This window comes from Gilliamella sp. App6-5 (genome assembly GCF_001690525.1).
In the GTDB taxonomy this organism is placed as follows: Bacteria; Pseudomonadota; Gammaproteobacteria; order Enterobacterales; family Orbaceae; genus Gilliamella; species Gilliamella apicola_H.
Map to the genome: position 1 here is coordinate 1 of NZ_LZGT01000069.1, position 57,671 is coordinate 57,671.

The 57,671-nt window shown below is 35.4% G+C and carries 56 protein-coding genes (1 of these 56 running past the window's edge); 39 read left to right on the plus strand and 17 right to left on the minus strand.

The genetic code is table 11. The annotated features are described in order from the left end of the window. The 3 genes from tuf to nusG all read left to right on the plus strand — a co-directional run. Positions 1-878: elongation factor Tu (gene tuf / locus A9G24_RS07770; protein WP_065637476.1), on the plus strand; the 878-nt coding region annotated here is incomplete at its 5' end. Positions 879-1,011: 133 nt separating this feature from the next. Continuing rightward, positions 1,012-1,413 carry a preprotein translocase subunit SecE gene (gene secE / locus A9G24_RS07775; RefSeq protein ID WP_065638494.1) on the plus strand — a complete coding sequence of 134 codons (402 nt, stop codon included), beginning with the start codon at positions 1,012-1,014 and terminating at the stop codon, positions 1,411-1,413. A 1-nt stretch (position 1,414) separates the two neighbouring features. Next, positions 1,415-1,963, plus strand: coding sequence for a transcription termination/antitermination protein NusG (gene nusG / locus A9G24_RS07780; protein ID WP_065638495.1), 549 nt, complete (start codon positions 1,415-1,417; stop codon positions 1,961-1,963). A 218-nt stretch (positions 1,964-2,181) separates the two neighbouring features. On the opposite strand, the gene A9G24_RS07785 is transcribed toward nusG, so the two are convergent. Further along, a complete protein-coding gene (locus A9G24_RS07785; protein WP_065587497.1) occupies positions 2,182-2,733 on the minus strand; it encodes an HPP family protein in 552 nt (183 codons plus the stop codon). Positions 2,734-2,913: 180 nt separating this feature from the next. Between A9G24_RS07785 and A9G24_RS07790 the strand changes: the two genes are divergently transcribed. Beyond that, positions 2,914-3,486, plus strand: a complete 573-nt coding sequence (locus A9G24_RS07790) for a TetR/AcrR family transcriptional regulator (RefSeq protein ID WP_065638496.1) — start codon at positions 2,914-2,916, stop codon at positions 3,484-3,486. Between the two features lie 67 nt (positions 3,487-3,553). On the opposite strand, the gene A9G24_RS07795 is transcribed toward A9G24_RS07790, so the two are convergent. Together A9G24_RS07795 and A9G24_RS07800 are read right to left on the minus strand one after the other, a co-directional pair. Further along, positions 3,554-5,476: an ABC transporter ATP-binding protein gene (locus tag A9G24_RS07795; protein ID WP_065638497.1), complete on the minus strand. Its 1,923-nt coding sequence runs from the start codon at positions 5,474-5,476 to the stop codon at positions 3,554-3,556. Between the two features lie 145 nt (positions 5,477-5,621). Next, positions 5,622-7,625: an OPT family oligopeptide transporter gene (locus A9G24_RS07800; RefSeq protein WP_065638498.1), complete on the minus strand. Its 2,004-nt coding sequence runs from the start codon at positions 7,623-7,625 to the stop codon at positions 5,622-5,624. A gap of 223 nt (positions 7,626-7,848) precedes the next feature. Between A9G24_RS07800 and mazG the strand changes: the two genes are divergently transcribed. From mazG to A9G24_RS07815, 3 genes are all read left to right on the plus strand, one after another. Beyond that, entirely contained in the window at positions 7,849-8,652 is an 804-nt protein-coding gene (mazG, locus tag A9G24_RS07805; RefSeq protein WP_218056255.1) for a nucleoside triphosphate pyrophosphohydrolase, read from the plus strand. Continuing rightward, positions 8,645-9,085, plus strand: coding sequence for a hypothetical protein (locus A9G24_RS07810; RefSeq protein WP_065638500.1), 441 nt, complete (start codon positions 8,645-8,647; stop codon positions 9,083-9,085). The genes mazG and A9G24_RS07810 overlap by 8 nt, the downstream gene beginning before the upstream one ends. A gap of 71 nt (positions 9,086-9,156) precedes the next feature. Beyond that, entirely contained in the window at positions 9,157-9,849 is a 693-nt protein-coding gene (locus A9G24_RS07815) for a glutathione S-transferase (protein ID WP_218056256.1), read from the plus strand. A gap of 354 nt (positions 9,850-10,203) precedes the next feature. Here A9G24_RS07815 and A9G24_RS13165 read toward each other — a convergent pair whose 3' ends face one another. Then, positions 10,204-10,338, minus strand: a complete 135-nt coding sequence (locus A9G24_RS13165; protein WP_255307235.1) for a hypothetical protein — start codon at positions 10,336-10,338, stop codon at positions 10,204-10,206. Positions 10,339-10,526: 188 nt separating this feature from the next. Here A9G24_RS13165 and A9G24_RS07820 point away from each other — a divergent pair, with 188 nt between their 5' ends. The 10 genes from A9G24_RS07820 to relA all read left to right on the plus strand — a co-directional run bounded on the left by A9G24_RS07820 (position 10,527) and on the right by relA (position 21,294). Next, positions 10,527-11,063, plus strand: a complete 537-nt coding sequence (locus A9G24_RS07820; protein WP_065638501.1) for a hypothetical protein — start codon at positions 10,527-10,529, stop codon at positions 11,061-11,063. 783 nt (positions 11,064-11,846) lie between these two features. Next, positions 11,847-12,548, plus strand: coding sequence for a tRNA (guanosine(46)-N7)-methyltransferase TrmB (trmB, locus tag A9G24_RS07825; RefSeq protein ID WP_065638502.1), 702 nt, complete (start codon positions 11,847-11,849; stop codon positions 12,546-12,548). Between the two features lie 18 nt (positions 12,549-12,566). Next, the gene (gene nfsA / locus A9G24_RS07830) at positions 12,567-13,292 is read left to right on the plus strand and encodes an oxygen-insensitive NADPH nitroreductase (RefSeq protein ID WP_065638503.1); all 726 of its coding nucleotides are present in this window, start codon (positions 12,567-12,569) and stop codon (positions 13,290-13,292) included. Further along, positions 13,289-14,452 carry a histidine-type phosphatase gene (locus tag A9G24_RS07835; protein ID WP_176701176.1) on the plus strand — a complete coding sequence of 388 codons (1,164 nt, stop codon included), beginning with the start codon at positions 13,289-13,291 and terminating at the stop codon, positions 14,450-14,452. Before nfsA ends, A9G24_RS07835 begins: the two co-directional genes overlap by 4 nt. A gap of 580 nt (positions 14,453-15,032) precedes the next feature. Continuing rightward, the gene (gene galE / locus A9G24_RS07840) at positions 15,033-15,968 is read left to right on the plus strand and encodes a UDP-glucose 4-epimerase GalE (protein WP_255307237.1); all 936 of its coding nucleotides are present in this window, start codon (positions 15,033-15,035) and stop codon (positions 15,966-15,968) included. A 46-nt stretch (positions 15,969-16,014) separates the two neighbouring features. After that, positions 16,015-16,191, plus strand: a complete 177-nt coding sequence (locus A9G24_RS13350; RefSeq protein WP_081303130.1) for a hypothetical protein — start codon at positions 16,015-16,017, stop codon at positions 16,189-16,191. Positions 16,192-16,662: 471 nt separating this feature from the next. Further along, positions 16,663-16,989, plus strand: coding sequence for an aldose epimerase family protein (locus A9G24_RS07845; RefSeq protein ID WP_081303131.1), 327 nt, complete (start codon positions 16,663-16,665; stop codon positions 16,987-16,989). Positions 16,990-17,195: 206 nt separating this feature from the next. Continuing rightward, positions 17,196-17,684 (plus strand): pantetheine-phosphate adenylyltransferase, encoded by a 489-nt coding sequence (gene coaD, locus A9G24_RS07850; protein WP_065638506.1) that lies wholly within the window; start codon positions 17,196-17,198, stop codon positions 17,682-17,684. Positions 17,685-17,694: 10 nt separating this feature from the next. Beyond that, a complete protein-coding gene (gene rlmD, locus A9G24_RS07855) occupies positions 17,695-19,032 on the plus strand; it encodes a 23S rRNA (uracil(1939)-C(5))-methyltransferase RlmD (RefSeq protein ID WP_065638507.1) in 1,338 nt (445 codons plus the stop codon). A 3-nt stretch (positions 19,033-19,035) separates the two neighbouring features. Next, positions 19,036-21,294, plus strand: coding sequence for a GTP diphosphokinase (gene relA / locus A9G24_RS07860; RefSeq protein WP_065638508.1), 2,259 nt, complete (start codon positions 19,036-19,038; stop codon positions 21,292-21,294). 51 nt (positions 21,295-21,345) lie between these two features. On the opposite strand, the gene folA is transcribed toward relA, so the two are convergent. Both folA and A9G24_RS07870 read right to left on the minus strand, forming a co-directional pair. Continuing rightward, positions 21,346-21,846 carry a type 3 dihydrofolate reductase gene (gene folA, locus A9G24_RS07865; RefSeq protein WP_065638509.1) on the minus strand — a complete coding sequence of 167 codons (501 nt, stop codon included), beginning with the start codon at positions 21,844-21,846 and terminating at the stop codon, positions 21,346-21,348. Positions 21,847-21,856: 10 nt separating this feature from the next. Next, positions 21,857-22,921 carry an MJ1255/VC2487 family glycosyltransferase gene (locus A9G24_RS07870; protein WP_065638510.1) on the minus strand — a complete coding sequence of 355 codons (1,065 nt, stop codon included), beginning with the start codon at positions 22,919-22,921 and terminating at the stop codon, positions 21,857-21,859. 282 nt (positions 22,922-23,203) lie between these two features. Between A9G24_RS07870 and A9G24_RS07875 the strand changes: the two genes are divergently transcribed. The 6 genes from A9G24_RS07875 to A9G24_RS07900 all read left to right on the plus strand — a co-directional run bounded on the left by A9G24_RS07875 (position 23,204) and on the right by A9G24_RS07900 (position 29,597). After that, on the plus strand, positions 23,204-23,530 hold the full coding sequence (locus A9G24_RS07875) for a hypothetical protein (RefSeq protein WP_065638511.1): 327 nt from the start codon (positions 23,204-23,206) through the stop codon (positions 23,528-23,530). Positions 23,531-23,660: 130 nt separating this feature from the next. Further along, positions 23,661-25,202: a multicopper oxidase family protein gene (locus A9G24_RS07880; protein ID WP_218056257.1), complete on the plus strand. Its 1,542-nt coding sequence runs from the start codon at positions 23,661-23,663 to the stop codon at positions 25,200-25,202. Positions 25,203-25,347: 145 nt separating this feature from the next. Then, a complete protein-coding gene (locus A9G24_RS07885; RefSeq protein WP_141673119.1) occupies positions 25,348-25,692 on the plus strand; it encodes a hypothetical protein in 345 nt (114 codons plus the stop codon). An 80-nt stretch (positions 25,693-25,772) separates the two neighbouring features. Beyond that, positions 25,773-28,496 (plus strand): preprotein translocase subunit SecA, encoded by a 2,724-nt coding sequence (gene secA, locus A9G24_RS13170; RefSeq protein WP_065638512.1) that lies wholly within the window; start codon positions 25,773-25,775, stop codon positions 28,494-28,496. Positions 28,497-28,615: 119 nt separating this feature from the next. Then, entirely contained in the window at positions 28,616-29,020 is a 405-nt protein-coding gene (gene mutT, locus A9G24_RS07895) for an 8-oxo-dGTP diphosphatase MutT (protein WP_065638513.1), read from the plus strand. A gap of 361 nt (positions 29,021-29,381) precedes the next feature. Continuing rightward, complete coding sequence (locus A9G24_RS07900; protein WP_065638514.1) at positions 29,382-29,597, plus strand: DUF4177 domain-containing protein; 216 nt, start codon at positions 29,382-29,384, stop codon at positions 29,595-29,597. A gap of 295 nt (positions 29,598-29,892) precedes the next feature. Here the strand turns inward: A9G24_RS07900 and A9G24_RS07905 are convergent, their stop codons facing one another. Genes A9G24_RS07905 through A9G24_RS07925 form a run of 5 tightly spaced genes read right to left on the minus strand, consistent with a single transcriptional unit; the run spans position 29,893 to position 31,810 of the window. Continuing rightward, positions 29,893-30,276, minus strand: coding sequence for a DMT family transporter (locus A9G24_RS07905; RefSeq protein ID WP_065638515.1), 384 nt, complete (start codon positions 30,274-30,276; stop codon positions 29,893-29,895). Further along, complete coding sequence (locus A9G24_RS07910) at positions 30,276-30,572, minus strand: EamA family transporter (protein WP_218056258.1); 297 nt, start codon at positions 30,570-30,572, stop codon at positions 30,276-30,278. The genes A9G24_RS07905 and A9G24_RS07910 overlap by 1 nt, the downstream gene beginning before the upstream one ends. Positions 30,573-30,619: 47 nt before the next feature. Continuing rightward, the gene (zur, locus tag A9G24_RS07915; protein WP_176701178.1) at positions 30,620-31,054 is read right to left on the minus strand and encodes a zinc uptake transcriptional repressor Zur; all 435 of its coding nucleotides are present in this window, start codon (positions 31,052-31,054) and stop codon (positions 30,620-30,622) included. Between the two features lie 16 nt (positions 31,055-31,070). Beyond that, positions 31,071-31,349 (minus strand): RnfH family protein, encoded by a 279-nt coding sequence (locus A9G24_RS07920; protein ID WP_065588584.1) that lies wholly within the window; start codon positions 31,347-31,349, stop codon positions 31,071-31,073. Next, the gene (locus A9G24_RS07925; protein WP_081295758.1) at positions 31,346-31,810 is read right to left on the minus strand and encodes a type II toxin-antitoxin system RatA family toxin; all 465 of its coding nucleotides are present in this window, start codon (positions 31,808-31,810) and stop codon (positions 31,346-31,348) included. Before A9G24_RS07925 ends, A9G24_RS07920 begins: the two co-directional genes overlap by 4 nt. A 33-nt stretch (positions 31,811-31,843) precedes the next feature. Between A9G24_RS07925 and smpB the strand changes: the two genes are divergently transcribed. Then, complete coding sequence (gene smpB / locus A9G24_RS07930; protein WP_065581660.1) at positions 31,844-32,326, plus strand: SsrA-binding protein SmpB; 483 nt, start codon at positions 31,844-31,846, stop codon at positions 32,324-32,326. A gap of 404 nt (positions 32,327-32,730) precedes the next feature. Here the strand turns inward: smpB and lolA are convergent, their stop codons facing one another. Continuing rightward, positions 32,731-33,327: an outer membrane lipoprotein chaperone LolA gene (lolA, locus tag A9G24_RS07935; RefSeq protein ID WP_065638518.1), complete on the minus strand. Its 597-nt coding sequence runs from the start codon at positions 33,325-33,327 to the stop codon at positions 32,731-32,733. 182 nt (positions 33,328-33,509) lie between these two features. Between lolA and A9G24_RS07940 the strand changes: the two genes are divergently transcribed. The 5 genes from A9G24_RS07940 to nrdB all read left to right on the plus strand — a co-directional run bounded on the left by A9G24_RS07940 (position 33,510) and on the right by nrdB (position 43,344). Then, positions 33,510-34,844: a replication-associated recombination protein A gene (locus tag A9G24_RS07940; RefSeq protein WP_304364009.1), complete on the plus strand. Its 1,335-nt coding sequence runs from the start codon at positions 33,510-33,512 to the stop codon at positions 34,842-34,844. A gap of 281 nt (positions 34,845-35,125) precedes the next feature. Continuing rightward, positions 35,126-36,508 (plus strand): hypothetical protein, encoded by a 1,383-nt coding sequence (locus tag A9G24_RS07945; protein WP_065638520.1) that lies wholly within the window; start codon positions 35,126-35,128, stop codon positions 36,506-36,508. 606 nt (positions 36,509-37,114) lie between these two features. Further along, positions 37,115-38,470 (plus strand): hypothetical protein, encoded by a 1,356-nt coding sequence (locus tag A9G24_RS07950; protein ID WP_065638521.1) that lies wholly within the window; start codon positions 37,115-37,117, stop codon positions 38,468-38,470. Positions 38,471-39,783: 1,313 nt separating this feature from the next. Continuing rightward, positions 39,784-42,069, plus strand: a complete 2,286-nt coding sequence (nrdA, locus tag A9G24_RS07955) for a class 1a ribonucleoside-diphosphate reductase subunit alpha (protein WP_065638522.1) — start codon at positions 39,784-39,786, stop codon at positions 42,067-42,069. A gap of 144 nt (positions 42,070-42,213) precedes the next feature. Next, entirely contained in the window at positions 42,214-43,344 is a 1,131-nt protein-coding gene (gene nrdB / locus A9G24_RS07960) for a class Ia ribonucleoside-diphosphate reductase subunit beta (RefSeq protein WP_065638564.1), read from the plus strand. A gap of 408 nt (positions 43,345-43,752) precedes the next feature. On the opposite strand, the gene mutH is transcribed toward nrdB, so the two are convergent. The 3 genes from mutH to A9G24_RS07975 all read right to left on the minus strand — a co-directional run bounded on the left by mutH (position 43,753) and on the right by A9G24_RS07975 (position 45,675). Next, positions 43,753-44,439 carry a DNA mismatch repair endonuclease MutH gene (gene mutH / locus A9G24_RS07965; RefSeq protein ID WP_065638523.1) on the minus strand — a complete coding sequence of 229 codons (687 nt, stop codon included), beginning with the start codon at positions 44,437-44,439 and terminating at the stop codon, positions 43,753-43,755. Positions 44,440-44,518: 79 nt separating this feature from the next. Continuing rightward, complete coding sequence (locus A9G24_RS07970; RefSeq protein WP_065638524.1) at positions 44,519-45,067, minus strand: NADPH-dependent FMN reductase; 549 nt, start codon at positions 45,065-45,067, stop codon at positions 44,519-44,521. A gap of 71 nt (positions 45,068-45,138) precedes the next feature. Further along, the gene (locus A9G24_RS07975; RefSeq protein ID WP_065638525.1) at positions 45,139-45,675 is read right to left on the minus strand and encodes a Dps family protein; all 537 of its coding nucleotides are present in this window, start codon (positions 45,673-45,675) and stop codon (positions 45,139-45,141) included. 271 nt (positions 45,676-45,946) lie between these two features. On the opposite strand from A9G24_RS07975, the gene srlA reads away from it, so the two are divergent. From srlA to A9G24_RS08015, 8 genes are all read left to right on the plus strand, one after another. Continuing rightward, the gene (gene srlA / locus A9G24_RS07980) at positions 45,947-46,495 is read left to right on the plus strand and encodes a PTS glucitol/sorbitol transporter subunit IIC (protein ID WP_065638526.1); all 549 of its coding nucleotides are present in this window, start codon (positions 45,947-45,949) and stop codon (positions 46,493-46,495) included. Positions 46,496-46,516: 21 nt separating this feature from the next. Next, a complete protein-coding gene (gene srlE, locus A9G24_RS07985) occupies positions 46,517-47,524 on the plus strand; it encodes a PTS glucitol/sorbitol transporter subunit IIB (protein ID WP_065638527.1) in 1,008 nt (335 codons plus the stop codon). A gap of 26 nt (positions 47,525-47,550) precedes the next feature. Then, on the plus strand, positions 47,551-47,922 hold the full coding sequence (locus A9G24_RS07990; protein WP_218056260.1) for a PTS glucitol/sorbitol transporter subunit IIA: 372 nt from the start codon (positions 47,551-47,553) through the stop codon (positions 47,920-47,922). A 10-nt stretch (positions 47,923-47,932) separates the two neighbouring features. Next, on the plus strand, positions 47,933-48,712 hold the full coding sequence (gene srlD, locus A9G24_RS07995; protein WP_065638529.1) for a sorbitol-6-phosphate dehydrogenase: 780 nt from the start codon (positions 47,933-47,935) through the stop codon (positions 48,710-48,712). Between the two features lie 76 nt (positions 48,713-48,788). Then, positions 48,789-49,157, plus strand: coding sequence for a transcriptional regulator GutM (locus A9G24_RS08000; RefSeq protein ID WP_065638530.1), 369 nt, complete (start codon positions 48,789-48,791; stop codon positions 49,155-49,157). A 101-nt stretch (positions 49,158-49,258) separates the two neighbouring features. Then, a complete protein-coding gene (gene srlR, locus A9G24_RS08005; RefSeq protein ID WP_065638531.1) occupies positions 49,259-50,038 on the plus strand; it encodes a glucitol operon DNA-binding transcriptional repressor SrlR in 780 nt (259 codons plus the stop codon). A gap of 546 nt (positions 50,039-50,584) precedes the next feature. Continuing rightward, a complete protein-coding gene (locus tag A9G24_RS08010) occupies positions 50,585-52,177 on the plus strand; it encodes a hypothetical protein (RefSeq protein ID WP_065638532.1) in 1,593 nt (530 codons plus the stop codon). A 155-nt stretch (positions 52,178-52,332) separates the two neighbouring features. Continuing rightward, on the plus strand, positions 52,333-53,952 hold the full coding sequence (locus A9G24_RS08015; protein ID WP_065638533.1) for a hypothetical protein: 1,620 nt from the start codon (positions 52,333-52,335) through the stop codon (positions 53,950-53,952). Positions 53,953-54,059: 107 nt separating this feature from the next. Here the strand turns inward: A9G24_RS08015 and serA are convergent, their stop codons facing one another. Together serA and rpiA are read right to left on the minus strand one after the other, a co-directional pair. Beyond that, complete coding sequence (serA, locus tag A9G24_RS08020) at positions 54,060-55,301, minus strand: phosphoglycerate dehydrogenase (protein WP_065638534.1); 1,242 nt, start codon at positions 55,299-55,301, stop codon at positions 54,060-54,062. A gap of 79 nt (positions 55,302-55,380) precedes the next feature. Then, positions 55,381-56,037, minus strand: a complete 657-nt coding sequence (gene rpiA / locus A9G24_RS08025; protein ID WP_065638535.1) for a ribose-5-phosphate isomerase RpiA — start codon at positions 56,035-56,037, stop codon at positions 55,381-55,383. Between the two features lie 208 nt (positions 56,038-56,245). Between rpiA and A9G24_RS08030 the strand changes: the two genes are divergently transcribed. Next, the gene (locus A9G24_RS08030; RefSeq protein WP_065638536.1) at positions 56,246-57,139 is read left to right on the plus strand and encodes a LysR family transcriptional regulator ArgP; all 894 of its coding nucleotides are present in this window, start codon (positions 56,246-56,248) and stop codon (positions 57,137-57,139) included. A 104-nt stretch (positions 57,140-57,243) separates the two neighbouring features. Beyond that, positions 57,244-57,671, plus strand: the start of a protein-coding gene (gene hemE, locus A9G24_RS08035; protein ID WP_065638537.1) for a uroporphyrinogen decarboxylase. Its footprint extends 646 nt past the window's final position; the window shows 428 of its 1,074 coding nt (coding positions 1-428); it begins with the start codon at positions 57,244-57,246; its stop codon lies beyond the right edge, outside the window.

The following is a 57,671-nucleotide window of genomic DNA, read 5'->3' on the forward strand; positions in this document are numbered from 1 at the left end:
TCTTAGTCGTAGCAGCAACAGATGGTCCTATGCCACAAACTCGTGAGCACATTCTTTTAGGTCGTCAAGTAGGTGTTCCTTACATCATCGTATTCTTAAACAAATGTGATATGGTTGATGATGAAGAGTTATTAGAATTAGTTGAAATGGAAGTACGTGAACTTCTATCTCAATACGATTTCCCAGGTGATGACACACCAGTTATTCGTGGTTCAGCGCTTAAAGCGTTAGAAGGCGAAGCAGCATGGGAAGACAAAATTGTTGAATTAGCTGAAGCATTAGACAGCTATATCCCAGAGCCAGAACGTGATATCGACAAACCATTCCTATTACCAATTGAAGATGTATTCTCAATTTCAGGTCGTGGTACAGTGGTCACAGGTCGTGTTGAACGCGGTGTTATCAAAGTTGGTGAAGAAGTTGAAATCGTGGGTATCAAACCGACAACTAAAACAACTTGTACTGGTGTTGAAATGTTCCGTAAATTACTTGACGAAGGTCGTGCGGGTGAAAACGTTGGTGTATTACTACGTGGTACAAAACGTGAAGAAATCGAACGTGGTCAAGTACTTGCAAAACCAGGTTCAATTACACCACATACTGATTTTGAATCAGAAGTGTATATCTTAAGTAAAGATGAAGGTGGTCGTCATACACCATTCTTTAAAGGTTACCGTCCACAGTTCTACTTCCGTACAACTGACGTAACAGGTACTATCGAATTACCAGAAGGTGTAGAAATGGTCATGCCTGGTGATAACATCAAAATGACAGTATCATTAATTCACCCAATCGCGATGGCTGAAGGTTTACGTTTTGCGATTCGTGAAGGTGGTCGTACTGTTGGTGCTGGTGTTGTTGCTAAAGTTATTAAGTAATTCAAGCATTAGCGACCATAGAGAGGGTATCGATTGATGCCCTTTCTTATCTAGTCTGTTTAGCAAAATGCTTTTTTGAAAGAGCATTTTGGAAAATAGATATTATTATACACAACATAATCATAGGTTTTATATGCTAGTAAGTAACGAGAGTCAAGATACAAATATTATTCTAGACAAAACAAAATGGATTTTAGTTCTAGTATTGATTGCGTTTGTTGTTTGGGGAAATTTTTATTTTGCTAAACCTAATGATATTTATCAACCTAATACAATCGTTCGGACTATTGCGGTTGTAGTCGTTTCCCTATTAACTTTGTTCATTGCGTTCACAACAAATAAAGGCAAAGCGTTCTTTGTATTTTTACAAGAATCCCGAAAAGAGTTAAGAAAAGTGGTATGGCCTACGCGTAAAGAAACAGGTCAAACAACTTTATTAATTGCGGCAATTACTATTATTGTTGGCTTGTCGCTTTGGGGAATGGATTCTTTATTTCGTTCAATAGTCTTTTATTTAACTTCAATAGGGCGTTAATATGAGTGAAACACAACAACAAAAACGATGGTATGTTATTCAAGCTTATTCTGGTTACGAAGCGCGTGTTGCACAATCATTACGTGAATATATCAAATTGCATAATATGGAAGATGCATTTGGTGAAGTATTAGTGCCAACGGAAGAAGTCGTTGAAATGAAAAGTGGTCAACGTCGTAAAAGTGAACGAAAATTTTTCCCTGGTTATGTATTAGTTGAAATGATGATGAATGATGCAACTTGGCATTTAGTGAAAAGTGTACCAAGAACAATGGGCTTTATTGGTGGTACTTCGGATAGACCAGCACCTATTAGCCAACGTGAAGTTGATGCAATCATGAATCGTCTACAGCAAGTTGGTGATAAACCACGTCCTAAAACATTATTTGAACCGGGTGAGCTTGTTCGTGTTAATGAAGGTCCATTTGCTGACTTTAACGGTGTTGTGGAAGAAGTTGACTACGAAAAAAATCGCTTAAAAGTATCGGTTTCTATTTTTGGACGCTCAACTCCTGTAGAGCTAGATTTTAGTCAAGTTGAAAAGAGCTAATCTTTTGATATAGTTTTTTTCACTGAATTAGCAGTATCTTTTAGAAAGCCACAAGAGTCTATCTTGTGGCTTTCTTTTTATAAAATAAATATAATGCCTTTCGAGAATTTGAGAATAATAGATCTATTTCTAATATATTTTATTAAAGTGAGTCGCCAAGGTAGATAAAACCACTATAGGATCATAATTTAATTTATTATTAATATAATACAGGCAATCTATTCTTTTTTAGATTTTTTTATTCTTTTACCCATATCAAAGTGATATCCCAACCAATAGTTAGGCCAACGTGCTTCGATTCCTATATTATTAACTATTAAAGCAACCATGACTAATAAAACCGAACCTATAAGTACTGGTGTTATCAAGAATGAATAGTCAGTAATTCCGGACATCATGATTAGAATAGGGTTTGCACCAGCTGGAGCGTGAACTACACGTAGTAACTGCATCAATGCGATAGATGTCCCAACTGCTAATGCTATCGGTATAATTCCATTACTAAATAAATTAATGAACAACACACCTATAAAAGACGAAATAAAATGCCCTCCGATTACACTTCTTGGTTGTGCTAATGGAGATTTAGGTACAGCAAATAACAAGACGCATGTTGCGCCAAATGGAGCCATAATTGCTAATGTACCTCCCCACTGAGTGATTACGAGCAAAGTCAAAATCCCTAAAGCACCCCCAATAAATCCTCTCAATATAGCTACTGCGTGAGGTTTAGGCGGCATCACCTCTCTTCCTTTTAATTTTTCTAGCATAAATCTCTCCTGTTTGGTTAATGTGGGATTTTAATAAAACTAGCAATCGCATTAAGTAAACGATATTGTTTACTTAATGTATATTTATTAACTATAAAGGTCAAATATTATTTATAATTAACTATATTAGAGTTGTTGTGATAGAATCAAAAATATTCTAGCAATTACAAATAATAAAAAATGAAATTGAAGCCTGAAATTGTTGATACGATACTTGTTGCGGCTGAATCGCTGTTTAATGAATATGGTTATCATCCTGTTAGTTTAGAGCTTGTTGCAGAAAATGCAGGTGTATCAAAAAGAACATTATATAAATATTTTGGTGACAAAAATGGGCTTGTAAGTAAAGTGTTACTTAAGCGGAATGATTTTTTTAAAAAATCACTTACAGATGTTATCGCTGTTTTTTCTGAGAAAAAAGACAAAATCAATGCAATTATTTCATGGCATATAAAATGGTTTAAGAATGATAATTACCGTGGTTGCATGTTTGTACGAGCTAAGTCTGAATATAACAATAAAAGTGAAGAAATATGCGCTATTGTTAGTGAACATAAAAAATGGATTCAAGATAGGATTTTTGAATGTCTAGGAGGCACAAAGTCATGTGAACAAGCATCTTGTCTAATTATGTTGATACTTGAAGGTATGATATCTTACACATCCGTTTTTGGTATTGAGGGATATGATTTTGAACAGGCAAAAATGTATATCTATGATATCGTCGATAACATTGGCGAGGATAACCTATGAATTTAAATAGCTGGCTTATAGACAATGGATAGCCATTACCTCAAGCCTCTTAACCGAAATGATCAATTTAATCTAAGTTAAACGATTCCAGCTGTTGTTGTAATTCTAACCATTGTAGTTCTGTTTCTTCTAATTGATTTTTAAGTTGGCTTTGCTTTAGTAACAAAGTTGTAAGTTCATTTTTTTTGCTCACTTCATAGATTGCAGGATCAGACAGTTGTTCTTCAATTTGCTTTAATTGATTGGTTAATTTATCAAGCATCAGTTCTTCTTTTTGTAACTGTTTCTTAATCGGTTGCATTTGCGTACGCAATTCGGCTTGTTTACGTTTTTGCTCTTTACGATCTTGAGCTGATATATTACTTGTATTTTCTTTTTTGGGTGAATTTATTTCGTCATTTGATTGGTTATCATTTTTTTGTGCTTCGGCTAACCATTTTTGATAATCATCAAGATCGCCGTCAAATGGTTCAACTTTATGATCATGGACTAAATAGAATTCATCGGTGGTCGAACGTAGTAAATGGCGATCATGTGACACCACAACTAATGCACCGTCAAAATCAATTAGCGCTTCAGTCAACGCTTGTCGCATATCTAAATCTAGATGGTTAGTTGGTTCGTCTAATAAAAGGAGATTCGGTTTTTGCCAGACAATTAAAGCTAAAACAAGACGTGCTTTTTCACCGCCCGAGAAAGTTTTAACTGGCTCGGTGACTTTATCGCCTTGAAAATCAAATCCACCCAAATAATTACGCAGTTCTTGCTCTGTATTTTTTTGTTCAGCAAGTTGCGTTAAATGCCAAAGTGGTGACTCATCGGGGCGTAGATATTCTAATTGATGTTGAGCAAAATAGCCTAATTGAACACCTTTAGCGAGATTAATATGTCCTTCCTTAGGTGCAATTTCTCCGGCGAGTAATTTAATCAGTGTTGATTTTCCCGCACCATTGCGCCCTAATAAGCCAATGCGCGAACCGGGAACTAAATTAAGCTTAATTTTTTCTAGTATAATTTTATCATCGTAACCCGCGACGACTTTGTCCATCATTAACAAAGGGCTTGGTAAGAATTCAGATGGCTTAAAATTAAAATGAAATGGATTATCAACATGCGCAGGTGCAATCAGCTCCATTCTTTCTAACATTTTTATACGGCTTTGTGCCTGTTTAGCTTTTGTTGCTTTGGCTCTAAAGCGATCGATATAATTTTGCAAGTGTGCAACTTTGAGTTGTTGGCTTTCATAAAGCGACTGTTGTTGAGCAAGTTTAGTTGAACGTTGGATCTCAAAGGAGGAATAATTGCCCGTATATTCAAATAAACTCTTTTGCTCAATATGAATAATTTTATTGACTAACGGATCCAAAAAATCACGATCGTGAGAGATTAAAATCAAAGTTCCCGGATAGTTACTTAACCATTTTTCAAGCCAAATCACGGCATCTAAATCAAGGTGATTGGTTGGTTCATCAAGCAGTAATAAATCAGAACGACACATTAATGCCTGAGCCAAATTTAATCGCATCCGCCAACCACCAGAATAGGACTTAACCGGTAACATTAATTGTTCATTAGAAAATCCTAGTCCATGTAGTAGCGTTGCGGCTCGAGCGCGAATTGTCCAAGCATCAATGGTATCAAGCTTTTCATGAATAACCGCAATTTGCTGACCATTATTTTGTTCATTAGCGGTATTTAATTGTTTTTCTAATTGTCGATACTCACGATCGCCATCAATGGCATATTCAATCGCAGGGATATCTAATGCGGGTGTTTCTTGATTGACCCAAGCGAGTTGCCATTGCGATGGTATATTTAACGTGCCAGCATCAGCTTGAATTTCACCTTTAATCAGTGAAAAGAGCGTCGATTTTCCGCAACCATTTTTACCCACTAATCCCACTTTTTGTTGAGGATTAATAGTTGCTGAAGCATTATCTAAAAGCAAGTTAACGCCTCGGCGCACTTGGATTGAATCAAAAACTATCATGATATTTTTGTCTATTATTCAAAATAAAATAAGTTAATAAAAATTGTTTTAATCATCCAAAATTAGGGACGTTATAACACAATCAATTTAAACAAAAAAGCCCTTTGATAAAACGAAAAGGGCTTAAATTTAATAATTCACAGGACTATTTTTTTATTGCTGATAAAGCACGACGAATAAAGAACGTACATATACCAACAAAAACAAAGAGACCTAAAAGTTGAGGTAACATACCTAAATCGAGCGGTATTGCAAGTGGAGCATCATTTCCACCATTGGTGATGCTAATCACAATCACAATAGCTAATAAAACGCCCACTAAACTTTCACCAACAATCAAGCCTGATGCAATTAATGCCGCTTTACGATCAGCTTTTTTGAATTGCTCTTCTGGATCTAAATTTTGTGCTTTGGCTTTTTTGTAAGCATTACGTTTAATTATCCATGATAATAAAGTGCCAATAAAAATTGGTGTTGTGATACTTGGTGGTAAATAAATGCCTAAACCAACAGCAAGTGCAGGTATGCGAAAGTTAGATTTATTTTGGGCAAGAATTAAATCAATAATAATAATGACAGCACCTAAAGCAAGTCCTATTAAAATCATCGTCCAGTCAAGTTGATGGGCAAAAATACCTTTAGCAATTGTTGTCATCAGTGTTGCTTGTGGTGCTGCCAAAACTTGAGTTGTATCCATATCAGAACGAGGTAAAGCGCCAGTAAAGCCGTAAGCGTTATATAAAATCTCTAAAATAGGCGCAATAACAATTGCACCAACAACACAGCCAAGTAATAATGCCACTTGTTGTTTCCATGGGGTAGCATTAACCAAATGACCTGTTTTTAGGTCTTGTAAATTATCATTTGAAATACATGCTATTGCCAAAACGGCACTAGTAGTAAAGAGTGCAAGGGCTGTGGCAAAGTTGGAGCCTTCAATAGAAGCTAGCATACCATTCGCTTCACCTAAACCTAATAAGATTAATGAAATGACAACCACTGCAACAATTGCTATTCCTGATATTGGGCTTGCTGATGAGCCAACAAGTCCAGCCATATAACCACATGCGGCAGCCACTAAAAAGCCCATAATAAAAGCAAATAATACAGCGCAAAAAACTAATGTCCAAGCCATGCCTGCTGATAAACCACTATCGGCAATAAAGCTATAAAAAGTCACTAACAAAATAACTAACATACCACCCATAATTAATAAAATAGCTTTAGGTGATAAATCCCGCTCGGTTGATGCAATATCATTGCCAGACACATCTGAACGCATACTTTTAAATGATATTTTTAAACCTTCAATCATCGGTTTGATTAATGTCAGTAATGTCCAAACCGCTGCAATAGCAATGACCCCCGCACCAATAAAGCGTATATCTTTTGCCCAAAATCCCATTGCAACTTTAGATAAAGGCTGACTGGTATCATAATCGGTAATTGCACTTAAAATTGGAACGCCAAATACCCAACCAATAATGGTTCCAATTAAAATAGCAATTCCTGACATAATTCCGATCAAATAACCAGCACTGAGTAACGCTAACGAGAATCCCATAGGCAGTTGAAAAATGGATTTGCCAGTGGTAAACCAATAAGCAGTACTTTCAGATAATAGGCGAAAACCATTAGTAAAAAGGCTAACAATAGAGGCAATGATGCCGCCAAATAAAATATCCTTTAAACCATCGTTAGCTTCTTTATTATCGGATTTAGATCCTGCCTTTAAAATTTCAGCAGCGGCTACACCTTCAGGGTAAGGTAAATTACTTTTAACGACCATGACATGACGCAATGGAATTGAAAATAAAACCCCAAGCATTCCGCCTGCGGCACATATTGCAAAGGTTAGCCAAAAGGGAAAGTCTTGCCAGTAACCAATCATTAACAAACCCGGAAGCACAAAAATAATTGAAGATAATGTACCCGCTGCTGATGCTTGAGTTTGCACCATGTTATTTTCTAAAATAGTTGAACCCGAAAACAGTTTCAATATTGCCATTGAAATCACTGCCGCAGGAATTGCGGATGAAAACGTTAATCCAACTTTCAAACCAAGATAAACATTCGATGCAGTAAAAATGACAGTAATAAAAGCACCAAGAATGGTGCCTCTTAAAGTAAGTTCACGTAAATTATTCATATATCAATAAAGTTAATTTAATAGAGGAGTATTATATACTTAATTCGCTTTTATCGGCTACAAGTTCCTTAAATAGCTTTAGTTTAGTGCTTTTATCATTATTTTGGGTGAAATAATTAGCAATAACATCAAAATATATTGGCATTAACCTTTAAAAAAATAACCGTTTTGTTATTAAACCTTTACAATGACGCTGATTAATTACTTATTTGTGGGGGATATTTTGAACGCATTACAGCGCTTACAAGCTATTATTAAACAACTTCGCGATCCAATTAATGGTTGCGAATGGGATCGAATTCAAACTTTTTCGTCTTTAAAATCATATACACTAGAAGAAACGTACGAAGTGCTTGATGCAATTGATAAACAAGATATGGAGGAGCTAAAAAAAGAACTTGGCGATCTATTGTTTCACATTGTCTTTTATGCTGATTTAGCCCAAGAACAAGGAAGCTTTGATTTTGATGAGGTCTGTTTAGCGGTTGCTGATAAGTTAGTTTATCGTCATCCGCATATTTTCACCGAAAATAAGGTAGAAAAACCTAACTGGGAACAACTTAAACAAAAAGAACGCGATCAAAAAGCACAATACTCATTGCTCAATGATATTCCCCAAGCAATACCTGCCTTAATGCAAGCTGAAAAAATTCAAAAGCGTTGTGCCTCGGTTGGTTTTGATTGGCATGATATAAAACCTGTGCTTGATAAGGTAAAAGAGGAAATTGATGAAGTTGAGCAAGAGCTTGAACAAAACAAACAAGATCCACAAAAAATTGAGGAAGAACTTGGTGATTTATTGTTTGCGACCGTCAATTTAGCTAGGCATTTAAAGGTTAAATCAGAACTCTGTTTACAGCAAGCCAATAAAAAATTTACCCGACGATTTCAACAATTAGAATCGATACTTAAACAAAAAAATCTGGCTTTGACTGATGCAACGCTTGAACAAATGGAAGACGCGTGGCAAAGTGTTAAACAATTAGAACAGATTAAACTCAATAGCGAAGTGGATAAAAATGACTGAACAAAAAAATGAACTGTATCAAGAAATCGAAGCATGGGCACAAAATGCGATATTAAATAGTCCAACATGGAGCATTAATCAGCTTGATTACTCAGAAAAAAGCATTACGGTTGTTGAAATGATCATCAGTGAACTGGCTGAAAAGAACTTCAGCATATCAGAAGAACAACTCAACATGATATCGCAAGAATACGGATGTTATTTATTACTCACCGCCCATAAATTATATGGCGGTGAATTTTATTGGAACGAAGAGTTTGAACAACCCATGTTAATTTGCTGTGAACCTGATGCCATGATAGTACTTATGACATGGAACAAAGTAAAAGGACGATTAGTAGGGGATAAAGCCGATCATATTGCCTATTTCTTAGATGAATTTGGTAAAGCGACTTTCCAGCCAGAAAAAGGCAAGCATGTGGTTTATTTGTAATAAAAACAAAACGACGAAAACAGATAAATATGAATTATCCATTATGTTATTAAATTAAATGGAGATTGGACGTGAATTACAAACTTTATATAGGCAATAAAAACTACTCAACATGGTCTATGCGACCTTGGGTTGCAATGAAGCATTTTGGTATCCCTTTTGATGAACAGCTTATTCGATTTGATAACTTTGACGATAATTCTACTTTTAAAGCAACCGTATCTGCAATATCGAAATATGGAACAGTCCCCATTTTAGTTGATAATGATGTGGTTATATCTGATTCTTTGGCTATTTGTGAATACTTGGCTGAAAAACATACCAACTTAGCTTTATGGCCGACAGATACTAAAAAAAGAGCTATCGCTCGAAGTTTAGTGGCTAAAATGCATTCAGGGTTTCCTGCAATACGAAACCATTTACCGATGAATATTGAAGCGGAGTTTTTCGAAATAGGGCAAATTATTTTACGCGATCATGCTGATGTTAAAAACGAAATTTCTTATCTTGATGAATTGTTATCTTCTTTCTTAAGTCTTAATTCATCTCAATCTAACTACTTATTTGGTGAGTTTACTCTTGCTGATGCTTTCTATGCGCCAATGTGCTTAAGACTCAAAAATTTTGGAATTAAGACATCGGCAACGTTAGCCAACTACATTGACACTATTTGTCAAACTAATAGCATCAAAGAATGGATAAATGGGGCAATGCAAGAAAAAGACTTTATTGTAATGGATGAACCTTATCGTCTACATAGGTAATTAACACGTTCTTTGATATTTCAAGTAGTTGTGTGATAGTAGCTTCGGATATTTGAAGCGATACTATCATTTTCATGAGGAAAACTTCAGGTAGCTTACACTTTATGATGAAAATACTCTTATAAAAACTCATAAGGCGTTTTGTCGAAAATCGTTTGAATTTTTAGTTTTCTATCTTTTAAATAGCTAACTTTTGCTGATTATGTCTCATCTCTATTAAAGTACGTAGCACACTTTCCGCTTACCCATTCATTTTTTTAATTCGCCAAACGGTATAGAATCCTGAATATTTTTTACAAAAATTTAGCTTAAAAAGCGAATGGTTGTGCCAATGCCCGATAGTGAGCATACAACTTATTTATAAAATGACGCTATCTGTTTTCGTGTTTTATATTCAATGGGAGTTGTGCTATTTAATGTCTTATGAGGTCTTTCGGTGCGATAAATGGTTGGGCAACTGACCGTAAAGTGGTTAGCCAAATCGGTCATGGTGATTTTTCTTTATGATATAAGCGCACTATATTGCTTGTTTGAGATACGGCGTTATGTCTACGCATTACAGCCATTTTGTAAATTACGGTAAACAACGCGCGTAATTCCTACAATTAGTGAATTGGCATAGATGCTGATATATAATTAAAAAATTATCAAGATAAACAACTATTGGGAGAAATGAAATGAAAATACCTACTTATTTACAAAAATACGCAGTAGATATTAAAGAAAATGACCCTGATTATAATGGGCTAACATCTTTGTATATCCAATCATCAAATAAAGAACAATGGTTCGAGATTTACTATTATGGTGAATTATACAATGGCTATATTACTGGAACAGAACCAACATTTTGCAACATGAAAGTTATTGCAAAATCCATTGAAAGCAAAGAGGAAATATTGCTGTTTGATGCCACAGAATACGGATATAATGGGATGTTCTGTGACGGTCACTCTAAAGAAGAGAAAAAGAATAGACCACTTACCAAACTTGATGTTCCTGCGTCAAGAATAAAACTAGCGATTGGATACGGTATTGATTATGAAGAAGAAAAAGAAGATTTTGACTTTGATGAAAATGGTCATGTAATACTGATTGATGATCGTAGAATAACGTGGCAAAACTTACAGCATGATGGTTTTGATTGGCTATATATTTTATTAATTGATAAAAATGGAGATGAGTTAGAAGTAGTCAATGAAGAACTTGCTTAAACTTGAGTTATTTTATTAGCGACGATAGCACTGTTAAACCACATGCAGCGATTTCGAGTAAACTGGCTTATGAGTTTTTGATGGATTATTTTAACCATGTAAGTAACCCGGCGTTTTGCTATATATCATTTTTAATAATAACTAGTTGTTAATTAATAAAATATTGTCATTAATTAAATCAAAGAAGCTACAGTAAAAGCAACAAACATGTACCAGCAATAAATATTGTAATGGACAATAGCATCTATAATATCCTTTATCTTTTGTATAAATAATAGGCTGTCAGGAACATTATTTAGAATTTCTCTATTGCTTTTATACTAAAACGCATAGTTATCTGAAAGTTTTTGACAACTTTTTAGATTTTTAACCCAAGATCCAATAAAAAGAAGATTTGGCTTTAATGCTACTGTAGTTGATATTGATCGTTATACCGCACTTATTTGTTATTTGCTGCTGGCTGAGCGATATATTTCGTATTGAGTTATCGCCATTCTTACCCGACTTAGTGCAAATAATGAGCTTTATTATCATGGTTCAGCTTGTTTGTTAGCCTAATTTATAAAATCTAAATTAAAAAGCCCATTTGTGCAAAAAATAATTTCCGAATGATGTTGAGATTTGTCAGTAATCTGATAGCAAAAATATTTGATATATTTTTATAAATCATTAATTAAAAAAATTTGACTGTAAGATGCTTTTGCGGTGAACGCAAAATCGAGTAAACTAGCAAAAAAACATTAATTAGTTTTAATAAATTCCGTAACCAAAGTAGATAACGTAATGAACGAACAATTAAACTCAGATAATGAAAATATTAAATCAAAAAGAGCCATTCGTAGTTTTGTTTTGCGACAAGGTCGTTTAACAAAAGGTCAAGAACAAGCTTTAATAAACTTATGGCCTATATTTGGTATTGAATATGATGCAAATGCACCTATTTGTTTTGATGCTAACAAACCGCTAGTCCTTGAAATTGGGTTTGGTATGGGGGCTTCTTTAATTGAAATGGCCAAAAATGCACCTAATAAACACTTTTTAGGAATCGAAGTGCACAAGCCAGGGGTGGGCGCTTGCTTAATGGCGATTGAAGAAAACCAATTATCAAACTTAAACGTGATGTGCCATGATGCTGTTGAAGTATTAGAAAATATGATCCCAGATCATTCGCTAGACAAAGTGCAAATCTTTTTTCCTGATCCTTGGCATAAAGCCAGACATAACAAACGCCGTATTATTCAACCCCAATTTGTACAGCTAATTCGGCAAAAATTAAAATTAGGTGGTATTTTGCACCTAGCAACGGATTGGCAACATTATGCTGAACATATGTTAGAGGTTTTAACCCAAGCAGAAGGTTTTGAAAACTTATCACCAAGTGGCAATTACATTCCAAGACCTGCTGATAGACCAATTACCAAATTTGAAAAACGAGGTCAAAATTTAGGTCATGGCGTTTGGGATCTCCAATTTGTAAATAAATAATGATGCTAAGGAGCCACTATGCAAAATGAAACGATCGATCTACTTTGTCGGCATCGCTCTATTCGTGCTTATAAAGCAACTAGCTTAACTCAAGAGCAAATAGCTTTAATTGTTAGCGCAGCACAGTCGGCTTCTAGTTCTAATTTGATTCAATGTTCAACAATTATTCGTATTACAGACCCCAGCAAACGCGAAAAACTAGCTCATTATGCAGGCGATCAAAAGTATGTTATCCAAGCACCTGAATTTTGGGTATTTTGTGCCGATTTTAATCGCCATTATCAAATTGATCCAAAACTTAATCTTGGCAAAGCAGAGCAGCTATTATTGGGTTGTGTTGATACAGCAATTATGGCACAAAATGCCGTAACCGCAGCCGAATCATTAGGATTAGGTGCTGTATATATTGGCGGATTGCGTAATCATCTTGATAAAGTAACGCAATTACTTGATATACCGAAATACGTCCTGCCACTTTTTGGGCTTTGCCTTGGCTACCCCGATCATCATCCAGAATTAAAACCAAGATTACCAAAAGAGTTAGTGTTTTTTGAAAACCACTATCGACCAATTGATCATGCTATTTTGAAAAAGTATGATGCTCAAATGGATGATTACTATGAAACTCGTAGTACCAATCAGAAAGTCGGCGGTTGGAGTGATAAAATTGCTAATACAATAAATAATGAGCAACGCGATTTTATTCTCAATTATTTGCATAAACAAGGATGGATCACGAAATGAACAATAACCATTACCAATTAGATAAAGTCATTATACTTAGCCGTCATGGTATTCGCACACCATTACAAAACACGTTACAATTTTTAGAGAAAGTCACTCGCTTTAAATGGCCAAAGTGGGATCACCCTTATGGTTATTTAACCACGCGTGGTGGAGTATTAGAAGCCTATTTTGGCCGCTATTTAGCAACTTGGCTTGAAAAAAACAATATAAAATTATCAACACATAATACTGAATTGTTTGTATATGCTAACAGCTTGCAAAGAACCGTCGCGACGGCTCAATTTTTGATAACAGGTGCCTTTGCTGGATATGACATTCCTATTCACCATAAATTCCCGATTGAAAAAATGGATCCGATCTTCGATCCTAGTTTGCAAGACGACTCACCCGAATTTAAACATGCCGTATTGCATGATATCGATGAAGCTGACAAAGCGACTAACATTTTTAGCAATCTAGCTCCTGCTTATGAAATCCTTTCCGATATTTTAGATTATAAGCGTTCGAAATTATATGCCGAATATCAATGTAATTTGGCCGATATTCCATCAGAACTCTATTTTAAAAAACACGAAGAACCAGCACTGCTTGGTCCTCTTGCAATAGGGGCTTCGGTCGTTGATGCATTTTTATTACAATACTATTCAGCTTTTCCTAAAAAACAAATCGCATGGGGAAGAATAACTAGTCAAGAACAGTGGCAACAAATTATTGCGATTCGTAATCAATATATTAATTTAGTTTTCCATTCTAAAACACTTGCCAAACATTCTGCAACGCTTCTCATTAATATGATAAGTGATCTTATGCACAAAGATAATAAAGTGAATCTACTGGTTGGGCACGATAGTACGATTGCAGCGTTACTTGGCATATTAAACTTTAAAGACTATCAATTACCCAATCAATTTGAAACAACTCCCATCGGTGGGAAAGTGGCTTTACAGCGTTTTCATCACTTACCTACGGGGGAATATTTCTTTAAAGCCGAATATATTTATCAAAGCTTTGAACAACTCTATAACGGTCAAGCACTTGATACCAATAATCCGGCACAACACTATCAGCTTCAACTGGAAAATGCTTCTGTTAATAGTGATGGTTATTATGATTGGTCAGATTTTGAAGAACGAATGGAATCTATCAAGACTAAATAATTAACCATTAGATTACCCGATTCTACCTATCATGGCGGGAATTAGATAATCTGATACATTACAAAAGTATATTGTCAACAGTTTCGGATAAGTAAGTGGATAAATATCAGTGTGTTGCCCACGGATATAGAACAAAATACAAGATACTAAATAATATTTATATGTCAATGTCATTAATTTTAAGAAAGAGTATATTTTACTTGTTTCAATCTATGCCAATAAATCAACTTGAATCTTGTTATTGATATTGCCTTTTATTTTTGCAAAACAATTATCTATTATATTTATGTTCAACTTTACAAGACTAATGTATGTTAAAATAGGTCTTAAGGAAGCGTATCTAGATCCTTAGTTGTATCGCATTTATTTTTATGTTGAATTCCACCTTTATATTATCAGGGCATGGGCAATGTGAGCTGTGGAAATATATAAGAACAGTGAAAAATCTGAAGATTAACGGAAAATCACAATAATTATTACATTAGATAAAGGTTTTATTATGAAAATATTAGTCACTGGCGGCTGTGGATATATAGGAAGTCATACCTGTGTCCAACTCATTTAATCGGGCTACACCCCCATTATTATTGATAACTTGTTCAACAGTAAAGTATCCGTATTAGATAGAATACAAAAAATCACGGCTCAATCTGTCAATTTTTATCAAGGCGATGTGTGCGATGAAAAATTATTAACTAAAATTTTTGCAGAACATGATATTAAAGCCGTGATTCATTTTGCAGGACTAAAAGCCGTCGGTGAATCGGTACATAAACCACTTGAATATTATGAAAACAACGTTTACGGCAGTATAGTACTTATGAAAGCAATGCGTGCTGCTGGTGTTAAACAGTTAGTATTTAGCTCATCGGCCACTGTCTATGGTGAACTCGCTCCTGTACCTTATGTTGAAACCTTACCACAAGGTTTACCAACTAGCCCATATGGCAAAAGTAAATTAATGGTAGAGCAATGTATCATGGATTTAGCCGTTGCTGAACCGGATTGGTCACTGACTTTACTACGCTATTTTAACCCTGTTGGCGCACATCCAAGCGGATTAATGGGCGAAGATCCCCTTGGCATTCCTAATAATCTTATGCCTTATATTACCCAAGTTGCTGTAGGCAAGCGGGAATCATTAGCAGTTTTTGGCAATGATTATCCAACAACAGATGGCACTTGTGTTCGCGATTTTATTCATGTTGTTGATTTGGCTGATGGGCATATTGCTGCACTCAAAGCTGATCATAACAAAACAGGCGTACATATTTATAATTTAGGTTCAGGTGTGGGTTACAGCGTATTACAAGTTATCAAAGCGTTTGAAAAAGCGTCAGGGAAACCACTTAATTGGCATTTTGCACCAAGACGAGCTGGTGATTTACCCGCATTTTGGGCCGATGCTAATAAGGCTGAAAAAATACTGGGTTGGAAAACCAAACTTACACTTGATGACATGGTAAAAGACTCATGGAATTGGCAATCTAATAATCCTCAAGGTTACCCTGATTAACAAATAAGTAAAATGTGCAAAATTAAAAGAAGAGGCAAAAAAGGATATTTTTAATCCTGTTGTTCATCCTCATCGTTGTCACAGCCCATTGACTAATCAATGGGTGCTTGTTTTTCCACGTATGGCAAAACGCCCATGGCAAGGACAACAAGAAATATTAAACATAGAGCAAAAAACAAGTTACGATCCAACTTGTTTTTGTGTTCAGATAACAAACGGGTAACAAGAAATATCATGCCCTAATTATAATGTATTATTTGTTTTTACTAATAATTTTTCAGCATTAATGAAAAGACTACGCTTAAAAATCACGATCCATTATTCCAGCTACAAATCGCAAAAGGCACTAGTCGAATGATCTGTTTTTCACTTGATCACAGTAAAATATTACCTGAACTTGATTTCTTAGCCATTGGGGCTAATTGCTTTTTACCCAATGAAATTTCACGCAATGATATGAATATGTGCAATTATTTTGAAAAATATTAGCACCGTTTATTAGTTGATTATGTCGAACTCAACGCTGGCTTGCCATTGCTCCTTGATTACATTCCGTTCCGTCACAGTAAAAAATTCACTATCATTTATCTGCCTATGCCAATAGTATCACCAATAATAATCTAGTTAGTGTCACTATATTCAATATGATTTGCGGTAGCCAAAGCTTGTATCTGAGAAACGTCAAGAACGGCAAATAACTGGTGGTTATGATCATGCTTATGTATTAGATAAAACACAAGCTATCGCTGTCGAGCTCATTTCGTCGGGTAATAAAGTAAAGATGAATTTGATTACAACCAAACCTTCGTTACAAGTTTATACTGGCAATTTTTTGCAGCATACACTAAATCGCCACAATGGGGAATATGGCAACTTTGCTGGTATCACATTAGAGGTACAATTTTTACCTGACAGCCCTCACCATCCTGACTGGCCACAACCAATCTGCTTATTACAGCCAGATCAAACTTATTATTATCAAACAACTTATCAATTGATCATTTTATCAATGATTCAATAACTGTAAAAAACACAATAAAAAGCCAAATAAAATTAACTTTCTATCTGAATAATTTTATTAAATTCTTTATTACTAAAGGCACTACCAAGCAATATTCTGCCATTATTTGTATTAATGTAATAAATAGGATTTTGTCAGCTTAAGCTAACAATCCATAACAAAATTAGGTATCATATAACCATCATCGCTAATGGATAATATGAAATATGAAAAGCAAAACCTTAACGGCTATTTTCCCTGGCACTTTCGATCCCATAACCAATGGTCACATCGATCTTATTGCGCGAACGTCATTACTCTTTCCTCGCTTAATTATTGCTGTTGCAGAAAGTCCAAGTAAAAATACGCTATTTTCATTAGAAGAACGCGTTAATTTAGCTTCAACCGCTGTTGAACACCTACTTAATGTGGAAGTGATCGGCTTTGATAATTTAATGGCCAATTTTGCTCAAACCCATAATGCAACAGTGATCGTACGTGGTGTTCGTACAACACACGATTTTGAATACGAAAGGCAACTTGCTGAAATGAATCGTGCGTTAAAATCTGATTTAGACACTATCTTTTTGATGCCATCTATTGCAATGGGATTTATTTCATCAACAATTGTAAAAGATGTCGCCTACCATGGTGGTGATATTACAAAATTAGTTCCTCTGCATGTCAAAACAGCATTATTAAAGCGCTTAGCATAAATAAAAGTCTATGGTTAATTTTTATACTCCACAGAAGAAAAAGCTCACACCACAAAAGTTAACAGTCACAGTTTCATCCTTAGATGCTTTTGGGCAAGGCGTTGCCAATCATAAGGGTAAAACAATTTTTGTTAAATCTGCCTTGCCTAACGAAACCGTTGATATTGAACTGACTGAAAATAAAAAAAATTACGCTAAAGCTAAAGTCATTCGATATCATAATCAGAGCAAAGAGCGCGTTAAACCACAATGTGAATATTATCAACAATGTGGTGGTTGTGAGTTACAACATATTGCCCCAAATTTGCAACAACAAGCAAAGTATGCTGCGTTAATCAATCTGTTACAAAAAGAAACAGGGCAACCTTTAACAAATATCGTTCAACATTCACCTCAAATTATTGCCGATCAGCCTTACCACTATCGTCGACGGGCAAGGCTTTCGATTAATTTTGTTAAAGGTAAATTAGTTATTGGGTTTCGCCAAGCTGAATCAAATCAAATAATCAATATCAAACATTGTCCAGTATTAGTTAATGAATTAGATTCGTTGCTAGTGCCTTTACAAAGCATGCTCAATTGCATAAAACAGAAAAAAGCACTTGGTCATATTGAATTAATTTCGGTCGATAGCGGTATTATTATTGTGTTAAGGCACACCATGCCCCTTGTCGATCATGATATTAACTTATTAAAGCAATTCGCCGAAAATAATAAGATTTCGCTTTATGTTCACGGCAAAGATTTAGTACATATTGCTGGTAATACCGAACATTTTTATTTGATTAATCATTTAAAATTAACATTCAGCCCGCTCGATTTTATTCAAGTAAATTGTAAAATTAATCAAAAAATGATCGAGCAAGCACTTGATTGGCTAACGTTACAACCCTCTGACCAAGTCTTAGATCTGTTTTGTGGTATGGGTAATTTTTCATTACCTATAGCAACATTAAGTAAAACGCTAACGGGCATTGAAGGTGTTGAAGCCCTAGTTGAAAAAGCAAAATTTAACACTATATTAAATAGCACTGAGATTTGTGCGAAAACCAATTTTTTAACCAGTAACTTAGACGATACCCAACAATTTTCGGTATGGAGTCAATCACAATATAATAAAGTATTGTTAGATCCAGCAAGAGCTGGTGCGTTTAATGCGACAAGAGAAATTGCAAAATTAGCTCCGTCAAAAATCGTTTATATATCGTGTAATCCTGCGACTTTAGCACGAGATAGCAAACAACTTTTAGATGCAGGATATCAAATTGATCAAGTTGCTATTTTAGATATGTTTCCGCAAACTAAACATATTGAGTCAATGTTGTTGCTAATAAAATCAGGAACATAAATTATGGTATCGATTAGAGGCGCACACCAACATGGTGAAGAACATTATTCGCTTACTCAATTTGATGTTGAGCAATGGATAAAACAAGAGTTGTTATTAACCAATCCAACATCTTATCAAAAGTTTAGAGAGGTTTGGGGTTTTTGTTTTGAAAACAGTGCAGGTGCACCAGAGCAAACTTTTTGTTTCGAAAATGCAATAGAAATGGTCGAGATCTTATCGACACTTAATATGGACATCAATAGTTTATGTGCCGCTTTATTACTGCCTTTTGTTGATAACAAAATTATTCGTCGAGAAGATATTCCTGAAGATTTTGATCGTGAAATTTCTCATATTATTTCTAACATTGTCAGAATGAAGGAAATTCGCCAACTACGAGCAATTCGTAACGGCAATGCGACAGCCGAACAAATTGATAGTATTCGCCGTATGCTACTAGCGATGGTCAATGACTTTCGAAGTGTAGTGATTAAATTAGCAGAACGTATTACCTATTTACGCAATTTAATTAATGCTCCCCAAGAAGAACAAGTGCTTGCCGCTAAAGAGTGTTTTAACATTTATGCCCCTTTAGCCAACCGCTTAGGCATAGGTCAATTAAAATGGGAGTTAGAAGATTTCTGCTTCCGTTATTTATATCCGGATGAATATCGTTTGATTGCTAAAAAATTGCAAGAAAAGCGATTAGATCGTGAATTGTATATCAAGCAATTGGTTCATCATTTACAAGCTTTGATGAATCAAGATCATATCCGCGCTGAGGTTTATGGTCGCCCTAAGCATATTTATAGTATATGGCGAAAAATGGAGCGTAAACATCTCGAATTCGAAGATCTATATGACATCCGTGCCGTACGGATTATTTGCGATCGTATTGAGGATTGTTATAATGCATTAGGCATCGTCCATAGCCATTACAAACATATCGCTAAAGAATTTGATGATTATGTCGCTAATCCAAAACCAAATGGTTATCAATCAATCCATACCGTTGTTTATGGACCACAAGATAAAATAATCGAAATTCAAATCCGTACTGAACAAATGCACAATGATGCTGAACTAGGCGTTGCCGCTCATTGGAAGTATAAAGAAGGCAGTACCGACAAAATGACCGCTTATGATCAGCGAATTTCTTGGCTGCGTAAATTATTAACATGGCAACAAGAGATGTCAGAAAGCGGTGAAATTCAAGAAACCGTTCGCAGTCAAATTTTTGATGATCGCGTTTATGTTTTTACACCGAAAGGCGATGTTGTTGACTTGCCAGCGGGCTCAACTCCACTTGATTTTGCTTATCATATACACAGTGATGTTGGGCATCGTTGCATTGGTGCTAAAGTTGGTGGTCGAATTGTACCATTTACCTACCATTTAAAAATGGGTGATCAAGTTGAAGTCATTACCCAAAAACAACCTAATCCAAGCCGTGACTGGCTAAATCCAAATACTGGATTTGTAAATAGTAGTCGAGCAAGAGCTAAAATTCAAGCTTGGTTTAAAAAACAAGATCGGCATAAAAATATTGTAGCGGGTCAGCAAATTTTAGAGCACGAGCTTGAACCTTTAAATATTAGTTTAAAAAATGTTGAAAAGATTTTAATCAATAAATATAACGCTCATTCCTTTGACGAGGTACTAGCTGGTATTGGGAGTGGTGATGTTAGGATTAATCAATTAGTCAACTTTATCAATGCTCAATTTAACAAACCAACGGCTGAAGAAGAAGATGAAGCTGCCTTAAAACAAATTGCCCAAAAATCGAACGCTCAAACCAAAAATACCAATAAGACCGGTAATAAAAAAGGCAGTGAAATTATTATTGAAGGTGTGGGTAATTTAATGTACACCATTGCAAATTGTTGTCGCCCAATTCCTGGCGATCCCATTGTGGGATTTGTTACTCAAGGGCGGGGTATCTCGATTCATCGAGCTGATTGTGAACAATTGCAAGAACTAAAAAATCATGCTCCCGAACGTATTACTCATGCTGTTTGGAACAACAATACTTACTCAAGCTATACCATGGTGGTACAAATTGTTGCTAACGATCGCAGTGGTTTATTGCGAGATATTACTACAATTTTGGCCAATGAAAAGGTTAATGTTCTTGGTCTAATTAGTCGCTCGGATATGAAGCAGCAATTAGCGACTATCGATGTTGATATGGAAATTTTTGATCAGGATTCGTTAAATCGAGTACTCAATAAAATAAAACAACTACCTGATGTTATTGAAGCCAAACGTTTTCAAGGTTAATTGACATGTTAAATTGCCACTTTTTATTTAGTGGCAATAGGTTAAGACTTATTATTTTCTTTCTAAAATTTCAAACTGATATGGATAGCTATTTTTATCATCGGCTTGATGTGCTTCTTGATAAATAACTTGCCATTGCTCAGGCGTATAATCAGGAAAATAAGTATCGCCCTGTAGTTTTGCCTTTATATGTGTTAAATAAAGTCGATTTACTAAAGGTAACGTCTGCTTATAAATATTACCACCACCAATAATAAACGCTTCATCAATATGCTGTGTTTGAGCTAACAATATCGCGGCATCAATTGATGGTACCCAACTTACATTTGGAACCATGTTAGATTCTATGGTTGCTTGCCTTGAAATAATAATATTATGACGTTCTGGTAACGGACGACCAATAGACTCAAATGTCTTTCGCCCCATAATAACAGGTTTATTAAGGGTATTTTTTTTAAACCATGCCAAGTCTGCGGGTAAATGCCAAGGCATTTGATTATTTAAGCCAATTACATGATTATCCGCCATGGCTACAATCATACTTAATATCATATTCGATCCTTTACACATACCCTAAAGATTTTATTCGCAAATTCACATTTTCAGGAAAGATAGTTTGGCTCCAAAGCCGTTCACTTAAAGAAAGTAATGACTCTTTTTGCCCTGAAACAATCCAATTAGCCAGTGCTGTAGCCACATCAGGGTAGATTATTGGTTTTGGCGAAGGTAAATTAAGCCAGTATTTGAGTTTGATACAGCTTAAATTTTCCATAACTGTTGCCATATCAAGAGAACGCAAACATTGAGCATTATAAATTTGTTCAAATTGACCTGATACAGGTTTAGTTAGAATCTTTTTACCAAGCGTCAATGCTTCAGAAATCAATGCAAATCCTGTATTTGAAATAATTCCAGAGCAACGCACTAAAGCTTGTGTAAAATTATCACGCCCAAGCGGTTGAAAATTAATATTACTTTGTTGTGATATTTGTTTTATATCTGGATGAAAACAGATAAACTGGTGCTCCTTAAACTGTTTTAACAATACCGTAATTTCATCTAATGCTTCAAATGGCAAATAGGCGATGATGTTGCCATCCTCGGTTGGCGCAGTTTCAAAAGTGTCAATCATAGGGGGAATTAGCTTATGCCCAAAATGAAACCAATGTAGGCCAATTGGTTTAGTGACGGGAGCGTAATATTTCATAATCACATTTGCGACTAGTCCATATTCTTTTGGTTTAAGATATTGGCAAACTGCTTGATTGCTTATACCTAAACATTCACGATGTTGATGATGTGCAGCCCAAGCACTTACTGGCTCAAAATCGCTAATTATGCAATCATATTTTGATAAATCAAGCTCACGGACATCTTTAATGAGTCTGAAAGCTCGAATCCGTTGCACGGTTTTGCGAAAATTAATTTTACCATTAAGGGTTGCAAACGTGACACCACGATAGGTTTTATAATCACCAAAAGCTTGCATGTCGAAATAGTCTTTAGGATCGCGGCCACTGAAAATATAATCAACATTCGCACCAGCTTTTTTCAGTGCGTTAGCTAATGTTCTACAGCGACTGACATGACCATTTCCTGTTCCTTGAACACCAAAGAGAATTTTCATATCTTTATGATTCGTCAATTTAAGTTATACAAATATAATAGCAGAACAGCTTATTATTATGTAAATTATTTTGTATGATTAAATGCAACATGATATTAATGATTAGTTGTCATAATTCAACATTGGTTAACGTTATTACTCATTAGTCTAAATGAAGCAACAGTGCTTCATTTAGTGACGATAAATATAGTCTCACTTAAAGTGTATAGATTTTGTATAACTTTGCTTCTTTTTTCAGTACAATAGCCTAAGTAATTGTTAGATGAATAGTGAGATTTGCATATGTCATTAAGAATCATCAATAAACAAAATTACCTTATTATTGCATCAGCAATTATTTTCTTTTTATTTGCTGATTCTGCTAGATATTTGACAATCACAATCGGCTTATTAGTTACTGTTAATGATATTTCACACCGCATAATTGCTAAGTTAGGCATGAATGAGCATAATGATTGCCATTCTTTATTACAAAAATCATCTCATGATTCAGCTTGTACCACTTTTAATCTTCAGTTTTTATCACATTGTGAACTATACCTTACATTTAACTTTGCTCAAAAATATAAAAAGTTTATTTCTGAATTAAAACTACTAAGAATTGTTTAATTAATTTGTATTTTCAATAAAAAATTAGTCGACATATCTATCTTTGCAGTAAAAATTTTTTGTTATTCGTTTTTATCGCTAATCACTAAATAGTGATTGTTTATCATAAAAAAATGATTATAGGAATATTATGAAACGTCGAAATTTTTTGTTCAATATTACAGCGGCTTTAAGTGGGATAGCAGTTACAAAAGCTTTTGCCAAAATGGATAATTCAACTATGTCAGGTATGGCTTGTGAAGCCAACTCTGATCAGTGTAAAACAGGTGAAATGGGAGACATGAATATGAAGATGAATATGGGTAACAAAGTTTCACAAAAATTATTACCGACCTCAGCTTTGCCACAAGGTCTAAATTTACCAGAATTAACTCATTTAGAAAATACCAGTAATAAACAAGGTATTTTTGAAGCAATCTTAGAGGCTAAACCCGTTAAGTTAAAGTTAACACAAGATATTACAACAGAATTTTGGGCATATAATAGTCATATCCCCGGTCCAGTGATTGAAGCTTTTGAGGGGGATAATGTTAAAATTACTGTTAAAAATAACTTACCACAAGCGACAACCGTACATTGGCATGGTTTGCTGATCCCATCTAATCAAGATGGTAATCCACAAGATCAAATTCCTGCTGGAAGTAGCCGAACTTATGAGTTTACTATCCCAGAAGGGAATGCTGGTACCTATTGGTATCATCCACACGGTCATGAAACCGTAGCAGAACAAGTTGCGCGAGGATTAGCTGGCATATTTATTGTACGCAGCAAAAACGATCCGCTTGCATTCTTGCCCGAACAACACTGTTTTTTTTCAGATTTAAAATTAACTGATAAAGGCGAAATTGCTGATAATTCAATGGTTGATTGGATGAATGGTCGAGAAGGACAATTTGTATTAATAAATGGTGCCTATCGTTCCAAAATCACCATAAATACGGCAACAAGGGTACGAGTTTGGAATGCGTGTTCTGGTCGTTATCTTAATTTATCTATTCCTGGCTGTGATGTTTATTTGGTTGGTACCGATGGAGGGTTAATGTCAGCTCCTGTTTTACTCAATAAACCGCTGCTATTGTCGCCAGCTGAACGTGCAGAACTTGTCATTTTGCCAAAACAATCTGGTACAGTGTATTTACAATCTATCGGTTACGATCGCGGAAAAATGGGCAATGTACCACCAGAACAAGATATCATACTTGGAGAATTGGTATTGACACAGTCAAAATCAATGACTATCCCGTCAACCTTACGAGAATTGCCAAAACTAGGGCACGCCACGACCTATAAATCTATTGAATATACCGAAGTGATGGACATGAAGGAACCGCGTGGTGGCATGCTATTCTTAATTAATGGTAAACGCCATGATATGCAAAGGATCGATTTGAAAAGCAAAATTCATGAGGTTGAAGAGTGGACAATTTTCAATAACTCTCATATGGATCACAATTTTCATATACATGGCGCACAGTTTATCGTTGTTTCACACGAATTGAATGGTGAAAAAAATCCACCTGAATATGTCGCATTAAAAGACACTATTAATTTACGTCCACATGAAAAGATCACCATAAAAATTCAACAAAATATGTCTGGATTACGTATGTATCATTGCCATATTGTTGAACATGAAACGCTCGGTATGATGGGACAATTAATGGTAGAATAACCTACCTAATACGATTCCCGTTATGGTTTAATTATCATTGAATTAATAGCGGGGATCTGTATTATACAAAATCCTTATGACACAATATCTATAAAAAATAATAATTGTTTTTCATTTTTGCTAAAAATGCTAATATATCATCATTATGACAATGATGTATTATTGGCAAAAACTCAGCAAAAGCTTGATTATTAAAACCGCGTTATCTCACTTATTGTTAGGTGTAGTGGCTGCTGGGTTCAGTTTATGTCAACATGAAGCGCTTCCCTCGGAAGCTTCTGTTTCGCAAATTGGGATTATTGCAATTGCATCTATTGTACAAGATCACCTAGAAGTAGAGCGAAAAAAATCACAAACGCTATCACATTTACAAAAACGATGCATCGCAGCGTTTTTTGTTATACCCAATAGTATTGAACTTTCACCAAGTAAAGTTATTCGGCTATCCCCTTATAACGGCATACGAGCTGGACCTAAAGCTACCGTTTAATGAGCTTATCACTCAAATAAAACTAATTTTTATATAAGGTTAATTCCTTAAATCCGTATTGAAAAAATAAGAGAAAAGTTATGTTATTAAAATTATTAACAAAAGTATTTGGTAGTCGCAATGATCGCGTTTTAAAAACCATGCGTAACCGAGTTGAAAAAATTAATGCACTTGAACCAGCCATGGAAGCATTGTCTGATGAAGAATTAAAAGCTAAAACCACAGAATTTAAACAAAAGGTTGCTGCTGGTATCCCATTAGATGATATTTTGGAAGAGGCTTTCGCGGTGGTACGCGAAGCAAGTAAGCGTGTATTTGGTATGCGTCATTTTGATGTGCAGTTAATTGGTGGTATGGTATTAAATGAACGCTGCATTGCCGAAATGCGCACCGGTGAAGGAAAAACCTTAACGGCAACATTACCTGCCTATTTAAATGCACTAACAGGTAAAGGTGTACACGTTGTTACAGTTAATGATTACTTAGCACAGCGTGATGCAGAAAATAATCGTCCATTATTCGAATTTTTAGGATTAACTGTTGGTATTAATTTACCTAATATGCCGCCACACATAAAACGTGAAGCCTACAATGCTGATATCACTTATGGTACTAACAATGAATATGGTTTTGATTATCTACGAGATAATATGGTATTTAGCAAAGATGCTCGAGTACAACGTCCATTACATTACGCCTTAGTCGATGAAGTCGACTCAATTTTAATTGATGAAGCAAGAACGCCATTGATTATTTCAGGTCAGGCCGAAGATAGTTCTGAAAGATATATTAGTATTGATAAAATCATTCCTTATTTAACTCGCCAAGAAAAAGAAGACTCTGAACAGTTTCAAGGGGATGGAGATTTTTCCATTGATGAAAAATCACGCCAAGTTAATTTAACCGAGCGTGGATTGGTTAAAGTTGAAGAACTATTGATTAAACAAGGCATCATGAAAGGCGATGAATCGCTTTATGCGCCAAGTAATATTGTTCTAATGCATCACGTTAATGCAGCCCTACGTGCTCATCACTTATTTCATCGCGACGTTGACTATATTGTTAAAGATAACGAAATAGTTATCGTGGACGAACATACTGGTCGAACCATGGATGGTCGTCGTTGGTCTGATGGTTTACACCAAGCGGTTGAAGCAAAAGAGCATGTTAAAATCCAAAATGAGAATCAGACACTGGCTTCAATTACGTTCCAAAACTATTTCCGTTTATACGAAAAATTAGCGGGGATGACAGGTACTGCTGATACTGAAGCATTTGAATTTAATCAAATTTATGGATTGGATACGATTGTTATTCCAACAAATCGCCCAATGCAACGAAAAGATCAATCTGACCTTGTCTATATGACTGAAAAGGAAAAGATTAACGCGATTGTTACTGATGTACAAGAATGTGTAAAACGCGGTCAACCCGTTTTAGTTGGGACAGCATCAATCGAAAAGTCAGAACTAGTTTCACAAGCATTTAAAAAAGCCGGCATTAAACACAATGTGCTAAATGCTAAATTCCATGCTCAAGAAGCTGAAATCATTGCTAATGCTGGGAGTAAAGGTGCCGTTACCATTGCAACTAACATGGCTGGGCGCGGTACTGATATTATGCTGGGTGGAAATTGGCAAAGTGATGTAGCTAAAATTGAAAATCCAACGCAAGAAGATATCGAAAAAGCGAAACAAGTTTGGCAAACAAAACACGAAGAAGTGATTGCATTAGGTGGGCTTTATATTTTAGGTACAGAGCGTCATGAATCGCGTCGTATCGACAACCAGTTACGTGGTCGTGCTGGTCGTCAAGGTGACCCCGGTGCTTCACGTTTTTACCTATCACTTGAAGATCCATTGATGCGAATCTTCGCCTCTGAACGTGTGGGGAACATGATGCGTAAACTGGGCATGAAAGAGGGAGAGGCCATTGAACATCCATGGGTAACTAAAGCCATTGCCAATGCACAAAAGAAAGTTGAAAGTCGCAACTTTGATATTCGTAAACAACTTCTTGAATATGATGATGTTGCTAACGAACAACGTAAAGTAATTTATCGTGAACGAAACAGTTTACTTGATAATGCCGACATAAAAGATACCATTGATTCAATCCGAGGTGATGTATTTAATACACTCATTGACCAATACATACCACCACAATCAATTGAAGAAATGTGGAATATCCCTGGACTTGAAGCCGCGCTAAAAACAGACTTTGATTTGGATTTACCCATCGCCAAATGGTTAGATGAAGAGCAGAACCTACATGAGGAAACATTGCGCGAGCGTATCTTACAAATGGCACAAGAAAGATATTTAGAAAAGGAAAATACTGCTGGTGCTGAAGCATTTAGGCACTTTGAAAAAAGTGTCATGCTACAAACACTTGATACGCTTTGGAAAGAACACTTAGCTGCTATGGATTATTTACGTCAAGGTATTCATTTACGTGGTTACGCACAAAAAGATCCAAAACAAGAATATAAACGCGAGTCCTTTAATATGTTTGCTGGCATGTTAGAATCGTTAAAATATGATGTTATTGGTATTTTAAGTCGTGTGCAAATTCGCTCACAAGAAGAAGTAGATGAAGCAGAACGTCAGCGTCTTGCTGAAATGGAAAAACTAATGGCTAAACAACAAGCTAGTCATGAATCTGTGACCACCATGAATGGTGAGGGTGAAGATCAGACGGCAACACAGCCAGTAGTACGAACTCAAGCTAAAGTTGGACGTAATGATCCATGTCCTTGTGGTTCAGGTAAAAAATATAAACATTGTCATGGTGCTGTTCAGTAAGGTAAAAATTTAGTATCATCACACAAAATTGGTGATTAAAACGTCGATTAGGATCGGCAATAAATTGAAATAGGGAAAGTTGCAGCTTTCCCTAATTTTACTCATAGGCAAATAGAATTATGAATAAACATATTGAAATTGCTGTAGGTATTATTCGTTCACAAAATTGTCAAATCTTTATCACCCAACGCGGTGAAGACTCTCACCTTGCTGGTTTTTGGGAATTCCCAGGTGGAAAAATCGAGGCAGGAGAAACCCCATATCAAACCCTACAACGCGAAATTGCTGAAGAAGTAGATATCTATATCCATCAAGCCCAATTCTTAGATGTTTTTGAACACAGTTATGATGATCGTGATATCATAATTCATGCTTATTTAGTTGAAGAATGGGATGGCGTTCCTTTCGCTAAAGAAGGTCAGCCAAGCCGTTGGATTGATCAAGAAGATTTGAATGCCGACGAATTTCCTGACGCCAATCGACCGATTATCGAAATGCTAAAAAATTTGGATAAACAAATCTAGTCTATTTATTAGCATTTATTTTTGTCAGCTTTGTTTATTAAGATTAATGCATTTTGTCATTTCTATTCTTTTTGTTTTTAACTTCAGACAGTTTTAATATCGACTTTATAAATCAATGCGCTACACAACTAAGAGCGCTTTGCTAATTTCCATTGTTATCAGGCCGAATTTTCCGCACATAATCTAAAGTGATATACAATAAACAAGAAAAAAACAGGTTAAATATAGCTACTTTTTAAGTAAAATAAATTTTTTATTCGCTAGATAATAAGCGTTAAAAAATATATAATGCCACGAATTTTTAATGTTAATTACCATTAAAAATAGTGTTAAATTAAAGAAAATTAAGGTGTTAATTATAATGAAAGAATATAAGGTAGTTGTTTTTCAAGAAGGAGCATTGTCTTCATTACTTTTAGGTTCAGCTAATGCTAATGAAGTTAAATTTTCAGAATTTTTAAACAAAAATGCTCAAGAGGGTTGGCGCGTAGTAACGATGGAAAAAGATATGCGTCGCTTGTTCTTATTTTGGAAAAGAGAAGCCTATTTAATTGTAATGGAACGGGAACGTAGTTAAACAAAAGTCTAAATATCATTACCTGTTTTTCTAATGAATTCATTCAAAGCATGAATATTTTAGGTTAATAATTTCGTCTTTTTAAGGTAAGGGTGTTTTTTACACATACATGTCTAATAAAAAGCGAAAATACATTAGCGATTGTCAAAATTGGGAATCAATATATCTACTCATTATATTGTATTCCCACTAAATCAGATAAACTCAATCAATCTTTTTAAATAAAGCAATATTATTTATCAACAGGCAATTTCAAATAACTACCAAATTTTTATAAAAAAAGCAAAAGGATACGTTAAGATTTACGCTGTAATTTTTGTTCTGCTAGAGCCAAAAAAACAATACCAATAATGATAGATAACCCACCAAGCATACGCGTCAAGGTAATTTGCTCATCAAAAGCAATAACCGAAACCAACATCACGCTGACTACCTGTAAATGAGAAGCGGCAAAAGCGGGGCCCACTGGTGCGTTTTTTAATAATACCATCCAAGTGACAAATGCGCCTGTATAACCGAGCATGACTAAATAAGCCCAACCATGAGAAAAAACACGAATTAACCAATCAACACTCACTTCAAATGGCATTGCCGATAATGCCGTTAATTTAAAGCTTGTTTGACCAAACGTATCAAAAAATAGTAGCAAAATAAATCCAATAATATAAAATTTTTTCATTATGTAAGCCCGACTAAAACAACACCGGTGGTAATAAAAAATATTCCAATGATACGGAATAAAGTAAGATGTTCTTGAAATAAAATGCGCCCAGCCAACATAACAGTAATAATATTAAACGATCCTAATAAAATACCTTGTGACAAAGGGACTTCACTTAAAAAAGCTAGCCAAAAAATAAAACCAATAAAGTATGTGGCAAAGCCTAGCCAAAGCCAAAAATTACCAAATAATTTTTGCCAATAATGCAAACCTTGCTGATTTTTCGAGGTGATTGCCGCATACTTAAATGCCATTTGTCCAATTGTATCGCAGGCAATATTTATTAACCAAAGTATAACAATTAAGATTGACACTGCTGACAAAATCCATGTATTTCAAGCACGCTATGTTTGATTAAAAAATCACTTTGTTGTGCTAATTGCTTAAGTTGATGTTCGATATCTTGTGAATGTTTTTCAATGATCCGTTGACATTTATCACAAATAAATAAAATTGAAATATGCTGTGGATTTTGAAAGTGTGGGCAAATAATATAACTATTAGAAGATTCAACTTTATGGATGAAACCTTGTTCTAGTAAAAATTCAAGCGCACGATAAATTGTGGGTGGTTTAGCCTGAGGTTCACTGACTTTGAGTAGATCTAAAAGATCATAGGCACTCATCGCTTTATTTGCCGTTAACATAATATCTAAAACTGTTCGACGTTGCGTAGTCAGTTTAATACCCCGCTTTTTGCATAAAGTTTCAATCTTTTCAATGAGTAGATTATGCATTCGGTTTCCTTTGCCTTTAGTCATTATTTTTTTGTGCTGCTTTTCTTCGTCTTATTTCTTTAGGGTCATTGATTAAAGGTCGATATATTTCAATACGGTCGCCATTTTTAACCAATTCATTGAGATCACAACGTTTTCCATAGATGCCAATTAGATGTTCATCTAGTTTAATCTGACATAACGATAAGATATTGGATTTTGTAATTGCTTGCAAGACATTCGTTTGCTCATCTACATCGCAATTAATTACCGTCGGGTTATTTGGTAACGCATAAACTACTTGAATATTTATCATTTATAAATCTGCCTTGCTCGTTTTGAAAACGCATTAACCATACTTGTCATCACTTCTTTAAACACCGGAGAAAAAGCAATATCTAATAACTTATTTTTAAACTCAAAGTCTAAACTAAAACTAATTTTACTTTTGCTTTCGCCGAGTGAACTAAATTGCCACCTTCCCGATAGGTGTTTAAATGGTCCTTCAAACAATTTTATCTCAATAGAATGTGGTTGATTAATCTGATTTACTGTAGTGAAAGATTTTTTAAAGCCTAACTTTTCAACTTCAATAAACGCTGTGTACGTATTATCTTGTTTGCTAATAATACCAGTTGCGATACAATCAGGAACAAATTCAGGGTACCGAGCAATATCATTCACTAAGCAAAACATTTGCTCTACAGAATAAGGCTCGATAACTTCGTGAAAAACATGTGCCATAATAATAAAATAAAAAGTTAAAATTAGTGGCATATCATATCATGTAACTTTATAATAACGCACATTATGACTAAGAAAAAATCACATAAGCCAGGTTCGGCAACCATTGCATTAAATAAACGTGCACGCCATGAGTACTTTATTGAAGAGGAAATTGAGGCGGGATTATCCCTACAAGGTTGGGAAGTAAAATCCCTACGCGCAGGAAAAGCCAACATTAGTGACAGTTATGTTTTACTTAAAGATGGTGAAGCATGGCTCTTTGGTGCAACTATCACACCACTTAATGTTGCATCAACACATGTTGTCTGCGAACCAATGCGCACACGTAAATTGTTATTAAATGAACGCGAATTAAATTCATTATTCGGTCAAATTAATCGCCAAGGTTATACTGTTGTTGCACTTTCGCTTTATTGGAAGAACGCTTGGGCAAAAGTGAAAATTGGTGTTGCTAAAGGTAAGAAAGAATACGACAAACGTACTGATATTAAAGAACGTCAATGGCAAGTTGATAAAGCGCGCATTATGAAAAACGCCAACCGATAATATATGGTTACTTGTAGAGTATCGTTTTAGCGGTGGCGTATAATTTGCGGCATTGTTATAAAATGCACTTGTCATAATTTATCCTATAAAGAGTGAACCACTGCAATTGAGTATGTAGAGCTAAAAATTTAGCTTTAAAAGGTTTATTGGATAAATGTGATCAACATCAAAATTATTTAATGAACATAGATAAAGAAAGCTATTGTATATAATACATAGCTTTCAAATTGATAAGTTACTATAGAAAAGTTTGAAAAATTTATAGAAAGAAACAAAATATGGAAATTGGCTAAGCTTTAGTATAACTGATAAGAAAATAATTTTACAATCTAATTGGCGTTATTTTATACAACCAATAACGCCAATACATTACATTTTGACTCATTTCAAGATAACACAACAAACTAACGTTGATCATCAATAGTAACCCCTGCTGGCGGGGTAAAGTTAAATTTATTCGATTCCACTTTACCAAGTACTTGATGGGACAAGTCATAAAAGCTACGCTGTCCATCTTCTTCAATTATCGTAAAATTTGAGATCATCCCAGTTGGTAAAACAGAAATAATAAAGTCTTGATTAGAACCATCAGTGGCTTTTAGTGTAAAGGAATTTTGCTTACGTGTAACGTTATAAGCATTCCATATTGAATTATGGCTATCAGTAATAAGTAACATTAAACGATTATCGACGGCTTTTTTAAAATCCATTACAGTTACTTGTTCAACAGCGGGCGTATAAACCCACATATTTTTTCCATCGGAAATAATCGATGTTACATCTGGTTCGTTCATGGTCCAATTGAAGTAATAAGGCCTAGTCACCCATAAATCACCTTTACCCTGTTGAACGGGTTGATTATCGATAGTTTTTACATTTTGCGAAAACTGCGCATAAAATCCATCAATTTTATCTAGACGCTGTTGTAAAACTTCTTTATCGCCTGCCCAAGCTGTCCATGCACTAAACAACAATCCTACCAATAATAAAAAATTCTTCATGATAAATCCTTATGTCTGCCTATTTTTTGGCTGATAACTGTATTCTAATAAGCTAAAAGTTGGTGAAAAATATTACCTTGTTTCGTTTTATGGGGAAAACTATTTTCTTTTTCACTTATTGATTAACAAGTATATAATACATTTCATATTGCAAAAACTGAATATAGTGTACCATGCCGAGTATGTCTTTTGAATTTACAACTGATGAGTTTAAGCCTTTAGCGGCAAGAATGCGTCCTCGCACCTTGTCAGAATATATTGGGCAAACACATTTATTAGGGAAAGGGAAACCATTGCCCAAAGCCATTGAAGCGGGTAATTTACACTCAATGATTTTATGGGGACCACCTGGCACAGGTAAAACGACATTAGCTGAAATTATTGCTCATCATGCCAATGCAAAAGTTGAACGTTTATCAGCGGTAACGTCAGGCATAAAAGATATTCGTAACGCAATTGATCGAGCAAAAATAAATCAGCAAGCAGGCGTTCGTACAATCTTATTTGTTGACGAAGTCCATCGCTTTAATAAAAGCCAACAAGATGCATTTTTGCCATATGTCGAAGACGGAACAGTGACATTTATTGGGGCTACAACTGAAAATCCATCTTTTGAATTAAATTCTGCACTTTTGTCGCGTGCAAGAGTTTATTTACTCAAATCATTATCAAATCAAGATATTGAAAACATTTTACAGCAAGCAGTAGATGATTCTGAACGGGGATATGGTCAGCAAAACATCGTTTTACCAGCAGAAACCAAAAAACAGATTGCTGAATTTGTTAGTGGTGATGCAAGGCGCGCACTTAATACACTTGAATTATTGGTTGATATGTCTGATGGTCATGCGCTTACACCAGAATTACTCAAAGAGGTAATGGGTGAACGAAGTGCCAGATTTGATAATCAAGGTGATCGATTCTATGATTTAATCTCTGCTGTACATAAATCTATTCGAGGTTCTGCACCCGATGCCGCACTGTATTGGTATGCAAGAATCATTTCAGCAGGAGGGGATCCTCTCTATGTTGCTCGCCGATTACTTGCCATTGCATCAGAAGATGTTGGCAATGCCGATCCAAGAGCAATGCAAGTCGCACTAGCCGCATGGGATTGTTTTACGCGCGTAGGTCCTGCTGAAGGTGAACGCGCAATTGCACAAGCGATTGTTTATTTAGCCTGTGCACCAAAAAGTAATGCTGTTTATCTTGCGTTTAAGCAAGCGATGAGTGACGCCCAATCTAAATCAGATTACGATGTGCCCGAGCATTTACGTAATGCACCAACTAACTTAATGAAAAATTTAGGGTATGGTGCTGAATATCGTTATGCTCATAATGAACCTAATGCTTTCGCTGCGGGAGAAAATTACTTTCCACCAGAAATGGCCAATACCAAATATTACCACCCCACAACACGTGGCGCTGAAAAGAATTATGCTGATAAGCTAGCATGGCTCGAAGAGCAAAATCGCATAAGCTCCGTTCAACGCTACAAATCTAAAAAAAATAGTTAATTTTGTGGTGCATTTTTCTTTATTACCTTTCATCTGTAGTACGATGCCTGAAATATTTAATAAGCTAATTGGCTTACAAACAAATGTAATATTTTTGTAAAAGATCTTAACTAATTATTAAATAGAGAATAACTATTGTTTTAGTAATAATCAATTCATGTATACTATTTAAATGAATACTATTAATTCCATCAAAAATACACTTTAAACAAAATTTAAGATAAATATATAATAGAGAAATTTAATTAGAAGCCAAATAATAATTAGTAGAAATATATAATATGAGTAAAATTATAACTAAAACAAATTTTAATAGAATTGTATCTGGACTAAGTCCATTTCTGTTTAGCACAATGAGTTATGCAGATCTAACGGCCAAAACCATTAAAGATATTCAAGGATCTGTCCCATCATTATCCCCACAAGTCGAGCAAAATATAGAAGACTTAGATCTATTTGGGCTAATAGTTGATGGCAAAAATTATTATGGCAACGAAATAGCCCAACTTCCCATATCCGTTGCTTATCCATTTAAAAATCAAATTAAAATAGCGCCGATGAAACAACCTAATGCAGAACAATATATTGATATTGACGGTGATGAATTAGGGTATCTTGCAATAAATTCCCCAGCTAAAATAACTTGGTATTACACAAATTCTAAAAATAAAATGGTTGAATTTATACCGACAGATTCCGACACCTTTTGCTCATTAGCAAAAGAAGGCAAATTTGGTCCATATAACATAAAAATATCCGCTGATTTAATTTTAACTTCCAAGTACGGAGTTCCACTTACCAATCAATACCCGAATAATAGGATCACCAAACATCCATCTAAAACTTATACAATAAGTTCAGATTCGGGAATTTGTTATGCAAAACCAGAACTAGCCCCCAAAGAGGCTGCTACAAGTATCGCAAATAAATGGGACTCAAATAATGGTTTTTTAGCTCAATCTACTGTTTATCCAACTAAAAACTTCCCAACAACTGCTTTTTATGGTGCTCAATTTGACCTTTTATTAGCTCAAAAAGGGCTTGCTAACAATTATGATTGGAGGCTTGTGAAAGGAAGTGAACTTGTCACGATTTCTAACAATGCCGATGTAGTCACTGTCAAATTTAATACTACACAAGCAATGAATACGGGCACGGCTTGGCAATATGTTATGGGATCTGATAAAGGCTATACAGTTATCATTCAAGGAATAAATAAAACCACAGGTAATATTGTTCAATACCCATTCACCATAACTAAATGGTTCAGTGGTTGGGATAAAAGTGTCATTGGTCTACCTAAAGCCAATAAGGGTGAGGTAGATGAGATAGTTTCAGGATGCCAATCATTAGATGGTAAGTATCGTATAAGTTATGCAAGTGAAGTAAGTAATGCGCCTATGAGTAATAAAAAAGGTGATGCCACATACACCCGAGAAATAGGCACTTTATTAGGGGAATGGGGAGCTCCTTCTCAAGAAGCTTATCCTAATTCTTGGGCTGCAAAAATCAAAGGTGATCACAATCAAAGTAAGGCTTATCAGCGTATTTGGGTATGGGATACTTATGTAGAAGACTACTGCGACTACCACCCTTACAACGCTAAATATCACTGCCGGGAAGAAAGTGAAGAAAAAAATGCTGTCTGTACTGCTATTAAATAAAAAACAATGATTAAAATTCCTAAAAGATCTACCTAATAACATGTAGATCTTTATAGAAAATCAAATATTATCTTTCCATGTAAGCGATATCCTGAATTTACTGGAAATTATGTTAGCATTATTGCATGAAATAGCGTATTAATGGTATGGGGATCGATATAAAACAACATTATCAAATGAAACATTTAATAGGTATCTTTGCAACTTTAAACTGATTAAAGTTAAAGTAGATTTTATGTAGAAATAATATTTTTTGTATATTCAATTGGTTATATATTCAAGCTTGTCTATTTTATTCAACGATATATATTTTTTTATGTGTAGGAAAAGTAATTTGAGAAATTATGGTAAACAATACGAGTAATTCCTATAGTCTAGGCTTTTACCCTGATATCCAACACAAAAATAAAATTATTATCGATTAATTATTTTGATAGGTTTTAACTATTATTTATATTTTGATTAATCAGGCGAAATGATTTGTTAGTGTTTAAAAAAGCTTCTAACATAGTTCAAATTTTATATGCTTATTAAATGAGTATATTTGATTTAAGTCAAAATAAATGTTTTTAAATAAATACAATTAATAATGGAAATAAAACAATAATGAAGATAACTAATAAACATTTTAAAACAATCATATATACAATATATTTATTGCAATTTACAACAACCAGTTATGCGGCTTTATCAGCAAAAACTGTTCATTCAATTGAAGGTACTAAACCTAAATTAGTCCCAATACTTGAAGAGCATATTAATGATTTTGAGCTTTTTGGCTTAAGAATTGATGATAAATATTATTATGGTGAAGATCTTAAAAAAGCACCTATTCCCGTAACCTATCCATTTAAAAAAAGAATTACAGTAGCGCCCTTAAAACAGCCAAATAATGAACAATATTTAGATCTTGATGGCGATGAATTACGCTTTCTTAACACAAAAGGAAAGATCGATATGATTTGGTATTATACAAACAATTCAAATCAATTAATCGAATTTAAACCGACAGAAACTGACACTTTTTGTTCATTAGGAAAAGAAGGAAAATCAGGTCCCTATAAAGTCAAAATATCTGCTGATTTAACATTATTTTCAAAGTATGGTGTCCCTAACGTTAATGAATATCCAAATGAAAATATTATTACACATCCATCTAAAATTTATACTTTATTAGAAGAGTCTGGTTTTTGTTATGCACAGCCTGAACTGTTACCTAGAGAGGCAATTGGTAGTGAAAAAAATCACTGGGACAAAAATAATGGATTTTTAGTTCAATCAACTGTTGAGCAAAATAAAAACTTCCCAACAACTGCTTTTTATGGTGCTCAATTTAAGCTTTTATTAGCTAAAACAGGCGTTGCTAAAAATTATGATTGGGAGATTGTTAAAGGACGTGAACTTGTTACTATTTCTAGCAATTCTGATACAGTAACCGTTATATTTAATACCACAGAAGCACGGAATACCGACACAGCTTGGCGGCATGTTATGGGCTCAAATAATGGATATACAATTATTATTCAAGGAAGAAATAAAATTACAGGCAGTATCATTCAATACCCATTCACCATTACCAAATGGTTTAGTGGCTGGGATAAAAACTTAATTGGTCAACCAATAGCCAATAGGGGTAGCGTAGAACAAATAGTTTCAGGTTGTAAAGAACTAGATGGTCATTATCGTGTAAGTTATGCAAATGAAGTAAGTAATGCTCCAATGGGTAGAAATGCAAGATTCACTCGAGAAATCGGCACATTATTAGGTGAATGGGGTGATCCAAATCAAAAAGCTTACCCTGGTTCTTGGGCAGCAGGTCCTAGACAAGGTAGTGCTTTTAAACGCATTTGGCTATATGACACTGTTGAAAAAAGATATTGTGATTTACACACCAACAATGCTATATATCATTGCCGAGGAGAAAATGAACAAAAAAACGGTGTCTGTACTGCTATTAAATAAAACTTTTAATTAAGCTTCTCCAAAAGATCTACATTAATAGTATGTAGATCTTTACTTTTATAATTTTATTAATGTCATTTGTTTATCTGTTTTAATTTATTGATTTTTTAATTATTTTTTATCGATACCATTTTGTTTACACTAAGTTTAGAAACTTTGGTAATAAATAACCATAAAATGGTTATTATCCTCTAAGCCAAACAAATCAAATCTTTAACCAGTAACTAAGGAACGTTATAAAACCATCAGATTAACGTTAAAAGATCCCTTGAATATAAAACATTAAAACAGGCAGGGTATTTATTTAACTGTTTACTGTTTAGGTTATATTTTTGTAAAAAATATTCAGGATTCTATACCGTTTCGTGAACCATTAGGAATTGCAGTCTCTATTTGTTAAAACGTATGATAACCATCGTATCAATCAAAACATTTACAAAATCTCCCCTGCTCACAAACGAATGGGAAAGCCGAAAGCGATAGGAACTTTAATGAAGATATGGTGTTCGTTTTTTAGGTTATATTTTTGTAAAAAATATTCAGGATTCTATACCGTTTCGTGAACCATTAGGAATTGCAGTCTCTATTTGTTAAAACGTATGATAACCATCGTATCAATCAAAACATTTACAAAATCTCCCCTGCTCAAAAACGAATGGGAAAGCCGAAAGCGATAGGAACTTTAATGAAGATATGGTGTTCGTTTTTTAGGTTATATTTTTGTAAAAAATATTCAGGATTCTATACCGTTTCGTGAACCATTGGGAATTGCAGTCTCTATTTGTTAAAACGTATGATAACCATCGTATCAATCAAAACATTTACAAAATCTCCCCTGCTCACAAACGAATGGGAAAGCCGAAAGCGATAGGAACTTTAATGAAGATATGGTGTTCGTTTTTTAGGTTATATTTTTGTAAAAAATATTCAGGATTCTATACCGTTTCGTGAACCATTGGGAATTGCAGTCTCTATTTGTTAAAACGTTGGATAAGCATTGGTTAGGATTCAAAGGATAGAAAATAAAAGTTTAAGTAATTTATTCTTTTTTATTATAGGGTTAAACCGCATTGCACAATTATGGTGAAAACGCCTTATGAGTTTTTAGAGGATTATTGTAATTACTAAGTATAAGCAACTCAGCATTTTTCTACAAATAATACTTGATTTTAGCTAATAAATTAACATCGCTGATTAATAAACACACTATATATAGTAATAAATTAATTAATAGGTACTATATATTGTATATTTTGATAATTATCAATTATTATAACTAACAATAAATTTTACAATTTGAGTCGATAAGAAGAATGAATAAATCAATATTAGTAACAAAACGAAATGGGCAAAAAGAGCCAATCAACCTTGATAAAATCCATCGGGTTATTGCGTGGGCGGCTGAGGGTTTAGAAAATGTTTCCGTTTCTCAAGTTGAATTGCGTTCACATATTCAATTTTACGACGGTATTCGCACATCGGATATTCATGAAACAATTATCCGTGCGGCTGCCGACCTGATCTCACAAGAAGCCCCTGATTATCAATATTTAGCAGCGCGTTTGGCCATTTTTCATTTACGTAAAAAAGCCTATAACCAATTTACGCCTCCATCGCTATACGAACATGTTAAAAAATTGGTCGACAGTGAACATTATGATAAACACTTACTTGAAGATTATACCCAAGAAGAGTTTGAACAAATGGACAAAATGATTGACCATTGGCGAGATATGTCGTTTTCATATGCTGCGGTCAAACAGCTTGAAGGGAAGTATTTAGTACAAAATCGTGTTACTGGCCAGATTTATGAAAGCGCACAGTTTTTATATATTTTAGTCGCAGCTTGTTTATTTGCTAACTATCCTAAAGAAACACGCCTTAACTATATTAAACGTTTTTATGATGCTGTTTCTACCTTTAAAATTTCACTGCCAACCCCCATTATGGCAGGCGTTCGTACGCCTACTCGCCAATTTAGTTCTTGTGTATTAATTGAGTGTGATGATAGCTTAGATTCAATCAATGCAACAGCCAGTGCGATTGTAAAATATGTATCACAACGCGCAGGAATTGGTATCAATGCTGGGCGAATTCGTGCCTTGGGTAGTTCAATTCGTGGTGGTGAAGCATTTCATACAGGTTGTATTCCATTTTATAAATACTTCCAAACAGCTGTTAAATCTTGTTCGCAAGGAGGTGTGCGAGGTGGTGCTGCAACCGTTTTTTATCCTCTTTGGCATTTAGAAGTCGAAAGTTTATTAGTCTTACGTAACAATCGTGGGGTTGAAGAAAATCGTGTTCGTCATCTCGATTATGGGGTACAAATTAACAAATTAATGTATCAACGTTTAATCAAAAACGAAAACATTACCCTATTTAGCCCATCAGATGTACCTGGACTTTATGAGGCTTTTTTTGCTGATCAAGATAGGTTTGAAACGCTTTATCACCAATATGAGCAAGATGTCAATATTCGCAAACGCGTGGTTAAAGCGGTTGAACTTTTTGCATTATTAATGCAAGAACGCGCATCAACGGGGCGTATTTATATCCAAAATGTTGATCACTGTAATACCCACAGTCCATTTAATGCTCAATTGGCGCCTGTTCATCAATCTAATTTATGTATGGAAATTGCGCTACCTACCAAGCCACTTAATAATGTCAATGATGAAAACGGGGAAATTGCACTTTGTACGTTGTCGGCCTTTAACCTTGGCAAAATCGAATCATTAGATGATTTTGAAGAGCTTGCTGACTTAACTGTACGTGCACTTGATTCACTACTGGATTACCAAAATTACCCAGTTCCTGCTGCTCGAAACTCTTCAATAAATCGTCGTACATTAGGCGTTGGCGTCATTAACTATGCTTATTATTTAGCAAAAAATGGCGTTAAATATTCTGATGGTAGTGCCAACAATTTAACGCACCGTACTTTTGAAGCTATGCAATATTACTTGCTAAAAGCCTCTAATAACCTTGCTAAAGAAAAGGGAGCATGCTCACTATTTAACGAAACAACTTATGCGCAAGGCATTTTACCAATCGATACTTACAAAAAAGATTTAGATACTATTACCAAAGAGCCTTTACATTATGATTGGGAATCACTTCGAGAATCAATTAAAACTCATGGGCTGCGTAATTCAACTTTATCGGCATTAATGCCATCAGAAACATCTTCACAAATATCCAATGCAACAAACGGCATAGAACCGCCACGAGGGTTTATTAGTGTTAAAGCTTCGAAAGATGGTATCTTAAAGCAAGTTGTGCCAGATTATAATGGGTTAAAAAATTTCTATGAGCTACTTTGGCAAATTCCTAATAATACAGGGTATTTGCACTTAGTAGGAATTATGCAGAAATTTATTGACCAATCAATTTCGGCTAATACCAATTATGATCCGACTAAATTCCCAAATGATAAAGTCCCAATGAAACAGTTATTGGCTGATTTATTAACTGCTTATAAGTTTGGCGTAAAAACACTTTATTATCACAACACCCGCGATGGTGCTGAAGATATTCAAGGTGATATAGCACTGACTAAAAGTGATGATGGTTGCGAAGGTGGCGCTTGTAAGATTTAACCATTGTTAAAACAAAAAATAGCTACACGCTAACACTTAGTTTTTATGGGGAGTAACAAGTCATTCCCCATTTAATTTACCTTTTACACTGTCGGAAGGTAGCGGTAAAAGCAACGATAAATTAGTAGGAGTTCTTTTATGAGTATGAATTACAGTACTTTCTCGCATGTGCATAATGATCAACTCAAAGAACCGATGTTTCTTGGACAATCGGTAAATGTTGCACGTTATGATCAGCAAAAATATGAGATGTTTGAAAAGTTAATTGAAAAACAACTCTCGTTTTTCTGGCGACCAGAAGAAGTTGATATATCACAAGATCGTATTGATTATTCACACCTTCCTGAACACGAAAAGCATATTTTTATTAGTAATTTAAAATATCAAACATTACTCGATTCCATTCAAGGACGTAGTCCCAATGTTGCATTACTGCCGCTGATTTCAATTCCAGAACTTGAAACTTGGGTAGAAACCTGGTCGTTTTCAGAAACTATTCACTCACGTTCTTATACCCATATCATTCGTAATATTGTTAATGATCCATCGATCGTGTTTGATGATATTGTCACCAATAAAGAAATTCAAAAACGCGCAGGTGATATTGCAGGTTATTACGATGACCTTATTAGCTATGCAAGTTACTATAATTTATTTGGCGAAGGCAGACATAACATTAATAATCACACGGTTTCCATTAATTTACGTGAACTAAAAAAGAAACTTTATCTGTGCTTAATGAGTGTCAATGCACTTGAAGCTATTCGCTTTTATGTCAGTTTTGCCTGCTCATTTGCTTTTGCTGAGCGTGAACTAATGGAAGGTAACGCAAAAATCATCAAACTGATTGCTCGTGATGAAGCGCTACATTTAACTGGCACACAGTTTATGATAAATACGCTGCGTAGTGGAGAAGATGATCCCGAAATGGCAGAAATTGCCAAAGAGTGCGAACAAGATTGTTATGATCTATTTTTACAAGCCGCCAATCAAGAAAAAGAGTGGGCAGAATACCTGTTTGAAGGCGGTTCAATGATTGGCTTAAATAAAGATATATTATGCCAATATATCGAATATATTACTAATATTCGCATGCAAGCAGTCGGGCTAAAATTACCCTTTGAAGTTAAATCAAATCCAATTCCATGGATCAATAACTGGCTTGTGTCTGATAATGTACAAGTAGCACCGCAAGAAGCTGAAATGAGCTCATATTTAGTCGGACAAATTGATGCTGAAATTAATGAAAATGATTTAAGTGATTTTACATTATAATTTTATACTCAAACGCATACTTTCCTGAAACTTTTTAACAAAAGGAACAAATTACTGTTCCTTTTTTAATAAAAGATCAAAATAATAACCAACGGTTGCTTGATAACTAAATTAAATGACGGCAAGATATTTATTATCTTTATTATGTAAATAGTCCACCGTAAGTATAAAACACGATAAAGAAAAGAAATATCGCTGTGCGTTTTAGGGGATAGTTACAGCGTCATGCTATTGAAGCGAGCTTGCCAAAGATCACAGCATAAATGCATGTCAGTCATCGTGCTCAGTGTTGAATAATCATCTGAATAATCTAGCTTGATAATAGTTAACACAGCAACTTAAGCCAACAATAACGCCACTGATGTAATATTAATAGATTAATTTATTTAAAGTTAATCTATTAATAGTTTATCTGCCTTGGTCGGCACTACACATTGAAGTTTGCAAAATTTGCATCGTAAACGTTTTTTTTAAATAAAACCCGCGTGGACGCGTTAAAATAATTTGCCCTTTTTCACCCACTGCTTCGGTCAAAGATTGCCCATTGGCTGCTTTAGGTCTAATTTGTAAATAAGTGCCATATCGAGCCGTAATTTTTTCAACGTGCCCTAGCGCTATCATATCCATTAATTCTTCCCAGTCTTGTTTGAGCTGTTGTTCTTGTTCTTCAGTTGGTGTCCATAAAATAGGTTTTCCAACTTTGCGATGTGAAAGTGGAATGGTTCTTTCTCCCTCTATTGGGATCCAAAGCACTTTGGCAAGCTTGTATCTAACATGGCTTGTTTCCCAAATAACACCATGATTAGCCATTAATGGCGCGACACTGACAAAGGTCGTTTCTAATGGTTTACCTTGCTTATCAACAGGAATCGTTTTTAGCTCTATCCCCAGATTGGCAAAATCTTGCTCAGCTTTACTGCCAGCATTTGCACCTAAAAATGTTTCGATAAGGTTACCTACCCAACCTTTTTGTTTATTTAAGTTATCGGGTATCGTGATGTTTAAGTATTGTGCTATTTCACCAAAAGAATATCCTGCAACTAATTGTGCACGATTTAATAGCTCTTGCTCACTTTTTGGAGTAGATAATATCATTACAGAGGAATTTAAACTGACTTACCAATAAATCAAACAGCCAAAAAAGCTTGGCTGCGAATAAGAAAATTTATATCAATTAACTTAACTTTTCAACCCAAGTAGCATAAGTATTAATAAATAATGATAAAAATTCTTTGCTTTTTTCGGTAATATTGCCTTGTGCATCAAAGGCAGTACTTACACCGCCAAAATAAGCTTCTGGTTGTTGCAATGTTGGCATATCAAGGAACACTAAAGATTGACGTAATTGATGATTTGCCCCAAATCCACCAATTGCACCTGGAGAAACCGAAATAATTGCAGCCGGTTTTTTTGACCAAATACTTTTACCATAAGGGCGGGATCCCACATCTATTGCATTTTTGATAACTGCTGGCAAGCCGCGATTATATTCAGGTGTTACAAAAATTGCACCTTGACATTCTGCTAATTCTTGACGGAAACGAGTATAAGAGGCAGGCGGGGTATCAGTATCAATATCTTCATTATATAAAGGTAAATCGCCAATTTGAATAATTTGTAACGAAAGTGATGGTGGTGCAATTTTCTGAAAAACTTTTGCCACTTTTAAGTTATAAGAGTCTTTACGTAAACTCCCAACTAATACAGCAATTTTTTTACTCATCTTAAATCTCCACTTAGTTTTAATAAGAGGCATTGAATATGCCTCTTATTATTGTCATTAATAATTATTTATTAATGTCCTGATGAGTCGACTTTTCGGCCGGCTTCAAATAAGAACCATGCACGTTTTTCAGTTTGATCTATCCATTCTTCAATTAAACTTGCAGTTGCTGTGTCATTGTATTTACCACAAATATCATGGGCTACACGCATGCGTTCTGTTAGTCTCACATTATCTTGGCAAAGTTCGGCAAGCATATCTGATGGTTCAACAAAATCAGCATTATTATCAGAAATACTTTGCAATTTAGCGATATGACCAATTGAACGTAGTGTTGTACCACCTAATTTACGGACACGTTCCGCAATAGGATCTGTCATTGCAAATAACTCATCACCATGATCATCTAACATTAAGTGGTAATCACGGAAATGAGGGCCACTCACATGCCAGTGGAAGTTTTTGGTTTTTAAATATAAAGCAAATACATCTGCTAAAACAGAATTCATTGCTCCAGAAATATCTTTTGATGCCTGTTGACCTAAATCAGTTGGAAACAAAATCGCTGCTTGTTGTAGCTTTTTAGCAGAAGTCGTACTTTTAGCCATGATATATTCTCCTTTAAATTGAATAATAAATACCCGTATTGATAAAATTACGCCAACTTAATGTTAATGTCCAATAAAAAAAGTTAATTTTTTACTATCATTGCTATTTCAGTAACCTATGATTCTTTTTTCATTTATTTCTTATTTTTATCTTTTTGAAATATTTTCTTTCAAAATAAAAGAAAATATTTCAAATTGTGATCTAACTAAAAGTTTTTCTGTTTCTTAGTTGATATTATTTGCTCGAAATTTAACAAAAATAGGAGGAAATATGATCGACGTTATTTCATTTGGTGCTGAATGGTTTATTGGTTTATTCCAAGAAGGAGGCAAAGTATTCGTTGGAATGGTAACGGGGATTTTACCGCTATTAATTTCACTGCTTGTTGTCATGAATGCGATTATTAAATTTATTGGACAAGAACGTATCGAGCGTTTAGCTCAAGCGTGTGCTGGCAATCCTATCTCTCGATATCTTTTATTGCCATTAATAGGCACTTTTGTTTTTTGTAATCCAATGACATTAAGCTTAGGTCGTTTTATGCCAGAGTTTTACAAACCAAGTTATTACGCTGCATCTTCTTATAGTTGTCATTCAATGAATGGATTATTTCCCCATGTTAACCCTGGTGAACTATTTGTTTATTTAGGTATTGCTGCTGGTTTAACAAAATTAGGTCTGCCACTCGGTCCCCTTGCCGTGAGCTATTTTCTTGTTGGTTTAATCACTAACTTTTTTAGAGGTTGGATTACTGACTTTTGCACCGCCATTTTTGAAAGAAAAATGGGGATTAAATTAGAAAGAAAAGTTCATTTATAAATAATCATAAGGAATATCAAAATGGTTAAATTTATTCGAATTGAAAAAGGTGAATCAGGTTGGGGCGGTCCATTAGAGCTTCCTGTCATTGACGGTAAAAAGATTGTTTATATCGCCGCAGGAACAAAGCCAGCCATCGTTGACACATTAACCGAATTAACGGGGTGGGAGGCAATTGATGGTTTTAAAGAAGGTGAGCCACCTAAAGATGAAATTGGTGTTGCTGTGATTGACTGTGGTGGCACGTTACGTTGTGGTATCTACCCTAAAAATCTTATTCCAACTATCAATATTCACGCAACCGGTAAATCGGGTCCACTTGCTCAATATATCATTGAGGATATTTATGTTTCAGCGGTAAAACCCCACAATATCACGTTGATAGAAAAAGAAAGTGATTTAGTAAGTGAAACACCATCAGCAGTTAAAGCATCACCAATACATAATACATCGTCTGAATTTAAAGAATATGATAGCAGTAAGAAAATTACTGAACAAAGCGATGGATTATTAGCAAAAATTGGTATTGGTATGGGATCGGGCGTTGCTGTTTTCTTCCAAGCTGGTCGTGACACTATTGATACTGTACTTAAAACCATACTTCCTTTCATGGCGTTTGTCTCTGCAATTATTGGAATCATTATTGCATCAGGTTTGGGTAACTTTATCGCTCATGGTTTAGTTCCGCTAGCGAATAACCCAATTGGGCTTATCATTTTAGCCTTGATTTGTTCTTTTCCATTACTTTCACCATTTTTAGGACCCGGTGCGGTTATTGCGCAAGTTATTGGTACGTTAGTTGGGGTGCAAATTGGTCTTGGTAATATTCCTCCTCATTTAGCATTGCCAGCATTGTTTGCAATTAATGCGCAAGCCGCATGTGACTTTATTCCTGTTGGTTTATCACTTGCTGAAGCGAAACAAGATACAGTACGTGTCGGCGTTCCCTCTGTGCTTGTTGGCCGCTTTTTAACTGGTGCTCCGACAGTATTAACGGCATGGGCTGTTTCGTTATTTATATATCACTAACCATTTCGAATAGTTAAGAGGGTTAAATGATGTCAAAGACTATTTATCAATCAAAAATTAACCATATTGGCGAGTTTGCCCAAGAAGCTTTAGCCGATGGCATGTTAATCCTATTTAAGGATGGCGCGCCATCAGACTTAGCGGATTATTGTTTTGTTCATAGCCACGATGATTTTCAGCAAGAACTACAAGTAGGACAAGCACTGCAATTAGGCAATCAAAGTTATCTCATCACTTCGGTTGGCGAAGTTGCCAATGCTAATTTTCGTGAATTAGGGCACATCACATTAAAGTTTGATGGTAACCATGAGGCTGAGCTACCAGGAAACGTTCACCTAGATGGACAATGCCCAAATCAGCTTTCTGTTGGTGATGAAATTAAAATTTTAAATCGATGAGGATATAAAAATGAAACAAGTCGCAGTTATTATAGGTGGGGGACAAACCCTAGGAGAATTCTTATGTAATGGTATTGCTGATGCTGGATATCATGTTGTTGTTGCTGATTTGAATATGGACAATGCCAATAAAGTCGCTGATGCAATTAATCAAAAGCATGGTGCGGGCACTGCAAAAGGATTTGGAGTTGACGCTACAAACGAAGAAAGTGTACTGCAATTAGCGCAAGATGTTGATGATGTGTTTAAACGTGTTGATTTAATGGTGTATAGCGCAGGCGTTGCAAAAGCAGCACCTATTACCCATTTTGCATTGAATGATTTTCAGTTATCAGTCAATGTTAATCTCACTGGTTATTTTTTATGTGCACGTGAATTTGCCAAATTAATGATCAAATACAATACGCAAGGTCGCATTATTCAAATTAACTCAAAATCAGGTAAAGTGGGCAGTAAACATAATTCAGGATACAGTGCTGCCAAATTTGGGGGGGTCGGGTTAACACAATCTTTAGCTTTAGATCTTGCTGATCATGGTATTACCGTTAACTCGTTGATGCTGGGTAATTTGCTTAAATCACCCATGTTCCAATCATTATTACCTCAATATGCAAAGAAACTAGGTATCCCAGAAAATCAAGTTGAACAAGTCTATATTGATAAAGTGCCACTCAAACGCGGTTGCGATTACCTAGATGTGCTTAATGTCTTGTTATTTTATGCAAGTGATAAAGCCTCTTATTGCACAGGGCAATCAATCAACATTACTGGTGGACAAGTGATGTTCTAGGTAAAATATAGTGTGCGGAAATTTTGTAAAAAATTTTCGCATTGCTATTCTAATCAAGCTTAAATGGAGTCCATATATGAATATGACCACCTCTTTAATTGTTATCGCACTTATTGTTTGGTGTATTCAAATCATATTTAGTTGGCTTCAGATCCGTCGTTTTAATCAAGCTTTTTTAGCGATGAAAAAAGGAGCTTATTTAGGGGTTGGCCGCAGCAAAACAAAGCGATTTAGACCAAGGGTATTAATTGCTATTTCATTAGATGAACACCAAATTGTTATCGATTCAGTATTAATGAAAGGCATCACTGTGTTTGCTTTACCAAAACCCATTGCTCAATTACATGGTTTATCTATCACTGATATCATTCCTGCAAATATTTTCCCAAATGATCCTGTTAGTCAAAGTGCCTTGACTGTAGCGTTAACCGCAAATAAAAAATAATTAACTTTTATTTTGAAAAATATTCCCTTTTATTGTGAAATAATATATTTTAAAGTGATTTTATGTATGATGCGTGTCGATAATGGTAATGGGATTTAATTGTGAAAGTGAAGCAACGACAAACAGCGATTCTGGAATATCTACAAAAAAATGGGCAAATCAGCGTAGAAGAGTTGGCCGAGCATTTTAAAACAACAGGGACAACCATTCGTAAAGATCTCACCCAACTGCATGAAAGTGGTTTAGTTTTGCGTACATACGGCGGAGCAATGCTGAATCGAGAGGTTGGCGATAGAGCCATAGATCATAAAACCTATATTAACACGGCACAAAAAAAAGCCATAGCAGAAGAAGCCGCTAAATTAATTCATGAGGGCGACTCAATTATTTTTGATGCAGGAAGCACGGTTGCGCAAATGATCCCCATGTTAGCAAGGTTTAATAATTTAACGATTATGACCAATAGTTTGCATATGGTCAATGAGTTGGTTGCTAATGATAATGATCAAACGATTATTTTAACGGGCGGAACGTTTCGTCGAAAATCGGCCTCTTTCCATAGTAATAACGCTTTAGCCATCGCGGCATTTGAATCTTATACTTTCGATAAGCTGTTTATGGGCGCTGATGGGGTGGATTTAATAGGTGGCGTGACAACGTTTAACGAAAGTTATCATGGCAGTGTAGCTATGAGCAAAGCTGCTGCTAAGTTAATTTTGTTAGTTGACTCCTCAAAATTTGGTCGCCGTAGCCCCAATGTTGTTTGTGATTTAAGTGCTGTCGATACGATCATTACTGATGATAATTTAGATAATAAATATTATGATGCACTGACCCAAAAAGGCATTAAAGTTATTAAAGTCAAGACCAACGAAACATAAATCAAGTCGATTTTGTCATAGAAATTTAACTATTTTTGAGGTTGGTTAAGAAGTTAATCTGCATAATAGCTATACTTTTATCTTTAGGAAAGCACTAGGCTGTTTACACTTTATGAGTAAATAATCCACTTAAAACTCATAAGGCATTTTGACTTAAAATCACTTAAATTTTTGTTTTTCAGTTTTGAAGCTTCGAATATTTGCTGATTATGCTATATCGCCATTAAAGTGCGTTTCACGTTTTCTGCTTTCCTGTTTATTTAAAAGAATAGGTTTCGTCAATTTTGATCCATACGATAGTTATCACATTTAACTTTCATCTTAATAAATCTTAACAAAAAATTCGTATTACTTACTTTAAAATAATGTTTATAATGAATTCCGTTCTTTATTTGTGACTTATCGTCTTTTGAGTATTTTAGGTTTTTATTGCTCAATATTTTATAGGGTATCACAAAAGGAATTTGATAAATTGCTGAATTTTATTTATTTAATTTTAGTAAATAAAAAAGAAAAATGAAAATATTGTGCAATCGGAAGTAGTTAATGATGAAACGAAAAGTCACATCTTTTGAGAAACTAACAAAACGAACCTCAACAGCATTATTGGGCTTAATAGTCTCAACTAAAGCTATTGCGCTATCGGCAACGACCACTAACATTATACAGGGGAGTGCACCTTATTTAAGTATGGATGGTGGCGTAACCAAGGCGATGAGTGAAGAAGGTTTGCTCGGTATAAAATTCCCTGATGGTAGCGTGTATATTGCGCCAGGTGCAAATACCGATTTATATCCTGATGCAAAGGTAGATAATTCAAGCTTTAACACTCCTATAACATTACCCAGCGAAGCCAAAACCTTTGCTGATATTCAAACATTAGTACCATTAGCAGGTAATAGTCATTATCCTCGAATTGATCTGAATAATTTAATTGGTGAACCCTATAATTATTGGGGAGATGCCGATGGTGATGGAAATGCCAGCGCGACAGGTAGCCTAACAGTTGCATGGAAAAATGCCGATAATAAAGATATTACAGCCGAAATTAAAACTAATCCGAATAAATTATTAACGGCTTGTGATATGCCTTATCAACTGACCATTACGGCAACTAATGGTCACTTATCCACCGAATATGGCGTACCACAAACCAGCACTTTTAATGATATCAGCCACACTTATTATTTGGGCGTTAAGGCGGACAAACCATCAGCCTGTTATGCGTATCCAAATAGCAAATATGACGGTCGATTTTCAGATATAATGGATGGTCCTAATTGGGTGGCATTTGCAGGATTTAAAGTAAATGATGCCGATAAGCCCAGTGATAACTTCCCGACAACAGGAGCAGATAATTTACATTTTTTCTTATTATTGTCAGGCATAACGGCAGAACAGATTATTGCCGCAAATGGTGCTACTGTTAGTGCGGAGAGTGGTCATGGCGTCACCTTATCGCTTTCTGCCGACGAGGTAAATTGGAATGACGTGTATAATGAAAATGATAGAGAGCGTTGGAATGCGAGACCGATAGAGCTTAGAAGTGGTCTAAAGATAAAATTAAAAGGGCCAACGCTCGATTCAAAAGATAAGCGTTTTTCGCCGTCGGTATTTAAACTTTACGCAGATAATAGCCATACCCATTTACTTTATAGCTTTAAGATAGAGCGTTGGTATATAAATAATCCCCCCACTATAAAAGAAAATGAGGAAGTAGTGTATAACTCGATGACACATGAACAAGCCATACAGTTTTGTCAAGGGTTAGATAGTCATTATCGTCTCCCCGATGTTAATGATTACACTAATAGCGATTATGCAGGTGGCGGTATACCAGGAATGGACTATTATTATCAACGACGCTTAAGTTTTAAACGTGGCAACCGTTGGGTTGGGGGATTATTTAATGAATGGGGGAATATGACTACTTTAGATCCATTAGATGGTGAGGAGGCTGCTCTACAAAATGGTGAATACGCTGTTTTTTGGGACTGGAACGTGGGTCTTTCGGCTGGATTTTGGACGGCTACCCAATCTAAGCCTAATCAATATTTTTCTGTTGAACCCATGATGGGATCAGTAGGTGATTTTAATGAACCATGGAGAACTATACAAACAGCATGTGTCAGTCCTTAAAGGTGATGATGTATTTCAGGTGTTTATAGCATGATTTTTACAAGACTATTCATAAAAAGGTGAGTAAACTATCAAAATTTATCTGGCGAATTAATTTGATTACATAAAAATAAATTAAGCTGAATAAGGCTTATATACGGAAATGGATAATAGTAATGATGGAAAAAAAAGTCACATCTTTTGAGAAATTAACAAAACGAACCTCAACAGCATTATTGGGCTTAATAGTCTCAACTAAAGCTATTGCGCTATCGGCAACGACCACTGACATTATACAGGGGAGTGCACCTTATTTAAGTATGGATGGTGGCGTAACTAAGGCAATGAGTGACGATGGTTTGATCGGTATTAAATTCCCTGATGGTAGCGTGTATATTGCGCCAGGTGCAAATACCGATTTATATCCTGATGCAAAGGTAGATAATTCAAGCTTTAACACTCCTATAATATTACCCAGCGAAGCCAAAACCTTTGCTGATATTCAAACATTAGTACCATTAGCAGGTAATAGTCATTATCCTCGAATTGATCTGAATAATTTAATTGGTGAACCCTATAATTATTGGGGAGATGCCGATGGTGATGGAAATGCCAGCGCGACAGGTAGCCTAACAGTTGCATGGAAAAATGCCGATAATAAAGATATTACAGCCGAAATTAAAACTAATCCGAATAAATTATTAACGGCTTGTGATATGCCTTATCAACTGACCATTACGGCAACTAATGGTCACTTATCCACCGAATATGGCGTGCCACAAACCAGCACTTTTAATGATATCAGCCACACTTATTATTTGGGCGTTAAGGCAGACAAACCATCAGCCTGTTATGCCTCCCCTAATATTATATATTCGGGGGGAGTTCGATATGACGACCGTATGAATGGTCCTAATTGGGTGTCATTTGTGGGATTTAAAGTGAATGATGCCGATAAGCCCAGTGATAACTTCCCGACGACAGGGGCAGATGGTTTACACTTTTTCTTAATATTATCAGGCATAACGCCAGAACAGATTATTGCCGCAAATGGTGCTACTGTTAGTGCGGAGAGTGGTCATGGCGTCACCTTGTCCCTCTCTGCTGACAAGGTAAATTGGGATCCGGTATGGGGGGGAACAGATGAAGAACGCTGGAATGCAAGACCAATAGATGTTAGAAGCGGTCTAAAGATAAAGCTAAAAGGGCCAACGCTCGATTCAAAAGATAAGCGTTTTTCGCCTTCGGTATTTAAACTTTACGCAGATAGTAGCCATACTAAATTACTTTATAGCTTTAAGATAGAGCGTTGGTATATAAATAATCCTCCTACTATGAAAGAAAATGGGAATGTAGACTATAACCCGATGACATATGAGCAAGCCATACAGTTTTGTCAAGGGTTAGGAAGTCATTATCGTCTCCCCGATGTTAATGATTACACTAATAACAATGATCCGTGGCTCGGTTGGACTGGTGGTCTACCAGAGTTGGGTGATTTTTACGCATATCAACGACGCTTAAGTTTCAAGCGTGGCAACCGTTGGATAGGGGGATTATTTAATGAATGGGGGCGTATGGCTAGTTGGTATCCATTTGATGATGAGGAGACAGTACTACAAGCTGGAGAGTATGCTGTTTCTTGGGAGCTAAGTGGTAGCGGTTCGGATGGATTTTGGACGGCTACTCTGACAAATATGCCTAATAAGCATTTTACCGTTTACGCACTCGATGGTGGTATTTGGTATTATGATGATTCTGGACGCAATGTACAAGCAGCATGTGTCAGTCCTTAAAGGTGATGATGTGTTAGATTAGCGATTATGTTAATTCTGCCACCTGTCATTAAAACAGTGATGATTAGCCACTTATCAAAAGATAGGTGGCATTGAGTGAATGTCAATTAAAATAGCAATCTTGCGCGAATGGTACCAGACACTTTTTTTAATCTATCAAGCAATTCTTCGGCTTTATTTGCATTTACTCTATCGATATCAATAACAACATAACCAATTTTTGCGTCGGTTTGTAAATATTGTGCTGAAATATTAAGCCCTTGTTCCGCAAATAAGGTATTGATAGCAGTTAGTACACCAGGCTGATTATGGTGAATATTAATAAAACGACTTGAACCTTTGGCTGGAATAGGTAATGAGGCTTCAGGAAAGTTAACGGCCGAAAGCGTTGCGCCAGTATCTGAATATTTTGCAAGTTTTGTGGCAACTTCAATTCCTATGTTTTCTTGCGCCTCGCTAGTTGAGCCGCCAATATGCGGTGTAATAATCACGTTATCAAATTGACATAATGGTGATTCAAATGGATCATTGTTACTTGCTGGTTCTGTTGGAAAGACATCAATAGCCGCACCACTGAGTTTGTTGGCTTTGAGGGCGTGCGTTAATGCATCAAGATCAATCACTTTACCGCGCGAAGCATTAATTAATATTGCGTCTTGCTTCATTGCCTCAATTTCGTTGTGACTTATCATTTTGATCGTGGTTGCATTTTCGGGGACATGCATAGAAACAATATCGCTTGTCGCCAGTAATTCTTTCATTGATGAAACTTGCTTAGCATTACCTAACGGTAATTTGGTTTCAATATCGTAAAAATAAACATTCATGCCTAGTGATTCAGCTAAAATGCTTAATTGACTACCAATATGTCCATAACCAATAATACCTAAATTTTTACCTCGTGCTTCATGCGAACCCGTGGCAATTTTGTTCCATTTGCCTTGGTGCGCTTTAGCATTCGCTTCGGGCACGCGGCGCAATAATAAAATCGCTTCAGCTAGCACCAGTTCTGCAACAGATCGTGTATTAGAAAAGGGTGCATTAAACACAGGAATACCTTTCACTGTGGCAGCATCCAAATCAACTTGATTAGTACCAATACAAAAGCAGCCAATTCCTGCAAGTTTTGGAGCTGCATCAATAATATCTTTGGTTAAATGTGTTCTGGAACGAATACCAATAAAGCGAACATCTTGCAGGGCTTGTTTCAGTTCTGCTGGTGATAATGCGCTTTTATGATATTCAATATTGGTAAAACCCGCTGATTTTAATATTTTAATGGCACTAGGGTGAACGCCTTCAAGTAATAAAAACTTGTTTTCATCTTTGGTTAAAGCCTGAATAACCATGATTTCCTCTCTTTCTTTCCGTATACAAATGGGTATTTATTGTGGTATACCGTTATAAATTTGCTCTAAATATATGATTTTACCTTAGCTCTTTCACACCCGTGCTACATCCGACAAGCGCAATATCAGCGCCTTTATTGGCAAATAATCCCACCGTTACCACACCCGCAATATTATTGATTCGATTTTCTAATTCTATGGGGTTGGCGATAATAAGATCATGGACATCTAAAATCACATTACCATTATCCGTGACTATGCCTTGACGATAGAGGGGTTTACCCCCTAGTTTAAATAGTTCGCGAGCAACATAAGAACGCGCCATCGGGATCACTTCAACAGGTAAAGGAAACTTACCTAATACATCAACCACTTTTGATTCATCAACAATACAAATAAATTGTTTGGCAATGGCTGAAACAATTTTTTCACGTGTTAAAGCTGCACCGCCGCCTTTAATCATCTGTAAATGATGATTTATTTCATCAGCACCATCGACATAAACATCTAAACTATCGACTTCATTACAATCAAGTACTGGAATGCCATAGCTTTTTAATTTTTGAGTGGATGCTTCTGAACTTGAAACCGTGCCTTTGATTTGATCTTTTATTGTGGCTAATGCATCAATAAAATGCGCTGCCGTTGAACCTGTTCCTACGCCGACATAAGCATCAGGTTTGATAAATTTTAATGCTGACCAGCCTACGGCTTTTTTTAATTCGTCTTGTGTCATGATATCACCCTATTTTGAGGATAATTTTTCTTAAAAAAATAAAATTTTGAAAGCAAAATGATTGAAGATATGGCATAGTACCCAATTGGAAAGTAAAAATCATTAGGATTTTAAGAAAATATATCAACTTTTGATATGTTGAAAATTTATTGCGATATTAAAGTAGTTTGAATATTCAAGCAATGATCAAATCATTAGTGTAGAGATTATGAAGCGCCCAGATTATAGAGCATTACAAGCATTAGATGCAGTGATAAAAGAACGAGGATTTGAACGAGCAGCAGATAAACTGTGTATTACACAACCTGCGGTATCGCAACGCATTAAACAGTTAGAAAGTTTTTTTGGTCAGCAATTGTTGGTTAGAACTATTCCCCCAAAAGCCACTAAGCAAGGTGAGCATCTTTTAGGATTATTGCACCAAGTTGAGTTATTAGAACAACAATGGTTGGGTGATAATGAACAAAACTCAACGCCATTGTCATTATCTATTGCAATCAACGCTGATTCTTTAGCGACTTGGCTATTACCTGCGTTAAAGCCTGTTTTAGATAAGAATATTTTACGTTTTGATATTCAAGTAAAAGATGAAGAGCATACTTTAGAATTGCTACGCTTAGGTACAGTCGTTGGTGCAATTAGTATTCAAGCTAACCCTTTACCAGGCTGTTTGTCTGATTTATTAGGTGCATTAGACTATATTTTTGTGGCTTCGCCTGATTTTGCTAAAAAGTACTTCCCACATGGTGTGACTCGGTCATCGTTATTAAAAGCGCCTGCTGTTGCGTTTGACCATTTAGATGATATGCATCAGGCTTTTTTGCAAGAAAATTTTAATCTTACCCCAGGTAGTGTGATTTGCCATATTACCAGTTCATCCGAGGCTTTTGTACAATTAGCTAAACAAGGTTCAGCTTGTTGTATGCTGCCAAAGTTACAGGTTGAACAAGAGTTAAAAAACGGTGAGTTGGTTAATTTAACAGAAGGGTTATATCAAAGGCGTATGCTATATTGGCATCGTTTTGCGCCAGAAAGTAGCGTAATGCAAACTATTTCTGAAACTTTAATTGATTATGCCCAAAATACATTATCACAACCTTAAGCTTTGGAGCACAAATAATAGATAATTAGATGGTTTTATACTAAAACGCATACTTTCCTGAAACTTTTTGACAAACTAACATCTTTACTTAAAGAGCTGAGGATATGAGCCAATTAAAAAATGACCGTTATTTACGTGCTTTGCAATGTTTGCCTGTAGATTACACGCCGATTTGGATGATGCGCCAGGCGGGCCGCTATTTGCCAGAGTATCGTCAGTTAAGAGCCAAAGCAGGTGATTTTATGACGATGTGTCAAACACCAGAATTAGCTTGCGAAGTCACTTTACAGCCATTACAGCGATTTGATCTTGATGCTGCTATTATCTTTTCTGATATTTTAACTATTCCTGATGCTATGGGACTTGGCTTATATTTTGAGTCGGGCGAAGGTCCAAAATTTGCAAAATCGATATCGTGTCTGTCCGATATTAAACAGTTACCCATCCCTGATCCTGAGCAATCACTTAAATATGTGATGGATGCGATTCGATTAACGAAAAAAGAACTCAATGGTAAAGTTCCATTAATAGG

Excerpts from the sequence above, each read along its gene's own strand:
- A9G24_RS07795 (WP_065638497.1), bottom strand. The coding sequence starts at position 5,476 with ATGATAGTTTTTGATTCAATCCAAGTGCGCCGAGGCGTTAACTTGCTT.
- nrdA (WP_065638522.1), top strand. The coding sequence starts at position 39,784 with ATGAATAAATCAATATTAGTAACAAAACGAAATGGGCAAAAAGAGCCA.
- A9G24_RS08010 (WP_065638532.1), top strand. The coding sequence starts at position 50,585 with ATGATGAAACGAAAAGTCACATCTTTTGAGAAACTAACAAAACGAACC.
- A9G24_RS07835 (WP_176701176.1), top strand. The coding sequence starts at position 13,289 with ATGAACAATAACCATTACCAATTAGATAAAGTCATTATACTTAGCCGT.
- A9G24_RS07990 (WP_218056260.1), top strand. The coding sequence starts at position 47,551 with ATGATGTCAAAGACTATTTATCAATCAAAAATTAACCATATTGGCGAG.
- nrdB (WP_065638564.1), top strand. The coding sequence starts at position 42,214 with ATGAATTACAGTACTTTCTCGCATGTGCATAATGATCAACTCAAAGAA.
- folA (WP_065638509.1), bottom strand. The coding sequence starts at position 21,846 with ATGATATTAAGTATGATTGTAGCCATGGCGGATAATCATGTAATTGGC.
- mutH (WP_065638523.1), bottom strand. The coding sequence starts at position 44,439 with ATGATATTATCTACTCCAAAAAGTGAGCAAGAGCTATTAAATCGTGCA.
- srlE (WP_065638527.1), top strand. The coding sequence starts at position 46,517 with ATGGTTAAATTTATTCGAATTGAAAAAGGTGAATCAGGTTGGGGCGGT.
- A9G24_RS07800 (WP_065638498.1), bottom strand. The coding sequence starts at position 7,625 with ATGAATAATTTACGTGAACTTACTTTAAGAGGCACCATTCTTGGTGCT.
- A9G24_RS07910 (WP_218056258.1), bottom strand. The coding sequence starts at position 30,572 with ATGGCATTTAAGTATGCGGCAATCACCTCGAAAAATCAGCAAGGTTTG.
- A9G24_RS07785 (WP_065587497.1), bottom strand. The coding sequence starts at position 2,733 with ATGCTAGAAAAATTAAAAGGAAGAGAGGTGATGCCGCCTAAACCTCAC.
- A9G24_RS07950 (WP_065638521.1), top strand. The coding sequence starts at position 37,115 with ATGAAGATAACTAATAAACATTTTAAAACAATCATATATACAATATAT.
- A9G24_RS07970 (WP_065638524.1), bottom strand. The coding sequence starts at position 45,067 with ATGAGTAAAAAAATTGCTGTATTAGTTGGGAGTTTACGTAAAGACTCT.
- zur (WP_176701178.1), bottom strand. The coding sequence starts at position 31,054 with ATGCATAATCTACTCATTGAAAAGATTGAAACTTTATGCAAAAAGCGG.
- A9G24_RS07810 (WP_065638500.1), top strand. The coding sequence starts at position 8,645 with ATGACTGAACAAAAAAATGAACTGTATCAAGAAATCGAAGCATGGGCA.
- A9G24_RS07870 (WP_065638510.1), bottom strand. The coding sequence starts at position 22,921 with ATGAAAATTCTCTTTGGTGTTCAAGGAACAGGAAATGGTCATGTCAGT.
- A9G24_RS07975 (WP_065638525.1), bottom strand. The coding sequence starts at position 45,675 with ATGGCTAAAAGTACGACTTCTGCTAAAAAGCTACAACAAGCAGCGATT.
- A9G24_RS07880 (WP_218056257.1), top strand. The coding sequence starts at position 23,661 with ATGAAACGTCGAAATTTTTTGTTCAATATTACAGCGGCTTTAAGTGGG.
- trmB (WP_065638502.1), top strand. The coding sequence starts at position 11,847 with ATGAACGAACAATTAAACTCAGATAATGAAAATATTAAATCAAAAAGA.
- secA (WP_065638512.1), top strand. The coding sequence starts at position 25,773 with ATGTTATTAAAATTATTAACAAAAGTATTTGGTAGTCGCAATGATCGC.
- nfsA (WP_065638503.1), top strand. The coding sequence starts at position 12,567 with ATGCAAAATGAAACGATCGATCTACTTTGTCGGCATCGCTCTATTCGT.
- A9G24_RS07925 (WP_081295758.1), bottom strand. The coding sequence starts at position 31,810 with ATGCCACTAATTTTAACTTTTTATTTTATTATTATGGCACATGTTTTT.
- rlmD (WP_065638507.1), top strand. The coding sequence starts at position 17,695 with ATGGTTAATTTTTATACTCCACAGAAGAAAAAGCTCACACCACAAAAG.
- srlD (WP_065638529.1), top strand. The coding sequence starts at position 47,933 with ATGAAACAAGTCGCAGTTATTATAGGTGGGGGACAAACCCTAGGAGAA.
- A9G24_RS07900 (WP_065638514.1), top strand. The coding sequence starts at position 29,382 with ATGAAAGAATATAAGGTAGTTGTTTTTCAAGAAGGAGCATTGTCTTCA.
- lolA (WP_065638518.1), bottom strand. The coding sequence starts at position 33,327 with ATGAAGAATTTTTTATTATTGGTAGGATTGTTGTTTAGTGCATGGACA.
- nusG (WP_065638495.1), top strand. The coding sequence starts at position 1,415 with ATGAGTGAAACACAACAACAAAAACGATGGTATGTTATTCAAGCTTAT.
- A9G24_RS07885 (WP_141673119.1), top strand. The coding sequence starts at position 25,348 with ATGACAATGATGTATTATTGGCAAAAACTCAGCAAAAGCTTGATTATT.
- smpB (WP_065581660.1), top strand. The coding sequence starts at position 31,844 with ATGACTAAGAAAAAATCACATAAGCCAGGTTCGGCAACCATTGCATTA.
- A9G24_RS08015 (WP_065638533.1), top strand. The coding sequence starts at position 52,333 with ATGATGGAAAAAAAAGTCACATCTTTTGAGAAATTAACAAAACGAACC.
- A9G24_RS07790 (WP_065638496.1), top strand. The coding sequence starts at position 2,914 with ATGAAATTGAAGCCTGAAATTGTTGATACGATACTTGTTGCGGCTGAA.
- relA (WP_065638508.1), top strand. The coding sequence starts at position 19,036 with ATGGTATCGATTAGAGGCGCACACCAACATGGTGAAGAACATTATTCG.
- rpiA (WP_065638535.1), bottom strand. The coding sequence starts at position 56,037 with ATGACACAAGACGAATTAAAAAAAGCCGTAGGCTGGTCAGCATTAAAA.
- A9G24_RS07920 (WP_065588584.1), bottom strand. The coding sequence starts at position 31,349 with ATGATAAATATTCAAGTAGTTTATGCGTTACCAAATAACCCGACGGTA.
- A9G24_RS07875 (WP_065638511.1), top strand. The coding sequence starts at position 23,204 with ATGTCATTAAGAATCATCAATAAACAAAATTACCTTATTATTGCATCA.
- A9G24_RS07945 (WP_065638520.1), top strand. The coding sequence starts at position 35,126 with ATGAGTAAAATTATAACTAAAACAAATTTTAATAGAATTGTATCTGGA.
- A9G24_RS07905 (WP_065638515.1), bottom strand. The coding sequence starts at position 30,276 with ATGAAAAAATTTTATATTATTGGATTTATTTTGCTACTATTTTTTGAT.
- secE (WP_065638494.1), top strand. The coding sequence starts at position 1,012 with ATGCTAGTAAGTAACGAGAGTCAAGATACAAATATTATTCTAGACAAA.
- A9G24_RS07940 (WP_304364009.1), top strand. The coding sequence starts at position 33,510 with ATGTCTTTTGAATTTACAACTGATGAGTTTAAGCCTTTAGCGGCAAGA.
- A9G24_RS07820 (WP_065638501.1), top strand. The coding sequence starts at position 10,527 with ATGAAAATACCTACTTATTTACAAAAATACGCAGTAGATATTAAAGAA.
- serA (WP_065638534.1), bottom strand. The coding sequence starts at position 55,301 with ATGGTTATTCAGGCTTTAACCAAAGATGAAAACAAGTTTTTATTACTT.
- mutT (WP_065638513.1), top strand. The coding sequence starts at position 28,616 with ATGAATAAACATATTGAAATTGCTGTAGGTATTATTCGTTCACAAAAT.
- A9G24_RS08000 (WP_065638530.1), top strand. The coding sequence starts at position 48,789 with ATGAATATGACCACCTCTTTAATTGTTATCGCACTTATTGTTTGGTGT.
- A9G24_RS08030 (WP_065638536.1), top strand. The coding sequence starts at position 56,246 with ATGAAGCGCCCAGATTATAGAGCATTACAAGCATTAGATGCAGTGATA.
- coaD (WP_065638506.1), top strand. The coding sequence starts at position 17,196 with ATGAAAAGCAAAACCTTAACGGCTATTTTCCCTGGCACTTTCGATCCC.
- A9G24_RS13165 (WP_255307235.1), bottom strand. The coding sequence starts at position 10,338 with ATGACCGATTTGGCTAACCACTTTACGGTCAGTTGCCCAACCATTTAT.
- srlA (WP_065638526.1), top strand. The coding sequence starts at position 45,947 with ATGATCGACGTTATTTCATTTGGTGCTGAATGGTTTATTGGTTTATTC.